The organism is Rahnella sp. ChDrAdgB13 (genome assembly GCF_017655185.1).
GTDB classification, from domain to species: Bacteria; Pseudomonadota; Gammaproteobacteria; order Enterobacterales; family Enterobacteriaceae; genus Rahnella; species Rahnella contaminans.
On sequence record NZ_JAEMGT010000006.1, the window covers coordinates 1 to 55,737 of the forward strand.

64 protein-coding genes (1 of these 64 only partly in view) are annotated in these 55,737 nt (G+C 51.7%); 27 read left to right on the forward strand and 37 right to left on the reverse strand.

Annotation, left to right across the window (positions count from 1 at the left end; all coding sequences use genetic code 11):
* The 6 genes from J8X26_RS02805 to J8X26_RS02830 all read left to right on the forward strand — a co-directional run.
* On the forward strand, positions 1 to 996 hold a 996-nt coding region (locus J8X26_RS02805), incomplete at its 5' end, for a phage tail sheath family protein (RefSeq protein ID WP_208950094.1).
* Positions 997 to 1,512, forward strand: coding sequence for a phage major tail tube protein (locus tag J8X26_RS02810; RefSeq protein WP_208950095.1), 516 nt, complete (start codon positions 997 to 999; stop codon positions 1,510 to 1,512). It begins immediately after the preceding gene.
* A gap of 48 nt (positions 1,513 to 1,560) precedes the next feature.
* A complete protein-coding gene (locus J8X26_RS02815; protein ID WP_040264587.1) occupies positions 1,561 to 1,878 on the forward strand; it encodes a phage tail assembly protein in 318 nt (105 codons plus the stop codon).
* A gap of 5 nt (positions 1,879 to 1,883) precedes the next feature.
* On the forward strand, positions 1,884 to 2,039 hold the full coding sequence (locus J8X26_RS02820) for a GpE family phage tail protein (RefSeq protein ID WP_208950172.1): 156 nt from the start codon (positions 1,884 to 1,886) through the stop codon (positions 2,037 to 2,039).
* A complete protein-coding gene (locus J8X26_RS02825) occupies positions 2,026 to 4,992 on the forward strand; it encodes a phage tail tape measure protein (protein ID WP_208950096.1) in 2,967 nt (988 codons plus the stop codon). The genes J8X26_RS02820 and J8X26_RS02825 overlap by 14 nt, the downstream gene beginning before the upstream one ends.
* A gap of 14 nt (positions 4,993 to 5,006) precedes the next feature.
* Entirely contained in the window at positions 5,007 to 5,495 is a 489-nt protein-coding gene (locus tag J8X26_RS02830) for a phage tail protein (RefSeq protein WP_208950097.1), read from the forward strand.
* 116 nt (positions 5,496 to 5,611) lie between these two features.
* Here the strand turns inward: J8X26_RS02830 and J8X26_RS02835 are convergent, their stop codons facing one another.
* From J8X26_RS02835 to J8X26_RS02915, 17 genes are all read right to left on the reverse strand, one after another.
* On the reverse strand, positions 5,612 to 6,208 hold the full coding sequence (locus J8X26_RS02835; protein WP_208950098.1) for a tail fiber assembly protein: 597 nt from the start codon (positions 6,206 to 6,208) through the stop codon (positions 5,612 to 5,614).
* Positions 6,208 to 7,194, reverse strand: a complete 987-nt coding sequence (locus tag J8X26_RS02840; RefSeq protein WP_208950099.1) for a phage tail protein — start codon at positions 7,192 to 7,194, stop codon at positions 6,208 to 6,210. The genes J8X26_RS02835 and J8X26_RS02840 overlap by 1 nt, the downstream gene beginning before the upstream one ends.
* Complete coding sequence (locus J8X26_RS02845; protein WP_208950100.1) at positions 7,184 to 7,798, reverse strand: phage tail protein I; 615 nt, start codon at positions 7,796 to 7,798, stop codon at positions 7,184 to 7,186. The genes J8X26_RS02840 and J8X26_RS02845 overlap by 11 nt, the downstream gene beginning before the upstream one ends.
* Positions 7,791 to 8,687 carry a baseplate J/gp47 family protein gene (locus tag J8X26_RS02850; protein WP_192503116.1) on the reverse strand — a complete coding sequence of 299 codons (897 nt, stop codon included), beginning with the start codon at positions 8,685 to 8,687 and terminating at the stop codon, positions 7,791 to 7,793. The genes J8X26_RS02845 and J8X26_RS02850 overlap by 8 nt, the downstream gene beginning before the upstream one ends.
* Positions 8,674 to 9,042 carry a GPW/gp25 family protein gene (locus J8X26_RS02855; protein ID WP_063857860.1) on the reverse strand — a complete coding sequence of 123 codons (369 nt, stop codon included), beginning with the start codon at positions 9,040 to 9,042 and terminating at the stop codon, positions 8,674 to 8,676. Before J8X26_RS02855 ends, J8X26_RS02850 begins: the two co-directional genes overlap by 14 nt.
* Positions 9,039 to 9,620 (reverse strand): phage baseplate assembly protein V, encoded by a 582-nt coding sequence (locus tag J8X26_RS02860; protein ID WP_208950101.1) that lies wholly within the window; start codon positions 9,618 to 9,620, stop codon positions 9,039 to 9,041. Before J8X26_RS02860 ends, J8X26_RS02855 begins: the two co-directional genes overlap by 4 nt.
* Positions 9,617 to 10,255 carry a phage virion morphogenesis protein gene (locus tag J8X26_RS02865; protein WP_208950102.1) on the reverse strand — a complete coding sequence of 213 codons (639 nt, stop codon included), beginning with the start codon at positions 10,253 to 10,255 and terminating at the stop codon, positions 9,617 to 9,619. The genes J8X26_RS02860 and J8X26_RS02865 overlap by 4 nt, the downstream gene beginning before the upstream one ends.
* Positions 10,248 to 10,718 (reverse strand): phage tail protein, encoded by a 471-nt coding sequence (locus J8X26_RS02870; RefSeq protein ID WP_208950103.1) that lies wholly within the window; start codon positions 10,716 to 10,718, stop codon positions 10,248 to 10,250. The genes J8X26_RS02865 and J8X26_RS02870 overlap by 8 nt, the downstream gene beginning before the upstream one ends.
* A gap of 101 nt (positions 10,719 to 10,819) precedes the next feature.
* Positions 10,820 to 11,032, reverse strand: a complete 213-nt coding sequence (locus tag J8X26_RS02875; protein ID WP_208950104.1) for a peptidase — start codon at positions 11,030 to 11,032, stop codon at positions 10,820 to 10,822.
* On the reverse strand, positions 10,929 to 11,366 hold the full coding sequence (locus J8X26_RS02880) for a DUF2570 domain-containing protein (protein ID WP_208950177.1): 438 nt from the start codon (positions 11,364 to 11,366) through the stop codon (positions 10,929 to 10,931). The genes J8X26_RS02875 and J8X26_RS02880 overlap by 104 nt, the downstream gene beginning before the upstream one ends.
* Positions 11,363 to 11,908: a lysozyme gene (locus J8X26_RS02885; RefSeq protein WP_208950105.1), complete on the reverse strand. Its 546-nt coding sequence runs from the start codon at positions 11,906 to 11,908 to the stop codon at positions 11,363 to 11,365. The genes J8X26_RS02880 and J8X26_RS02885 overlap by 4 nt, the downstream gene beginning before the upstream one ends.
* On the reverse strand, positions 11,892 to 12,194 hold the full coding sequence (locus tag J8X26_RS02890; protein ID WP_208950106.1) for a phage tail protein: 303 nt from the start codon (positions 12,192 to 12,194) through the stop codon (positions 11,892 to 11,894). Before J8X26_RS02890 ends, J8X26_RS02885 begins: the two co-directional genes overlap by 17 nt.
* Entirely contained in the window at positions 12,185 to 12,385 is a 201-nt protein-coding gene (locus J8X26_RS02895) for a tail protein X (protein ID WP_148754465.1), read from the reverse strand. The genes J8X26_RS02890 and J8X26_RS02895 overlap by 10 nt, the downstream gene beginning before the upstream one ends.
* The gene (locus J8X26_RS02900) at positions 12,385 to 12,909 is read right to left on the reverse strand and encodes a head completion/stabilization protein (RefSeq protein ID WP_208950107.1); all 525 of its coding nucleotides are present in this window, start codon (positions 12,907 to 12,909) and stop codon (positions 12,385 to 12,387) included. The genes J8X26_RS02895 and J8X26_RS02900 overlap by 1 nt, the downstream gene beginning before the upstream one ends.
* 98 nt (positions 12,910 to 13,007) lie before the next feature.
* Positions 13,008 to 13,865, reverse strand: a complete 858-nt coding sequence (gene gpM, locus J8X26_RS02905) for a phage terminase small subunit (protein WP_208950108.1) — start codon at positions 13,863 to 13,865, stop codon at positions 13,008 to 13,010.
* Positions 13,866 to 13,911: 46 nt separating this feature from the next.
* A complete protein-coding gene (locus tag J8X26_RS02910; RefSeq protein WP_208950109.1) occupies positions 13,912 to 14,961 on the reverse strand; it encodes a phage major capsid protein, P2 family in 1,050 nt (349 codons plus the stop codon).
* A gap of 23 nt (positions 14,962 to 14,984) precedes the next feature.
* Positions 14,985 to 15,821 (reverse strand): GPO family capsid scaffolding protein, encoded by an 837-nt coding sequence (locus J8X26_RS02915; protein ID WP_208950110.1) that lies wholly within the window; start codon positions 15,819 to 15,821, stop codon positions 14,985 to 14,987.
* A gap of 159 nt (positions 15,822 to 15,980) precedes the next feature.
* Here J8X26_RS02915 and J8X26_RS02920 point away from each other — a divergent pair, with 159 nt between their 5' ends.
* Both J8X26_RS02920 and J8X26_RS02925 read left to right on the forward strand, forming a co-directional pair.
* A complete protein-coding gene (locus J8X26_RS02920) occupies positions 15,981 to 17,711 on the forward strand; it encodes a terminase large subunit domain-containing protein (protein ID WP_208950111.1) in 1,731 nt (576 codons plus the stop codon).
* Entirely contained in the window at positions 17,711 to 18,769 is a 1,059-nt protein-coding gene (locus J8X26_RS02925; RefSeq protein WP_208950112.1) for a phage portal protein, read from the forward strand. The genes J8X26_RS02920 and J8X26_RS02925 overlap by 1 nt, the downstream gene beginning before the upstream one ends.
* A 446-nt stretch (positions 18,770 to 19,215) precedes the next feature.
* Here J8X26_RS02925 and J8X26_RS02930 read toward each other — a convergent pair whose 3' ends face one another.
* The 10 genes from J8X26_RS02930 to J8X26_RS02975 form a co-directional block, all read right to left on the reverse strand.
* Positions 19,216 to 21,420, reverse strand: coding sequence for a S8 family peptidase (locus tag J8X26_RS02930; protein WP_208950113.1), 2,205 nt, complete (start codon positions 21,418 to 21,420; stop codon positions 19,216 to 19,218).
* Positions 21,417 to 22,499 (reverse strand): ATP-binding protein, encoded by a 1,083-nt coding sequence (locus J8X26_RS02935; RefSeq protein ID WP_208950114.1) that lies wholly within the window; start codon positions 22,497 to 22,499, stop codon positions 21,417 to 21,419. Before J8X26_RS02935 ends, J8X26_RS02930 begins: the two co-directional genes overlap by 4 nt.
* A gap of 137 nt (positions 22,500 to 22,636) precedes the next feature.
* A complete protein-coding gene (locus J8X26_RS02940) occupies positions 22,637 to 25,009 on the reverse strand; it encodes a replication endonuclease (protein WP_208950115.1) in 2,373 nt (790 codons plus the stop codon).
* Positions 25,006 to 25,185, reverse strand: a complete 180-nt coding sequence (locus J8X26_RS02945; RefSeq protein WP_208950116.1) for a hypothetical protein — start codon at positions 25,183 to 25,185, stop codon at positions 25,006 to 25,008. Before J8X26_RS02945 ends, J8X26_RS02940 begins: the two co-directional genes overlap by 4 nt.
* Positions 25,185 to 26,156 (reverse strand): Dam family site-specific DNA-(adenine-N6)-methyltransferase, encoded by a 972-nt coding sequence (locus J8X26_RS02950; RefSeq protein WP_208950117.1) that lies wholly within the window; start codon positions 26,154 to 26,156, stop codon positions 25,185 to 25,187. Before J8X26_RS02950 ends, J8X26_RS02945 begins: the two co-directional genes overlap by 1 nt.
* Position 26,157: 1 nt before the next feature.
* A complete protein-coding gene (locus J8X26_RS02955) occupies positions 26,158 to 26,370 on the reverse strand; it encodes a hypothetical protein (protein ID WP_084832535.1) in 213 nt (70 codons plus the stop codon).
* A gap of 86 nt (positions 26,371 to 26,456) precedes the next feature.
* A complete protein-coding gene (locus J8X26_RS02960; RefSeq protein WP_208950118.1) occupies positions 26,457 to 26,687 on the reverse strand; it encodes a phage filamentation protein Fil family protein in 231 nt (76 codons plus the stop codon).
* A complete protein-coding gene (locus J8X26_RS02965; protein WP_208950119.1) occupies positions 26,677 to 26,883 on the reverse strand; it encodes a DUF4761 family protein in 207 nt (68 codons plus the stop codon). The genes J8X26_RS02960 and J8X26_RS02965 overlap by 11 nt, the downstream gene beginning before the upstream one ends.
* A 10-nt stretch (positions 26,884 to 26,893) precedes the next feature.
* A complete protein-coding gene (locus tag J8X26_RS02970) occupies positions 26,894 to 27,097 on the reverse strand; it encodes a hypothetical protein (RefSeq protein WP_208950120.1) in 204 nt (67 codons plus the stop codon).
* A gap of 10 nt (positions 27,098 to 27,107) precedes the next feature.
* Positions 27,108 to 27,389: a Cox family DNA-binding protein gene (locus J8X26_RS02975; RefSeq protein WP_000130011.1), complete on the reverse strand. Its 282-nt coding sequence runs from the start codon at positions 27,387 to 27,389 to the stop codon at positions 27,108 to 27,110.
* Between the two features lie 95 nt (positions 27,390 to 27,484).
* On the opposite strand from J8X26_RS02975, the gene J8X26_RS02980 reads away from it, so the two are divergent.
* The 3 genes from J8X26_RS02980 to J8X26_RS02990 all read left to right on the forward strand — a co-directional run bounded on the left by J8X26_RS02980 (position 27,485) and on the right by J8X26_RS02990 (position 29,308).
* A complete protein-coding gene (locus J8X26_RS02980; protein ID WP_208950121.1) occupies positions 27,485 to 27,721 on the forward strand; it encodes a hypothetical protein in 237 nt (78 codons plus the stop codon).
* Between the two features lie 216 nt (positions 27,722 to 27,937).
* Complete coding sequence (locus tag J8X26_RS02985; protein ID WP_148407425.1) at positions 27,938 to 28,258, forward strand: DNA-binding transcriptional regulator; 321 nt, start codon at positions 27,938 to 27,940, stop codon at positions 28,256 to 28,258.
* Between the two features lie 69 nt (positions 28,259 to 28,327).
* Entirely contained in the window at positions 28,328 to 29,308 is a 981-nt protein-coding gene (locus tag J8X26_RS02990) for a tyrosine-type recombinase/integrase (RefSeq protein WP_208950122.1), read from the forward strand.
* Between the two features lie 177 nt (positions 29,309 to 29,485).
* Here the strand turns inward: J8X26_RS02990 and cpxP are convergent, their stop codons facing one another.
* Positions 29,486 to 29,995 (reverse strand): cell-envelope stress modulator CpxP, encoded by a 510-nt coding sequence (cpxP, locus tag J8X26_RS02995; protein WP_152325015.1) that lies wholly within the window; start codon positions 29,993 to 29,995, stop codon positions 29,486 to 29,488.
* A gap of 151 nt (positions 29,996 to 30,146) precedes the next feature.
* On the opposite strand from cpxP, the gene cpxR reads away from it, so the two are divergent.
* The 3 genes from cpxR to trmL are packed head-to-tail and all read left to right on the forward strand — an operon-like array spanning position 30,147 to position 32,726.
* Positions 30,147 to 30,848 (forward strand): envelope stress response regulator transcription factor CpxR, encoded by a 702-nt coding sequence (cpxR, locus tag J8X26_RS03000; protein ID WP_013577597.1) that lies wholly within the window; start codon positions 30,147 to 30,149, stop codon positions 30,846 to 30,848.
* Positions 30,845 to 32,215, forward strand: coding sequence for an envelope stress sensor histidine kinase CpxA (gene cpxA, locus J8X26_RS03005; RefSeq protein WP_152325014.1), 1,371 nt, complete (start codon positions 30,845 to 30,847; stop codon positions 32,213 to 32,215). Before cpxR ends, cpxA begins: the two co-directional genes overlap by 4 nt.
* Before the next feature lie 37 nt (positions 32,216 to 32,252).
* Positions 32,253 to 32,726, forward strand: a complete 474-nt coding sequence (trmL, locus tag J8X26_RS03010) for a tRNA (uridine(34)/cytosine(34)/5-carboxymethylaminomethyluridine(34)-2'-O)-methyltransferase TrmL (protein ID WP_152325013.1) — start codon at positions 32,253 to 32,255, stop codon at positions 32,724 to 32,726.
* A gap of 59 nt (positions 32,727 to 32,785) precedes the next feature.
* Here trmL and cysE read toward each other — a convergent pair whose 3' ends face one another.
* The 5 genes from cysE to J8X26_RS03035 form a co-directional block, all read right to left on the reverse strand.
* Positions 32,786 to 33,607 carry a serine O-acetyltransferase gene (gene cysE, locus J8X26_RS03015; protein WP_101079904.1) on the reverse strand — a complete coding sequence of 274 codons (822 nt, stop codon included), beginning with the start codon at positions 33,605 to 33,607 and terminating at the stop codon, positions 32,786 to 32,788.
* Positions 33,608 to 33,695: 88 nt separating this feature from the next.
* Positions 33,696 to 34,715, reverse strand: coding sequence for an NAD(P)H-dependent glycerol-3-phosphate dehydrogenase (gene gpsA, locus J8X26_RS03020; protein WP_152325012.1), 1,020 nt, complete (start codon positions 34,713 to 34,715; stop codon positions 33,696 to 33,698).
* The gene (gene secB, locus J8X26_RS03025) at positions 34,715 to 35,185 is read right to left on the reverse strand and encodes a protein-export chaperone SecB (protein WP_013577602.1); all 471 of its coding nucleotides are present in this window, start codon (positions 35,183 to 35,185) and stop codon (positions 34,715 to 34,717) included. Before secB ends, gpsA begins: the two co-directional genes overlap by 1 nt.
* A gap of 64 nt (positions 35,186 to 35,249) precedes the next feature.
* A complete protein-coding gene (grxC, locus tag J8X26_RS03030; protein WP_101079906.1) occupies positions 35,250 to 35,501 on the reverse strand; it encodes a glutaredoxin 3 in 252 nt (83 codons plus the stop codon).
* A gap of 53 nt (positions 35,502 to 35,554) precedes the next feature.
* A complete protein-coding gene (locus J8X26_RS03035) occupies positions 35,555 to 35,986 on the reverse strand; it encodes a rhodanese-like domain-containing protein (RefSeq protein ID WP_152325009.1) in 432 nt (143 codons plus the stop codon).
* 305 nt (positions 35,987 to 36,291) lie between these two features.
* Between J8X26_RS03035 and gpmM the strand changes: the two genes are divergently transcribed.
* From gpmM to J8X26_RS03050, 3 genes are all read left to right on the forward strand, one after another.
* Positions 36,292 to 37,836, forward strand: a complete 1,545-nt coding sequence (gene gpmM / locus J8X26_RS03040) for a 2,3-bisphosphoglycerate-independent phosphoglycerate mutase (RefSeq protein WP_208950123.1) — start codon at positions 36,292 to 36,294, stop codon at positions 37,834 to 37,836.
* Positions 37,837 to 38,008: 172 nt separating this feature from the next.
* The gene (envC, locus tag J8X26_RS03045; RefSeq protein ID WP_206739029.1) at positions 38,009 to 39,274 is read left to right on the forward strand and encodes a murein hydrolase activator EnvC; all 1,266 of its coding nucleotides are present in this window, start codon (positions 38,009 to 38,011) and stop codon (positions 39,272 to 39,274) included.
* A 2-nt stretch (positions 39,275 to 39,276) separates the two neighbouring features.
* A complete protein-coding gene (locus J8X26_RS03050; RefSeq protein ID WP_208950124.1) occupies positions 39,277 to 40,257 on the forward strand; it encodes a divergent polysaccharide deacetylase family protein in 981 nt (326 codons plus the stop codon).
* A 56-nt stretch (positions 40,258 to 40,313) separates the two neighbouring features.
* On the opposite strand, the gene tdh is transcribed toward J8X26_RS03050, so the two are convergent.
* Positions 40,314 to 41,336, reverse strand: coding sequence for an L-threonine 3-dehydrogenase (tdh, locus tag J8X26_RS03055; RefSeq protein WP_208950125.1), 1,023 nt, complete (start codon positions 41,334 to 41,336; stop codon positions 40,314 to 40,316).
* 9 nt (positions 41,337 to 41,345) lie between these two features.
* The gene (gene kbl, locus J8X26_RS03060) at positions 41,346 to 42,542 is read right to left on the reverse strand and encodes a glycine C-acetyltransferase (protein ID WP_208950126.1); all 1,197 of its coding nucleotides are present in this window, start codon (positions 42,540 to 42,542) and stop codon (positions 41,346 to 41,348) included.
* A 241-nt stretch (positions 42,543 to 42,783) separates the two neighbouring features.
* Here kbl and rfaD point away from each other — a divergent pair, with 241 nt between their 5' ends.
* The 5 genes from rfaD to J8X26_RS03085 are packed head-to-tail and all read left to right on the forward strand — an operon-like array spanning position 42,784 to position 47,824.
* On the forward strand, positions 42,784 to 43,716 hold the full coding sequence (gene rfaD, locus J8X26_RS03065) for an ADP-glyceromanno-heptose 6-epimerase (protein WP_101079915.1): 933 nt from the start codon (positions 42,784 to 42,786) through the stop codon (positions 43,714 to 43,716).
* A 29-nt stretch (positions 43,717 to 43,745) separates the two neighbouring features.
* Positions 43,746 to 44,795, forward strand: coding sequence for an ADP-heptose--LPS heptosyltransferase RfaF (rfaF, locus tag J8X26_RS03070; protein ID WP_208950127.1), 1,050 nt, complete (start codon positions 43,746 to 43,748; stop codon positions 44,793 to 44,795).
* The gene (gene rfaC, locus J8X26_RS03075; protein ID WP_208950128.1) at positions 44,795 to 45,763 is read left to right on the forward strand and encodes a lipopolysaccharide heptosyltransferase RfaC; all 969 of its coding nucleotides are present in this window, start codon (positions 44,795 to 44,797) and stop codon (positions 45,761 to 45,763) included. The genes rfaF and rfaC overlap by 1 nt, the downstream gene beginning before the upstream one ends.
* Before the next feature lie 2 nt (positions 45,764 to 45,765).
* On the forward strand, positions 45,766 to 46,683 hold the full coding sequence (locus tag J8X26_RS03080) for a sugar glycosyltransferase (protein WP_208950129.1): 918 nt from the start codon (positions 45,766 to 45,768) through the stop codon (positions 46,681 to 46,683).
* The gene (locus tag J8X26_RS03085; RefSeq protein WP_208950130.1) at positions 46,658 to 47,824 is read left to right on the forward strand and encodes an O-antigen ligase; all 1,167 of its coding nucleotides are present in this window, start codon (positions 46,658 to 46,660) and stop codon (positions 47,822 to 47,824) included. Before J8X26_RS03080 ends, J8X26_RS03085 begins: the two co-directional genes overlap by 26 nt.
* Positions 47,825 to 47,875: 51 nt before the next feature.
* Here J8X26_RS03085 and J8X26_RS03090 read toward each other — a convergent pair whose 3' ends face one another.
* Together J8X26_RS03090 and J8X26_RS03095 are read right to left on the reverse strand one after the other, a co-directional pair.
* Positions 47,876 to 48,970, reverse strand: a complete 1,095-nt coding sequence (locus tag J8X26_RS03090) for a glycosyltransferase family 9 protein (protein WP_235937449.1) — start codon at positions 48,968 to 48,970, stop codon at positions 47,876 to 47,878.
* 1 nt (position 48,971) lies between these two features.
* A complete protein-coding gene (locus J8X26_RS03095) occupies positions 48,972 to 49,928 on the reverse strand; it encodes a polysaccharide deacetylase family protein (RefSeq protein ID WP_208950131.1) in 957 nt (318 codons plus the stop codon).
* A 206-nt stretch (positions 49,929 to 50,134) separates the two neighbouring features.
* Between J8X26_RS03095 and rfaQ the strand changes: the two genes are divergently transcribed.
* The 5 genes from rfaQ to waaA form a co-directional block, all read left to right on the forward strand.
* Positions 50,135 to 51,217, forward strand: coding sequence for a putative lipopolysaccharide heptosyltransferase III (rfaQ, locus tag J8X26_RS03100; protein ID WP_371819783.1), 1,083 nt, complete (start codon positions 50,135 to 50,137; stop codon positions 51,215 to 51,217).
* Positions 51,214 to 52,344 (forward strand): glycosyltransferase family 4 protein, encoded by a 1,131-nt coding sequence (locus J8X26_RS03105; protein ID WP_152324989.1) that lies wholly within the window; start codon positions 51,214 to 51,216, stop codon positions 52,342 to 52,344. Before rfaQ ends, J8X26_RS03105 begins: the two co-directional genes overlap by 4 nt.
* Positions 52,344 to 53,435, forward strand: a complete 1,092-nt coding sequence (locus J8X26_RS03110; RefSeq protein WP_208950173.1) for a glycosyltransferase — start codon at positions 52,344 to 52,346, stop codon at positions 53,433 to 53,435. The genes J8X26_RS03105 and J8X26_RS03110 overlap by 1 nt, the downstream gene beginning before the upstream one ends.
* A 51-nt stretch (positions 53,436 to 53,486) precedes the next feature.
* Positions 53,487 to 54,473 (forward strand): glycosyltransferase, encoded by a 987-nt coding sequence (locus J8X26_RS03115; RefSeq protein ID WP_152324987.1) that lies wholly within the window; start codon positions 53,487 to 53,489, stop codon positions 54,471 to 54,473.
* Positions 54,474 to 54,600: 127 nt separating this feature from the next.
* A protein-coding gene (gene waaA / locus J8X26_RS03120; protein ID WP_193333112.1) for a lipid IV(A) 3-deoxy-D-manno-octulosonic acid transferase crosses the window boundary here: on the forward strand, positions 54,601 to 55,737 show its 5' portion. 138 nt of this gene lie beyond the right edge of the window; 1,137 of the gene's 1,275 nt are visible here — the first part of the coding sequence; the start codon lies at positions 54,601 to 54,603; its stop codon lies beyond the right edge, outside the window.

A 55,737-nucleotide genomic window follows, 5' to 3' on the forward strand; every position in this document is an offset into this window, starting at 1 on the left:
AAAACCGGCTCCCTGTACAAAACGCTTAAAGCCATCGCTGACCAGACCAGCCCGAAGGTGATCGTTGTGCGCGTGGCAGCGGCCACGGAAGAGGAAGGCGGTAAAACGCAGGCACAGCTCATTATGGGTGGCACGGCAGAAGACGGCAGCTATACCGGAATGTACGCGTTTCTGACTGCCGAACAGAAGGTTGGTTATCGTCCCCGCATTCTGGCCGTGCCGGGCTACGACACGGAAGAAGTGACCTCCGCGCTGTGCGTCATTGCACAGAACCTGCGCGCATTCGTCTACGCCAGTTGCTATGGATGCGAGACGATGGCGGAAGCCACCGCATACCGTGCAACCTTCGCCTACCGCGAACTCATGCTTATCTGGCCTGATTTCATTGCCTACAACCCGCTGACCGGAGAAAACGAAACCTTCCCGGCCCCGGCGTATGCCTGTGGTCTGCGTGCGCTGATTGACAACAATCAGGGCTGGCACAAATCGCTTTCCAATGTGTCAGTCAACAACGTGCTGGGTATTTCGCAGGATGTTTTCTGGTCGCTTCAGGCAGAAGACAGCGACGCGAACGAACTGAACAATAAGGAGATCACCACGCTTATCAAGCGTAATGGTTTCCGGTTCTGGGGAAACCGCGTCACGGATACCAAAGATTACATCTTTGAGGTTTACACCCGTACCGCCCAGATTCTGGCTGACAGCATTGCGGAAGCACAGTTTGAGGCTATTGACGAGCCACTTACCCCGGCCAACGTCAAGGATGTGGTCAGCGGTATCAGCGGCAAGCTCAGCTCACTGGTGACGCAGGGACGGCTAATCGGTGCTGAATGCTGGTTTGACATTCTGGATAACCCGACAACCGGACTTCGCCAGGGTCAGGTGCGCATTCGCTATAAATACACGCCCGTTCCACCGATGGAGGATCTGACGATGTATCAGACCTTCACCGATGAATACTTTGAATCGGCGTTCTCTTCGCTGGGAGGTGCATAAATGGCGGTTCCTCACAAACTGCGCCTGTTCACCTGCTTTGTGAACGGTAGCAACTGCATTGGTAAAGTCTCTTCCGTGACGCTGCCAAAACTCACCCGTAAAACTGAAGATTTTCAGGGCGGCGGGATGATTGGATCCGCTGCGGTGGATCTCGGTCTGGACAGTGGCGCACTGGACACCACGATGGTGGTTGGCGGTCTGGTTCAGTCGCTTTTGCTGAACTACTCCGGCGATATCGACGAGACCCGCTTCCGCTTCGCCGGTGAGTATTACACCGATGGTGAAAGCCTGCTGGTTGAGGTCGAACTGCGCGGCCGCATCACCGAAATGGACGGCGGCGAAAGTAAGCAGGGAGAAGACACCTCCGTCAGCTACACGATGAAGAACACTTATTACAAGCTCACCATCGACGATAAGCCGCTGTTTGAGTTTGATCTGCTGAACTTCATCTACAAGAAAGACGGCAAGAATATCTACCCTGACCGCATTACGTCTGCGCTGGGAATGGGTAACTGATTAACCTGATAAGTGGCGGCACAGCCGTGCCGCCCGGAGCATTCAACAATGAGCAAAAAAAACGATAACGCCATTACGCTGGCAAAACCCGTTGTTCGCGGCGATGAGAAAATTACTCAGGTAACGATCACTGATGAGATCAAACAGGCTGGTTCCCTGCGCGGGCTGAAGCTGGTTAACGTGATGAATATGGATGTGGATTCGGTGGCGGTACTGCTGACCCGTGTAACGTCACCGCGCCTCAAGCAGACCGAAATTAACGAAATGGATACCCGCGATTTCGTCAGCCTGTCAGAAGCGCTCGTCCCTTTTTTGACGCCTGCGGGGTCTGGAGCATCGAACGAGGCGGAGACGGAGAATCAGTAACACTCCTGCGGTTCGACCTGATCGACGATCTGGTCGCTGATATCGCGGTTGTTTTCAACTGGCCGCCCTCTGAAGTCTTCACGATGGAACTGGGCGAAGTCATAGCCTGGCGTGAGCGGGCGGCTGTCCGAAGTGGAGCCAGTGACAGTGAAAAGTCTTAATATCCGCGTCGCGTTCAGCGCGATCGATAAACTTACCCGCCCGGTCAATGCCGCCCGCCAGAGCGCGGGCGGTTTGTCAGAATCCCTCAAAAAAACGCAGTCCAGCATTAAAGACCTGGACAGCCAGTCCCGGACGTTCAACCGCCTGCGCGAGAGCGTGCAAAAGACCTCCCGCAAAATCGACGACGCCAGCCGGACGCTCGAAGGTCTGAATCAGGCGCAGCGGGAAGGTACACAGCTTACAGACAAGCAAAAAGCCCATATGGCAGCGCTGGCCGCAAAGCTGGAGCGCCTGAACTCTGCACGCACGCAGGAAATGGTTAAGCTGCGCGCAGCCTCACAGGCGCTGCGCGGTCACGGCGTTTCGCTGGTCGGCAGCGATCGCACCATTCAGAGCGCCATACGCCGAACCGAACAGTACAACCAGACACTTGAGCGGGAACGGCGACAGCTTGCCGCTGTCACGCAGGCACGGGCGCGCTATGACCAGATGCAGCAAACAGCGGGCAAACTTCGCGGCGGTGGCACGATGGCCGTTGCCGGGGCCACTGCTGCCGGTTACGCAGCGGGACGCTTCTTATCCCCCGCCGTTGGGTTTGATCGGGAAATGTCCCGCGTGCAGGCACTAACCCGAATAGATAAAAGCTCCGTTGACTTTTCAGCACTCCGCGAGCAGGCCAAAAAGCTGGGCGCTGAAACGCAGTTCACCACGACTGACGCCGCCAGCGGGCAGGCGTTTCTTGCAATGGCTGGCTTCACTCCGCAGGCCATTCAGGCAGCATTGCCTGGCGTGCTCAATATGGCGCTGGCCGGTGGGATGGATTTAGGCGAAAGCGCCGATATCAGTTCAAACATCCTGTCTCAGTTCCGCCTCGATCCCAAAGAAATGGATCGCGTCAGTGACGTTTTAACGGGCGCGTTCACCCGTACCAACACCGATCTGCAAAATATCGGTGAGGCAATGAAGTACGCCGGGACAGGTCTTTCCAATCTTGGCGTCAGTGTTGAACAGACAACAGCCATGATCGGCGTAATGGCGAATGTGGGTCTGCGCGGGAGTATCGCCGGTACAGGTTTGCAGGCCACATTTTCACGCCTTGCCGCGCCAACCGGCAGGGCAAAAACCGCGCTTAAAGAATTGGGCGTAGAAGTCGCTGACGCAACGGGGAAAATGCGCCCTGCTGAAGTGGTTCTAACCGATCTCTATAAAAAGATCAGCAAGTACGGGGATACCGATAAACTCTCATTCTTCAAAGATATTGCCGGTGAAGAGGCATCAAAGTCATTCCAGGCTCTGGTTATGTCGGCCGGGAGCGGCGAACTTCAGAAGCTGCTGGGTGAACTGAAAAACGCCAAAGGTGAGGCACAGAAAGCCGCCAAAATAATGGCGGATAACCTTGATGGCGATCTAAAAAATCTGGACAGCGCCTGGGAAGGCTTCCGCATCCAGATTAACGATCTCGTTAACAATCAGCTTCGCGGCCTGACTCAAGGACTGAGTGACGTTGTGGGGAATATGACGCAGTGGGCGAAGGAAAATCCGAAGCTCGCCCAATCCCTGCTGATTGTTGGCGGCAGTGTTCTGGCACTGACCGCCGCCATTGGCGGCACATCGCTAGCGATCGGCTTGCTGATGGGGCCACTGGCTAAACTCCAGTTAGGTTTTACCCTGCTGACAGGGGGCAGAGGCATAACCGGAACGATTGCCGCTCTGCGAACACTCGGTACAGCTTCCGGCCCGGCAATGGCAAGCGTGCGCGGATGGGGGCCGGTTCTCGGCTCGTTAACGGGGAAAATGCGGGGAGTTTCAACCATCCTACCCGCTATGCGCGGCGCACTGATGGGGGCATTTCTTGCACCTGGTGCCGCGCTGGGTGCACTGACTAAAAACATCGGGATGCTTGCCCTCCGCCTGACAGGCTTACCGGCCATATGGAGCATGATCACTGCTGCGGTGTCGATGCTGGGTACAGCGTTGTCGCTGCTGTTTAGTCCGATCGGCCTGATAGTGGCGGCATTTATTGCTGCCGGAGTGCTGATCTGGCGGTATTGGGAGCCTCTTAAAGCATTTTTTGCAGGTGTATTTACCGGCATCATGGAAAGACTGGCCCCATTACGCGAGACCTTCGCGCAGTTCAGCCCCATCTTTGATGCAATGAGCAACGGTATTAGCCAGGTCTTTAACTGGTTCAAATCTCTGCTTTCCCCGATGGAGTCCAGCAAGGAAACACTGGATAAATGCGCCAGCGCCGGTGAGGTGTTCGGCAACGTTCTGGGCGGTGCGCTCCAGCTTGTCCTGGCTCCCGCAAAAATGCTGCTGGATACATTAGCCTGGATCCTTGAAAAGCTCGGCGTTCTGCCAGATGAGGCCGAAAAAGCCAGGAAGAAGATCGAAGACGCACAGCGCATGGCCGTTCTTCAGGACAAAATCGCCCTTCTTCAGGGAGATATCGCTAAGGTTGCGCCGAAAAAAGTTGAGGTGAATAACGTTCCGCCTGGGGCACCGCAACCCACATCACCGCTGACCGGCGATAACGGCACTATGCGCCGGTTGCAGAATATCGACAGCAACACCAAAGCGACAGCCGACAACACGAAGAAGATCGGCCCCGGCGATATCGTGTTTAAAAACCTGCCGCGTGCGCTGGCCGTTCGTGGGGAGTGGAAGGAATCGCAGCTGGCCAGCACTGTCAGGAACAACGGGTTAAGCGCACGCCCCGCAGTGGTAGCGGCATCGCTTCCCGTTAAACAGGCTGAACTTCTGCCAGTCAGCCGCAGCGCCAGCAATATACCGGTTGCCACTGGCGGCTTTACGGGCGAAATCCACGTACATCTGCACGGCGTTGTCCGGCAGGACGCGCGCGAAATTGGCCGGATTGCCGCCGACGCGGTGAATGCTGAAATGGCCCGCCTTGCGCGGCTCAAACGCGGCAGCTTCAAAGACAGAGATTAAGGGGAAGCAACATTATGATGATGATATACGGGATGTTCGTTTTTGAACTGAAAACGCTACCTTACCAGCAGTTGCGCCATTCGCTTAACTGGCGGCATGTGAAAAATGACCGCATCACCCGATCGGCAAAATGGCAGTACATCGGCGCGGGGGAGACGCAGATCAACCTTGACGGGGTGCTTTACCCTGAAATTACGGGCGGCGATGTATCTCTTACCGTTCTGGCAACGCAGGCATATACCGGGCGTCCTTGGCCTTTAATCAGCGGCGCGGGGCAGATTTACGGCATGTATGTGTTGACCGTGCTACAGGCCACGCATACGGAATTTGACCGCTACGGAAAAGCAAAAAAAATAGAGTTCTCGATCAGCTTTCAGCGCTGTGATGAAGATTTACGCGAACGCCTGCAAGCGTCGTCCGTTGGCGATCTGCTTTCAGGGCTGAAGGATAAAGCCACATCCGCCTACAACTCTGCCAGTAGTACGCTGTCGGGCCTGTTCTGATGGCATCCACATAAAACTAAAGCGGGCATTTGCCCGCTTCATCTTCTGGAACACACCGCCATAACTGACAGTGCGGCAGCACCGTTAAAACCGACCATGCGTGCCGGAACGTGAATTTATTCCGGCTTATCCGGCCAGGTGATATCCGGCGCTTTCGAAGTATCTACCGCCTGCACAGCTTTGATGTATTTCATCCAGGCTATCAGACTGGCTTTGTCTTCATCACTGATAATGCCTAACTGTAATTCCGTCTGCCACAGGCTGATCGTCGTTTGTGCCTCTGCAAGTAACGCTGCTTTCTGTTGTTCTGCTGCCTCCACGCCTGCCGTGTGCTGCGCTTCGTTATCCGTCACCCACTCGCTTCCGTTCCACGTATCGTAAGGCGTTGCAGGTGCCAGCGTGGTGGTGCCATCGGGATAATCGCCGGGCGCAGAAATGATCACCGCTTCGCTAGTTTCAGTGCTATATACCGTTTCACCACGATGATCAGCAACATATTCCCATGCGGTCAAATCTGCTGTCCGGCAAATGGCCGAACCGGCTTTAGCTTCGCCTGGTGCTTCAGTGCAGGAATTTGCGGGAAGACCGACGCCTACGGCCAGATATTCCACGGACGAAGAAAGGTATTCGCGTGTCTCGCCGTCATAGTTAAATACAGTGATATCACCGGCCACCGTGGCTATATGTTCGCTGTTTAATTTTGCCTTCGCCATTATGCAGCCCTCACGATGTAATTAAATGCGACGTTGCGCGGGCGCGTCTCATTACTGCCCGTCATACCAATACTTTTACCACTACCTGTACTTCCTGATGTATTGACCGACCCCTGAATCTGTCCACGCGTCGGATCACCTTCATCTGTTGAAGATGTAACGGAGGATGTGGTTCTTATGTAGTGGTTATGGCTGGCAAAAGCGTCAGTCTGATTGGTGAGCAATGAGCGCCCTGAATCAACGCCTCGCCCATCGTCCCAGCCCCGCAAAAACTCACCTCGTAGATCCGGCAATTTCCCGGTGAAATAGACTTTCGCCAGTTTCGGATATTTGGCGGTATCAAACGTTGCGCCATTACATTTAAGCCAACCGCTCGGAGGCGTCGCCTGCGGCCACGGAAGCGGAAAACCAACGGGGATATATGTATCAATATTCGCCTCAAGCAAATATTGCGTATGTGGATCATCCGCTGCAACATGCGTAGCCAGTTGCTGATCAACATAGGCCTTTACTTCAATGACAGCATCATCAACATATTTACGGGTTGCCAGCACTACAGACGGATCTATTTTTAACGTTACCGCTTCGGTACTGCTGACGATCAGGATCACGCGAATAACCTGCACACGTCCGCTGCCTTCCTGCAACTGCGGCTTATAGGTTTCCGCACAGTTGGCAACCGCAATCATATCGCCGTCTTTATCAAACAGGCCGATCTCACGGATCCACCATCCACCCACGTCTTCCGGTATGACCTGTTCCGCAATGATCTGATTGGTGTTAACCGGGTCAATAGTCAGCATATTCAGTTGCGCACGGCGTAACTCATGCGTCAGCGCCGTTTGTGCCGGGTTCGGTGTCGGCAGCGCACCATTGCCATCACCCACGGCCATTTGGGTGATCTCAACCTGCGCACCCAATGCCGTGGCGTTTGCCAGCTTTGCCGCCCCGATATTGGTTAACAGGGCAAAATATTTAGTTGCCACTTGCAATCTCCACGGTATCAATTAAATGGACTGCCGCGCCGGTGTAGTCGCCACCGCTCACGGATATTGTTTCAGGAAAATAGGGATAAACGGTCAGCGTATCGCCGATATAACACCCTGCCCCAACGTCGATATAACCCTGCGACTGAAGCGAAAGAGACAGGCCAGTGAGGTGGCGGCTTCTCGGCTTGGCGTCGTCAATAAGGCGCTCAAGTTCAAGATAGGTTTCCTCCGTAATCCCCTGCTCCTGAATACCGATTTCAAGCTTGAAGGTTCCCGGCTCTTCGCCGCTCTGCCACCACTCGATCACGCGCAGGAGAAAGCCGAACGGTTCAACGACGCGCTTCAAAGCGGAAATAGTGCCTTTCTGACGGTGAACCAGCCATGAGGCTTTAATGACCTGCCGTTTGGTCTGTTCTGACCAGTTCTTATCCCAGCGGTCAACAGACAACGCCCAGGCGAGATAGGGCAGGAGGTCAGCGGCGCATTCGTCCGGGTTCCACAGTTTGCGCAGGTCAACAGGAATATCGGTTAGCCGCTCCGTCACCTTCTCTGTACTGCGCATAAAGCCGCTGGCCGAAGGCGGCAGCATGTTGTTATTCATCAGTGCCCCCGGTCTCGATCGTGAAGGATTCACACCGCGCGGCCTGCGTATCAGCGATCACAATATCGCTGGCAGGCTCCAGTAGCTCTACCCTCTGCACACCCTGAACATGCAGCGCCGCCATAATGGCAGAGCGGGCAACATCACGACCAATCTTGCCCTGCTGATTCAGCCATGACTGAAGCGCATCCTGCGCGGCGGTATGGATCGGTTCGGACTCCGGGCCGGGGTAGAAATACAGCAGCGCATTGATCTGATAATTTACGATTTCTGCCGCCTGAACGGTCAGACGATCGGCAACGGGGCGCTTGTCGTCAGCAGACAGCGCTTTATCCACCGTCGCCAGCAGTTCCGCACTGGCGGTGCCGTCGCCTTCAGTGGACAGCACCGAAACCACCACCACGGCGGGCGACGGGCTGATCGCTTTGGCGTCCGCCACTTTGCCGCTGGCACTTTTGGCAAAATATTCATATGCGCCGGTTGGCCCCGCCACGCTCAGCCCTTCAAACGCTGCCTGCGCACGCAAACGCAAAGCGGTATCGCTTTCCGTTACCGCGTCAGTGGTTGCCGTTTCCGGGGTGATAATCAGACGTTCGGTGTTCAGGTTGCCCGCGAGATTATCAAGATCAGACGATACGGCATGGCTCAACATGCACGCCGCCGCACCGTCATTAATCCGCTGCCTGAGCATCATTTCACGGTAGGCAACCACCTGGGCGATCACGTTCAGCGGTTCGGATTCCAGCTCCAGCGCGGCGGCAACGGATGCCTGCTGTTCCTGCGGGAATGCAGCAAGCATGACGGCTTTGACCTCGCCGAGAATGACTTCAAAGTCCAGTACTTCGATAATTTGCGGCTGCGGTAGCTGCGATAAATCAACTGTTGCCATTGCTGCCACTCCTGAGCGTCAGTGCAGTGCCTGCCGTCTGCATGGTTTCGGTGATAATGCCGACCAGCTCAGCGGTAACAGCGCCACTCTTTGAAAAACTGATATTGATGCCGTTCAGGGCAATTCGCGGTTCCCACATTGTCAGGGCAATCACCGCCGCACTCATGCATTGCAGGCGCGTCACTTCGTTCTGTGGTTCATCCAGTAGATCGGGGATCATGCTGCCGTAATCCCGTCGCATCACCCGGCTTGCCAGCGGCGTGGTCAGTATGTCACGTACAGAATTCCACAGTTGATCGGTATCGGTAAGCTGGCCTGTGCCGTCCGGGTTCATGCCGGTATAGCGGACTGTCATTTCGGCCCCCCGGTGTTGCTGCTGCCACCCTGCACACCACCATGCACGTGCGAATGCACCGTCACCCCGTTAGATGAAAGTGATCCGCCAGAATGGGTAACATTGCCCTTCATCGTGCCGCCTTCCGTCAGTTCGAATGTCCGCGCTTTCAGATGGTCGGTGCATTCCACCACCGGCGTTTCAAGCGTGACGCTGGCAGAGGCTTTGATATGTGCGGTTTTTATGCCCTGCGCTTCCAGCGCGCTGGCCTCTGCGTCATAGCGGAAAGAGGCACCGTCCGGCGCTGTCAGCACAATCTCTTTCAGGCTGATGCCCGGTGCAGGGTGATCGTTGCTGTAGAGACTGCCGATAATGACCGCCGTTTCAGGATTGCCACCCATACAGCCCAGCCAGACCTGCTCACCCACTGAAGGCGGCACCCAGATACTGAATGCCCCGGCGCGCGTGGTGTTCCAGCGCAGCCAGTCGGTCTGAAGTTCGCCGCTTTGCACGCGCACGCGCCAGGTCTCTTCATCAACGGCAATAACAACGCCGACGCGGAGGATATTTTCCAGCAGGCGGATCAGTTCAGCGCTCATCGTGCGGCACTCCCCAGGCTGTTAACCACCTGTTCCGTAATCATCCGCTCATCACCAGCGGTAAAGCCCAGCAGCTCACGCACCGGATATTTAGCAAAAGCACCCGGCCCGACCTGATCGCGCTGGCCGTACTGGTGCACACGCGCAATGCGCGCGGCCACGCCGTCATAACCTACGGAAGTGCCGCCAGCATCAGCGCGCATTTTGAGAAAGCGATAGCCACGCAGCCGCTGAAACATTGGCACTTTCTTTGTGGTGCTGCGGCGCACTGAGCGCGTATTGATCTCGATGTAGCGCTCAATATCGCTGCGGTAGAACGTGCGAATATCGTTGCGCTCTTCGTCAAAGCCGGTAATGGTGCGGCCGTATTTCCCCCGGCCACCGTGCCAGTTTTTGAGGCGACGGATCTCACCCTGCCAGACAAAAACAATACCCTGCTGAGAGCGCAGCACCCGGCGACGGCGGGCAGGATAGGGCGAGCCTTCCGGGTTTTGCTGCGCTTTGATGCGCTGTTGCTGGCTCTTTCTCAGTGCCTGACCAACAGTGCGGGCGGTGCGAACACGTCCGGCCTGCGAGGTGCCCGCCAGTATGTCGCTGAAGACCTGATCCAGCTCACGGAAGAGATCGTTACTCATGCGAATCATCCTCCCACGTCACATCCTCAAAGATGGCGCTCCAGTCGCCGTCTGCTGACGGGATGCGCGGTTTAGGTTCCGGCAAATGCTCCGCGCGGGGAATGCCTTTTTCATCCAGAGTGACCTTCACGCGCTCGCGCAGCGGCATTTCAAACAGAATATCGGCGGTATCGTCGTTGTTGATAAGGGTCGTAAATTTAATGTCCCGGTTCTTCTCCGGGTTCAGCAGCAGATCGGGCTGGTTGTGCCAGAGCCATGCCATTAGCGGCAATGTGAAATCATCAATATCACCGGCGAAATTCATCACAAACAGCACCAGGGTATATCGGTACATAAACGACGGTGTTTCGCCGGTCGTCTCGATGTTCCCTTCTTCCACAAAAACGGTGAAGGCTTCAGGATTAGCCCTGCACCATTTGTTTGCACGGGTCAGGGTCTCGCGCAATGAATCAGCTTTCAGCATGGTTGTACCTTCTTAGCGCCCGAAACGTTCAATCGCGCCCGCAATGATCAGCAGATAAATAAGCGTCCAGTAAGGGTGAGCGCTCAGGTAGTCGAATAAGGTCATTGTGTGGCCCTCGCGTGGTCAGTCAGTCTTTTCAGGCGGCGCAGATCGAGATCGGCTATCGCCGCCTTATCGGCGTTGCAGGTATCCAGCGCATCGCGCAGGCGATCACTCCAGATAGCGATCGCGCCCCACGTTACCGGGGCGGCCAGTTCCGGCGCTGGCGTTGCTGCCGTCAGGCTCTCCGGCACCGGTTCGTGCACGATTTTCATTTGTGGCTGCGGCGGTACGGTGTTGCAGGCTGTTACTGACAGAAGCAGGCACAACAGTGTTGGCACACGTATCGTCTTTGATGGCATCGAGCATGTTTTCACGTCGCATTTCTCCCTGGGCGTTTCTTTGCTGTTCGGTTGCCCGCAACTGTGCAAGGACTTCGCGGGCGTCAGCAGTCAGTGCCCGCAGCTCTCCAAGCACCTCACCATTACTTTTCACCTCACGGGAAAGCGCTTCATTGCGGACGGAGTCTTTACCACGTTGATGTGCCTGCCAAAGCAGGCCACCAGAAGCCAGCGCCAGCAGCGCGCATAAAATGGCTGTAATCTTCACTTTTCCGCCTCCACGTCACGCAGGCACCATGCCTTAAAATCCGTTCTCCGGTTAACCAGCCCCTGGCTGCGCTTACCCCCGCTGTTTACAAAGTCCGTCAGCCGGTTACACATCGCCTGCCACTCATGCGCCTGCGCCTTCTTCCAGAGGGTCGTACGCTGCTTTCGCTTCTGGCTGTCTGTGAACCACATCAGGCCAGTGCATCCCACATTAAGACCTGCATCTGTCATGGCCTCAAAGGCGGACTGTGGCATATGCGCACCTTCAAAATTCTGGTTAATGCAGTTTTCAGCGTGCCGCATATCGTTAATCCAGCGACCGACGATCTCGCCGTCGCTGTATTCCCGCTTCTCAACACGTCCCGTCGAACCAATTCCGACCGTCAGCACGCCAGCCGTGCAGTAGTAGGGTGTATTCCGGCAGTCTTCCCAGCCAGCAATCTTTTGCTGGCCTTCAGGCGTGGTGCGCAACGCGCCCGGACTCAGCGTGATACCCAGTGCAACAATGGCCGCAATGGAGCATTTTTTAATAAGCCGTTTCATCTTCCGGCTCATTCTGTTGCAGAAGGTCAAGCGCCCGGCGCTCTGACTCACTCATTTGCCTGTGTCCTGCCTGCTCCAGAATCTGGTTAATCAGTTCGTTGCGACGCTTCTGCCCCCGTTCGATGCGGGCGCGATAGAGCCATCCACGGGCACCAAAAACCATCCCGACAAGAAGACCGGCCAGCGCAATCTTTTCGCTCAGCGTCATTACGCCGATACTCGTGACCATTGCTGACATAGTGAATGTCAGCCAGTCATTCAGGCGCTGAAAGAAACTTAACCCCATAGCTGCACCATCTCCTGTGTCGCTTTATGCGCGATTTCCGGCAGTTCAATCTCCTGACCGGCATCAAGAAAAACCTGCTGGCTCAGTCCGGGATTGGCTGATAACACTTTTTCGGTCACGCCCTGCGTGGTGCCGTAATGACGCCAGCAAAGCAAATCCACCGTATCCCCCTGCAACGCTTTCACTTTCATCAGCAAAGCTCCGCATAGAGGCGCGGCGTGTCGCGAATGTCGGCGATACTCCAGCGGGCATCCCGCCAGAGATCATCCCGTTGCAGGTCAAGTGCGGCGGCGTCTTTGTCGCCTTTCGCCGTGGTATCGACGTCGCGATAGCCTTCAAGTACCAGCGCCCTGGCAATCGAGTAGACTGCACGGCGGAAGCGGTACACCTTCACGTTTTCACCGTTGATAACCAGCTTTTCCGTATCACCTGACGGCAGGGCTGAAGGCACATCTTCCAGCGTGTGAAAGCCTGCTTTGACCTGACCGGCGCGCCAGTCCAGCAACTGAGCGGTGACATGGGCTACCGCTTCCGTGGTGACGTGCATCAGCCTGGATGTGGTGATACCACCAGTGATACGCGCGGCCAGACGGAGATCGGCCAGTTTAATCACCGGCCAGAAGTCCCCGGCGCTGACGGTGCTATCGCCATCATCAACATCGGGGGTATCGCTGTCGGCAGGCAACACGCGCTTATTTGCCACAAGGCTGCTCATGCACTTATCTCCCATAAATCAGGCGGTGGGCGGGTGGTTAAAAGACCGTAAACGGGCAGATATCCACCCGCGCCGCCTGTCGGACGGGGCCGAAGTCGTTAATTCTTTTTCTGGCTGGCAGGCTTGCGCTTTGTCGCTTTGCCTGTTGCCGCCCTGGTCGTGGTTTTACGCGCCGTCGCTCTAACTGCTGCGCTGGCAGTGGTGGTCTTTTCAGGAACAGGCTCAGCAGTACCGTCAGTTTTGTCGGTGCTGGCCGCGTCGCCTTCACCCGTGCCGCCATCCGCTGAGAGCTTCTTAACCTCACGGGCAAGCGTGGCAATTTCTTTTTTCACCCCGGCATTAGGGTTGCGCGTCAGCGCCTCACGGAACAGCGCCAGCGCTTCTGCTTTGGTCGTGATATCAGTCGCGCCACGGCGGGCAAGCGCACGGGCCTTGCACAATTTGGCGCGCACCACATCCGGCATATCACTGTCGGCGACAATGTCCGCCACTTCATCAAGCACTGCGGTACTGGCCGATAAATCAGCATCAGCATCAGCTGCGGAAAGCGTCATCACCGGTTTGCTCATTTCTTCGGTCAGGAATGTTGCTGCCGTGCGGTTGAAGTTATCCGGCAGCGTCAGCCCGTGGCGCACCACATAGCGCCCTAGCCTCAACGCAAGCGCATAGTCACGACAGTCAATCGCCCAGACCATCAGCCTGGTAATGACTTCATCCTGCCGCCCGTTGTCGCCGTCGAGCGTGCCTTCAATCCATCCCTCGTATTCAGGCAGCATGGATTTTTTCATTTCGGCTTTGGTTTCTTCGGACTGCACGCCGCTGAGGCGGGACAAGTCCATACGCAGGCGATGCAGAATTTGCTCATGCGCGGTGCGCTGGATATCGGATTCTTCATCCGCCTGGCCCCGGCGTTCTGCCATGACCTTCTGAAAATGTCGTTGTGCCGGTGTTAACATCGTCACTTCTCCCCATCATGGCGGGGGAATTTCCCCGCCGCTTCTGTCACTCGCCTGCCGGTTCGGCCTGGGCGAACTGAATACCGTCAATGAACGCAACATTGCCGTAGTCTTCAATGACGAAGTCATCGTTTGAAGACTGATACGTTGCGACACGGTTGTATTCCGGCTCTTCTTTGATCGTCCGGCGCAGACCGCCGCGCTGGTAGTACACCGACAGGTTTTTGAACGGCGTGATCAGTACGCCATTTACCGGGAAGTAAGGCGCGATAAAGGTCGGCATATTGCCTACGCGTTCCTGCGCGACAATCAGCTGACCGGCCAGCATTTCGGTATTCGGGTTGGTCTGGCTTAACGCGTTGATGGCCGAGAAATTGCTGCTCGTCAGCAGGTCGCCCGCCAGAATCACCACGTTATCCGGGTTACGCTTATGCCATTCATCCATCAGGCTGTTTTTGGCGTCGTACACCGCAGCGCCAATGTTGCCGTAGGTGCCTTTCGTTACGACCTTGTTATCCTCATCGCGCGAGGTGATCGTCACATTAGAAATGACGCGGTGCGGCGCTTCCTGGCGGATTTTTTCCAGCCAGCCAATACCACAGTCCTGCAACAGCGGGTTAGCGGCGCGGTCAGACGGATCGCTGTACTTAACACCGTTAAAGCCAGTCATGATGCGATCCAGCGACATCTGGCGGGCCATTGCTTTGCTGATCAGCGGCTGAAATTCCGGCATGTGCGCCCACGCATCAAGCTGTTCATAGCTGATGCCATAGTCATAGTTGACCTTGCGGCACATGTAGTCGAACGGCTCCATTGAATGATTAGAGCCAGGGTTGCGACGACTGGTGACGCTGTTGTTTACACCAGCCATCGGGCCTTTACTGCCGATCAGGACTTTCTGACCGATCTGCTGGTTGACGCCAAACACGTTAATTTTGCTCAGGAAAGAATCATCCTGCTGTGCGGCCTGCTCCAGGCGCTGCTGACGTGTCGGATCTACAGCGAATTTTGCAGCAACAGCGGCGGTTGATACGCCGTTAAGCTGTGCCTGCCGGGCGATGTACTGATCAAATAGCTGGCGGGTATTGTTATCCATGTTCTCTGCTCTCTTTGTGAATATCAGTAATCAGCCAGTTGCGCGTTAACGCCACCGCTGGCGGGTTCCCGCTGGCTGAAATTGGCGTCAGTGCTTCCCAGCTTGCTGGTCAGCGCGGCAAGGTCGGAGGTCAGCTTCTGGATGGCCTGGCTGTCCTGTTCGCGGGCGCGGCTCAGGTCGTTGAAACTGTCCAGCAGATCGGCATGGGACTGAGCGACGTTCTCCACGGCGTCACGCACCTGGCTGAACTGTTCACCGTCATATTTGCGGCCTTTGCCGATAATTCCCATGACGCGCCCGAACCACTGCTTACCTTCATCGCTGCGCTGCTCAGCCAGCTCGATAATTTCAGCCTCAATGGCATCGGTGAACAGCGGGGCTTCACCCTGCTGATTGTTGAATGACATAACCTGCTGACGCTGCTGCGCGGCAAACTTCAGGCGCTCGGTGCCGAGGCTCGCCGGGGTATCGGTCATCGCCAGTCCCATGACATACGCCTTGCCGTTAAGCGCAAACTGCGGGTGCAGCTCAATGCTGGAGTAAATTTTCTTACCTTCTTCCGTCAGCTTCTTCATGCGCTCAGAAGGTTCAATTTCAGCGTAAAGCGCGGTGCGTCCGGCGAGCGGGCCTTCGCTGATATCTTCAGCACTCAGCGCTGTCACATCCCCCATCGCGCCGAAATCACTGCCGGGGAAAGGCGAAAGATAGTGCTCCACGTTGACGCGTGCGCCGTACACGTCCGGGCTGTAGTTTGCTGCTGCATCACGAAGGTGCTCAGGGCGAATCTCACGCCCGTCAACGGTGGCACCAGAGACAGCAACGCGGAATTTCTTACGGGCTGGTTTAGCTGCGCTAGCCATGTCGATAATCCTGTTGAGTGGTTTCTGTATGGCCATGATGGCAGAGCGTAACTTGCTGTCTCAACGAGGTTTTGTTGTCGGAGAAAGGCCAGACCATAAAGGGGGCGATAGCGGGATCGCGCGCGGGGTAATCTTCACTCCATAAATGGTGGAGGGCAGATGATACAGGACGCTTTTGTACGTCAGAGGGCAAAACAACTTTACTGGCAGGGCTACCCGCCAGCGGAGATCGCGCGCCTGATGGGGATTAATCAGAACACAATTTACGCCTGGAAGAAACGCGATGAATGGGATGAAACGCCGCCCGTCCAGCGCGTCAGCCAGTCTATGGACGCCCGCCTCATCCAGCTCACGGACAAGAAAGACAAGTCCGGGGGAGACTTCAAGGAGATTGATTTGCTTACCCGGCAACTGAAAAAGCTATCTGACGGACAACCGGCAGGGGCAGGCACGGGCAAAAAGCCGCGCAAGCGCAAGCTGAAAAACCACTTCACCGAAGAACAGATAGTCGCGCTGCGGGAGAAAATACTTGATTCCCTGTCGTGGCATCAACGCGGCTGGTATGAACAGCGCCACCACCGAAACCGCATGATACTGAAGTCCCGCCAGATTGGCGCAACCTGGTACTTTGCGCGCGAGGCGCTGCTTGATGCGCTACGCGATGATGTGAAATACCCGTACCAACGCAACCAGATATTTCTGTCTGCATCCCGCCGTCAGGCTCACCAGTTCAGGGGATTCATTCAGAAGATGGCGGAAGAGGTGGACGTTGAGCTTAAGGGCGGCGACAAAATCGTACTGAGTAACGGCGCAGAGCTGCATTTCCTCGGCACGTCTGCTGCAACAGCGCAGTCATATACGGGCAACCTGAAGTTCGACGAATTTTTCTGGGTCAGCAACTTCACCAACCTGCGAAAGGTTGCGGGGGCGATGGCAACGCTAAAGGGGCTGACGCGTACCTACTTTTCCACGCCGTCAGGTGAAACCCATGAGGCTTACCCGTTCTGGACGGGCGATCGCTGGAATGAGAAACGCCCGAAGGCACAGCGCAAAGCGTTTGATGTGGGCTGGAAAACGCTGAATAGCGGGCTGTTATGCCCGGATAAAACCTGGCGTCAGATAGTTACCCTGAAGGACGTGATAGACCACGGCTGGGAGTACACCGATCTTGAAGAAATTCAGGATGAAAACAGTGAGGATGAATTCCGCAACCTGTACATGTGCGAGTTCGTTCGCGATGGAGAGTCCGCCTTCAACCTTAACGCCCTGATTGGCTGCGGCGCAGATGGTTACGACGAATGGCCGGACTGGAAACCTTTTGCGTCCAGGCCGATGGGTAATCGCCCGGTCTGGATCGGCTATGACGCCAACGGCAGCAGCGGCAACGGTGACAGCGGCGCGATTTGCGTTGTGGTGCCGCCACTGGTGCCGGGCGGTAAATTCCGCACGGTGGAAACGGAGCAGGTGCGCGGCCTTGAATTTGAAGAGCAGGCAAAAGTTATCGAAAACTTCACCTTCAAATACAACGTCCAGCATGTGGGTATCGACGTGACGGGCGGTAACGGTGAGGCCGTTTACCAGATAGTGAAGAAGTTTTTCCCGATGGCGATGCCCTACACCATGTCAATGACGTCAAAGCGCGCCCTAGTGCTGAAAATGCTACAGCTGATCCGCGCGGGTCGCTGGGAGTATGACCGCAGCGAGCGCGCCCTGATCAACGCCTTTAACTCTGTTCGCAAGGTAAAGACACCTGGCGGATTCATCACCTATGACACTGACCGCTCGCGCGGCGTCAGCCACGGTGATTTAGCCTGGGCGAATATGCTCGCCATTATTAACGAACCGCTGGGCCAGGAGAGTGGCAGCGGCGGGTTTGCTATGGAGTTCTGATGAAGAAGCGCACCTACAATAACAAACACACTGCCAGCCGCGGCAGTGCAGGACAGCCTGATATATCTGACGCGCTCAGAAGCGATCCGGCGCTCAGCGCCTTCACGTTTGACGGACCATATTCAGTAACAGACGGCTATGATCTGCTGGACAGCATGTGTTGCGTAGATAATGGCCGGTACTATGAAACGCCAATAGACTGGAAAGGGTTAACCCGTGCGTTCGCACAATCCCCGCTGCATCAGTCGGCGCTTTACTTCAAACGCAATGTGCTGACCGGGTGTTTTATCCCTCATCCGTTACTCTCGCGGCAGGCCTTTTCTGCGTTTTCACTGGACTGGTTTGTCTTTGGTAATGCCTATCTTGAACGTCGCTCTAACCTTCTGGGTGCTCCGCTCAGACTCCAGCACGTTCCGGCGCTGAATACGCGGCGGGGGAGCGACCTTGATACTTACTGGTTTATCCGGCAGTGGAAGGACGAATACGAGTTTAAGGCGGGGCAGGTCTGCCACATCATGAACCCGGACATTCATCAGGAAATCTATGGCATGCCCGAATACATGGGGGCGCTGCTGTCCGCCAGCCTGTCACATTCCGCCGACAAGTTCCGCAAACTCTATTACGACAACGGCTCCCATGCCGGATGTATTCTCTATGTCGGTTCGGAGAAGGTGGATCAGGAAAGCATAAAGGTGGTGCAAAAGACGCTGTCACAGGCCAGAGGAAAAGGCTCCTTCAAAAACGTGCTGATACATGCACCAGGTGGCGGCAAAGACGGCGTGCAACTGTTGCCGTTCAGCCAGATATCGGCAAAGGATGAGTTTCTTAACATCAAATCAGCAACGCGCAACGATTTGCGGGACGCTCACCGCATTCCGCCGCAGCTGATGGGCGCAATGCCGGAAGGCAACGGCTCGCTTGGTGATGTTGAGAAGGCCGCGCGCGTCTTCGCTATCAACGAAATGTTGCCCGTGATGGAAGCCATGAAGGGCGTCAATGACTGGCTCGGTCAGGAAGTGATCCGCTTTAATCCCTACGCTCTACTCAAAGACGAGTAACCCGCTCCCCCCGCCGCACTTCCTGCGGCGGTTCTCCTTCAGTAATTTTCAATCCCCGCATGACCGGCCACCACCTGAACACCACTCAGCGCAGCATTTAACACCCCTCACTCAGAGCGCATCAGCGCCATTCTGGCAGGCGCAATCTGCAATTTACCCCGTACACATCCAGAAGTGAGAAAACGCGCGGAGAAGGCGAAAAAGGCCAGAGAATGGCAATTAAAGGCATCACCTCCCGACCCTCCGTCGCGTGGGCTGTTCCCCCGTCACCTGCGCGCGACATTTGCTTCGTTTTTTGTGCATTTGCCGATCCGGGGCCAGACCGCGCCACCACAGGGCGGAAAGGGTATAAATTGCATCAGAAAAATTGTGCAAATTTGTGCACTATTGTGCATGTAAATTCATAAAAATCTAAAGAAAAAAGGCCGCTTTCGCGGCCATGAAAATTACGTGTCGAGAGAAATCTGTGTGCGCAGTTGAATAGGATTTAGAATTGTATATCGCTGGCGAATAACATTATATAAATCAAAGTCTTTTACCCTTACACTTATTACCATCGCATATTGCATATCAGGGGCTGAAACCCCCTTAACATGGCGCGAAGAATCTCGGGCGTGATACCGTATATCAAAAACTGGATCGCTTAATAATGTATCAGCACTGAATTTTTTGCTTCTGTGCAAACAAGTTTCCCACTTATGACCTTCACTCCTACACTCCCTTTCGGTCTTATACTGGCTTTTTTGACCAAAGAAATCATCAGTATCGGCATCGTCTAGGCCGAATCTTGGACGGAAAGTTACCTGCATACCCGCCCTTGTATAGTTTACTGAATGTTCAGGATCAACTGGGGTTTGAATGCATAAAGTAGCAGTAAGCTCAAATGCTTCGTCAAAGGGAACATCGGGGAATGGGATCGGTGCCCTTAAATATTTATTTTTTGCTAATGAACCATAGTAAATTACTGTAGCAGTATCATTTGCACAATCGATTAAAACGTTAGGATCCTCACTAAACCGTCCCCAACCGATATGTTCACGCGAATATTTTCTTGATGTTTCAGCATGATGAACAAGCAACGCTTTCAATGCGATGGTGTTCAATGGGGTTCCTGATAGAGCCGCGACTCCAGCGGCCGTTCTCAATGCTAATGGAGAGGCATAACTGGTTCCTTGAACTCCGACTATAGAACCAAGCAGCGGGTTGTAAGTGTAAAAAGGCTCGTCGTCGCTTCCACCAAAAATAATACCATCAGGTTTAACGAATCCGGGGCTTCTGCCAGGGCCAATACAGCTATATGGTGCCCGCCCCCATTTTTTACCGCTACGATCAGCAGCACCAATCGCTAGCGCGTTTACCATATCGGAAGGAGGTTGTATTCTCGCTGCATCACCGTCCTCATGACCATCATTCCCAACAGCAACAGTAAGTAATATCCCATGCTTAGCACAGATTTGGTCTAAAACAGCAGTCCATGCATGAACCTCATCATCGCCAATTGGAAGATGAGGACCAATACTTAGATTAGCGAACTTATAGTCACCACTATCAAGAACGGACTGTATTTTCTTAAGGACATCAAACAAATCCCAATCGCCATTGTCACCTGATGTTGGTGAAAGAACTCTATAATGATCTACATTCATAAACGGTCTTTCAAAAGAAGGTGCATTTTCCTCGACACGTCCGAATAAGAAAGTTGATGTTACTTCATTACCGTGCTGCAATAATAATCCGCTTGTCTCTTTGGTGTCTGGATACACGTATTCCGTAACCCAATTACTCAAGTCAGCTGTCCCCAAGCCACCATCAAAAATTGCAATACGTTCGGATTCAAGAACAGCTTTAGAATTAGGGAATTCTGGTGTAACTATATTAGATAACTTTCTGACAATGTTCGGCTGAGTACACCTTAAAGACGGCATCGGCCGCACAACGCGGATTAATGAAAAATCGAGGGTTTTTTTCATATCTTCAGGTCGCGCGTGTGCAACGATGAAAGTCAGCCCACCAACTTGGATTTTACTTTTGTAATCAACAGAGACGCCATATTGTTCTGCATAGTTAATATAGGCTTTAACGATATCATCGTCTTCAACCCCAGCATGAAGAACCACTTCAAATTTTATCAAATCACTTTTCGCATGCTCAAAATTGCGTGCTCTCTCTTTTCCTTCAAAAAAGCTAACACTTTCAATTTCGATCAAATCCTTTTGTACGCCCTTCGGAGCTGTAGGGGAATTCAAAATTTCCTTAAATCTTATAACGGCATCATCATCACCGCTGACAAAAAGTTGCGCCGTTACTAAGTCCTTATTCTGATCGCACTGACGTGCCGCTTTCCGTGGGCGAATGATTACCTGACGGCTACCGACATCCCGTAAACCTGTCGCTCTAAGCAACCCTTCAGGAAAGTAGCTTTTACCTAAAAACGCTGGGTGTAAAGTTAAATTGAATACACTCTCACCCCTTGGCTTAGCCGCATCATCCAAACTGCGAAAGCATGAGAGTAAAGTATCAATCTCGGGGTTTAAATGCTCCCTTACTTCTTCAAGAGTATAGGGATAGCGCTTACCATCCCTTCCTTTAGGCAAAGGTTCCTTTTTTGTCAGCACATGACCGTTACCTAAAAGTAAGTTCCTTTCCATCATTTAACCCCCCACTTTTGTAATTTATTCGCGATTGTTGGATGTGAAACACCAACTAATTCAGCTATCTTCCTATTTGAAATACCGTCAAAATGATATTTAATTATATTGAGATCATTATCGCTAAAATCATCTAATGAAACCCTCTCCGTAACTACGGCTTCTATTAATGAAGTTTCAAATGGAATATTCCTAAGCACTTCATTCTTTTTGGAGAAATTCAAAATACGGTTAATAATGGCAAAGGACATGCCATCTAATAATGGTGCAAGTTTTTTAGATAGTTCAGGCTCAATATCATGATTGACTAAATATCTATCTATCAGTTCTACTGATGGCATATTAAATTTAAGGATGTGCTCAAATCGACGCCAAACAGCCGGATCTAAAATATCAGGGTGATTAGTCGCAGCAACAAGAAGCGAGGTCGCTGGCCATTCATCTATGGTCTGTAGGAGTACAGTAACTAAACGTTTTAATTCTCCAACGTCCCTGTCATCATCACGTCTTTTTGCAACAGCATCAAATTCATCAAGCAAAAGGACACATGGTTTCTCTTTGGCATAATCCATAACGGATTTAATATTATTGCCTGTTTTTCCCAAAAGAGAACTCATCACAGATGAGAGATCCAATGTTAAAAGAGGTAAATTTAACTTTGCAGCAAGCCAATGTGCGGACATTGTTTTGCCTACGCCTGGCGGGCCAGAAAGTAAAACCGTCTTTACAGGTTCAAGACCGGCTTTGAACAAAGAAACTGCATTCTCTCTTTCGTTAACAATTGACTCCAGCTTCTTTGAGATATCCGTATTCCATACAGGTTCTTCAACAATTGCGTTGACAGATGTTTCCTGCAAAAGGTTTCGTCTGGAGTCTCCATCCACAGGCATAGGAGCATTACTAGATGCCCCACGCAATACTGTTCCCTCAGCAACTAACGAAGCCAGCTTAGAAGCTAAGGTCTCATCATTTTTACGGATGTTGTTAATCATCTTTCTGCATAGGAGTGTAAATGCATTTGCATTGCCTTTGATGCCTTGCTCGATGAGTTTGAAAAGTTCATCCTCCCGCACATTTACCATAAAACCCCCAATAAAACATAAACTTGCATAAGTTGGTAACTATGTTAATGAAAATTAATGCCTAATATTACCACTCTGAATAGCGTTATTCAAAGAGTATCCTCACTTTTTTACTGTATGGATAATCAGCATAAAATCTATCCAGTAGGTTTACTCGAACATACTGTCAATACTCGTTTCCAGCGATTGATAAGTTCTACAGTTTTATCTTTTATCTCCTTCACTTGTGTCGGCAGCATGCCTATTCCTGAACCAGCACGACTACTTGATTTTAACTTCCCATTGCTTACGCTCATTACCTGATCCCCACAGGCTAAAGATGAACCAGCAATTAGCGATCTGACCATTGCAGCGCTGGCATCAACCCCGCGTAAAGAAAGAAGCTCATGAATATGTTTCTCTTTGATTGATAGCCCAGCCCCTTCTTGCCGTTGATGTGACAGTTTCTTACGAGTTCGCTTCAAGTCCTCTTTCAATCTCTGCGCCAGTTCCCTCTTTTCCTGCCGGGAAAGCGCATCAAAATTCACCGTCTCACTCACTTCATGATCGGCATGTTCAAGACCGTCAGCGCCTGCCGCGGGATCCCGCGTACAGTTATTGACAGAACTCCGAGGTGCGGCGTTGCCGCCTGAAAAACCAACGTCAACGGCCACACCGTCAGCGCTCTGGCGCTTCGGCACGATTTTGTATTGAGTGGTGCGGGTGAAGATCAAAGAGTCATTGCCCGTAATCGGGCAATAGATACCGGTGATTCGCTGGACATCATCGCCGTAGGCGTTGCCGTTTTCGGTGGTTTCATAGTTCAGACGGATGCGCAGCTTATCGCGCTCAACCAACGGGCCACCCTGGGCTAACACGTAGTTATCCCACTCACCCTCGTTAGCAGCCTGCCGGGCGGTTTCCAGTTCAGGGTGTAACACCAGTTCACGATCGCCCAAGCGGCGAAGCTCGCGATATACCGTGACCGGCGCACCGCCGATCTGCTGAAACTGGCGAATAGACCAGCGCGACGCCCACGCGCTAACGCGGAGAGACATTTCTTTCAGGTCTTCCCCGGTTTCGTCGTCCTTCTCACCATCCAGCGCGAAGCCGTCGATATTCTTCGAAATGTATTTCGCTATGTAGCCGGTTGCACTGCCGTGGGCATCGTCGATCGGCACGACCTGAAAGCGGTTTTCCTGCGCTCCCGGTTCGTTGCCGTCTTCTTTCAGGGCATATTTACGGAAGATTTCGCGCGCATGCTCAACGCATTCCGGGCGCATAAAAAGAAGCAAATGCCAGTGTGGCGTTGCATCGTGGTGCGGTTCGGCCACGCGGAAACCAAAGACGCGGATCCCTTTTCTCTTCCACGCTGCGCGAGTTCTCGCCCAGACTTTGCAAAGATATTGCTGCGTCTCGCGCGGCGACGCGCCACAGTATTTATTATTGCGGTGCCCGTTATGCTGCATGGAGTGGTAACGGGAAGGCGCGGTAAGCGTATAGAAATCACCGGCCAGCCCTTCCAGCTTCGCCAGATCTTCAAATCCGCGCATTCTCGTCATGAGTTCACGGCGACGATTGGCCGGATTGGCAACACTACCGGCGACTTTATCGATCAGTGAAATACGCTCGCCCGTGTCCTGGTCTTCCAGTTCCATAGCCTTAAGGTATTCACGGTTAGCCTTTTTCTGGGCCAGCCATTCCGTAAGGCACGGGGCGCTACTGTATGGAGAGGATTTTTTCTGGACGTATCCCGTTGCAATCATCAAATGCTCACGCCAACGGGCATGAATACGGCGCAGGCGGTTTAACCACCACTGCGGTGACTCAAGACGAAGAACCGCGCGTAACGCGTCCTCCGCTTCCAGTTCTTCATTGCAATACGCTGTCCAACCGGGGATCGGCGTTTTTAGATGCACCGCAAGCGACGCAATACGTCCATAGCCAGAAAGCGCCGCGAACTCAGGATCGCCGGTTCGCGCCAACTGGTGATCGGACTCGCGTATAAACTCGCTAGTAAAGATATCGGCAAGTGTATAAGCCAGTCTTTTTAACTCTTTCTTCCCTGCCCAGAGCATACGGAAAAGCTGATCGCGGATTGGCAGCAGAATACCGGGCATCACAGTGTCAGGCTGGTAAACACTGTTCACGCTATCAATACGCGTTAATACGTGGCGCTCAAAGGTATTAACCAGCCAGTGATCTGCCGCTTTGCGGTCTTTCGCGTCCAGCGCATCAAGCTTCGCGGCAAAGTGGCGGCGGATATACTGCGGAAGGGAAGCCAGACGGCGACGCAGCAGCTTGCTGCGCTCCGGCTTTTCATCCTCCGCTACCAGTTCACTGAACGCAATATGCTTGCGGGTGCCGTCCGGCGTGAGATAGTCGAAACCATCCAGCCCCGGCGCTACATCAACGCCAATCGGCTGGTATGGTTTGTTCCCGCCATAAGCGTAAGGGACTGCATTGTCAGTGCTACCCGGATACGGTGGAGGTGGAGAAGGGGCGCGACGGCCACGGGTTGCCGTGGTCATAATTGAACTAAATCCCCTACTTTAACGGCTTTGGCTTCCTCTTCTGATTTCTTCAGAATTGTGGTTATTGATTCCCTTCCATAAGCTGTTACTTTCGCCTCAACCAACCAATACGGCACAATCTCGCCACGACTCACACTTATGATTTCAACGATCCAGGCGTCTATAAGATTCATTAAAACGCCTCCAGATCGTCAAACGTGCCCGCCGCAACCATCGCGTTGTAAGTCGCATCACCCATCACGGCGCCACAATCAGGGCAACCGCCGCCGTAACGCCCGCAGCAGTCGCAGACAGAAAGCACGCCGATCACTTCTTTAGCCTTCTGGCGGTTGTCTTTGTCAGTGCTAACGGAACGTTGCACGCTGATTTCGTGCATCTTGAAGGGCTGATAAATCGCGCGGGTGGCTTCGGTGTCGCTGTTGGAAATGACGACCTTCACGCCATGCTTACGGTTAACTTCCAGCAGTGCCTGGACTAACTGGCGGTGGTTGTCTTCCGTGAATGGTTCGGTGTGGTATTGGGTAAAATCGGCTGTTTTGCTTTCAGGCAGGTAAGGCGGATCGCAGTAAACGAGAACATCGCCACCCGTGACGACCTGTAGAGAACGCTGGAATGGCGCGCAAAGAAATATTGCCTTTGTATCGTTGGCCTTTTCGGCAAACAGGCGGATTTCATTTTCAGGAAAGTAGACGCTCTTATACTTGCCAAACGGCACGTTAAAGCCGGTCTTACGGCTGTAACGGCATAAACCGTTATAACCGTGGCGGTTCAGATACAGGAATTGAGCAGCACGCATCATGCACGCCATTTCAGCGCCATAACGCAACCCACCGCTTTTTACCGTACCCGCCTGCTTATTGAACGCGGCGCGGACTTCGTTGTATCCCTGCGGGCTGTTCTTACTGTTAAACAGTTCGCGGGCCGCATCGATCACTAAGTCCGGGTAACGGGTGACTTCCCGATACAGGTTAATAAGATCCGGGTTGATATCAGCCAGCACATAGCGACGGTATTCAGTCGCCAGAAATACCGATGCGCCGCCGACGAACGGTTCGATCAGGCAGTCGGTTTTAAGAAGATGCGGCAGCAGGTCAGGAAGGACACGGGTTTTACCCCCTGCCCATTTGATGAACGGGCGGATCATTTTACAGGACTCCGTAATGGGAAGCAGGAATAGAAGGGCGCTGCAATTCTTCAATGCAGTGCTGGCGCAGATTGCTTATAAAATTGGTTGCTACAGACCCACTGGCAGAAAGGGTTAACTCACCATCACGGCGGGTTTTAATGGTTAACCCTTCATTTTCGATAGCAGGTAAAAGAACATGCAAAATGAAACTATATTGATCACGTCTGGTCATAATCTCTTCCTCAAAAAAAGAATGAGTTGAACCGCCGCCCCTTAATAAATAGGCGGAGAAAACAGAGTTGATTTTTTAAAACCGAATTACTTAATTAGCTTTTTAAATAATTCAGCCAGTGTACGCAGGAAGCCTTTATTTATTTTTTGGGTATAAATAAACGGTTTATTTTTACCTTTGATAAATTGAACCTTCACCGGTTCGGGCTTAAAAAATCTTCCGTCCGGAGTTTCCAGCCAGCCGCGTGAGTTTTTGAAGTGTGTGACCTGGCACCCGTGCTTAAGCAGGCTTGCCAGTGATGGGCCTTCATCGTGCATTACTGCCCCCTTGCTTATACATCTGATCAACCGTGTGCATAGCTTCCGCTAAAGCAAAGTCACGCCCGTAATAATCGCCATTACTGGAAATACAATAAGAGTGCTTAAACGTAAAAGGATTACGTGGGCATTTCTGAATAGTGAAGCCACGATATAAATACGAGTGACAACTTAACTGTATTAATTGCACAGCCACAAAAGCCCCCTCACATTCCCAATTTAAGTAATTCACCATCAACATGGCGGGCCACATCTTTGGTTATTTTCTTAATCAACTTTTTATCCCTGATCATGAACTCGCCGCTATTGGTGCGAATCATGAAGCCCGTTTGCATATTTTTTAAATGGGTGTCCAGAATGTCGTTGCATTCACGCACCCGGTTTTCGCGGTTGGCTGTTGTCTGGCTCATCGCGATAACCTCAAAGACCGATCCACAACAACCACGCGTCGCGCTGCTCTCTCGGACGGTTGTAGTAGGCGTCACGCATTGCGCGGTTGAACTCAGGGATATAGATCCAATTCTCAGCACGGGCGCCCAGGCTTTCCGGGTTCTTCCACGGGATGATCGGCAACTTACCGTCTTCAATCATGCTCTTAACTGTGGCGGGCTTCTTACCGATCAATTCGGCAAATTTTGGGTATGGAACCGCGTCAACAGCGTGACGCACTTCAATGAACCCCTCTAACTCTTTGTCTGTCATAGTGTTTCACCTCTCATTGAAGATAGGCCGGGATTTTTAGCCACGCCCGGCGCGTGGTATTCTGGTGTTTCCACACAACCAGAAAGGAGATTTTTATGTCTCAGAAAGAAGTACCTATCTACATTCCTGCTGAACTTGAGTACCTCGTTGCTAATGATCTGGCTTGCTTACGCTTCCACTACCACTTAGCTTCACCTACAAAACTGCCCGAAGCTGGTGAGCTGTTTACTGGTTTAACCGTTGAGCAAGCGAAAGACACCGTAACCTTCCTTCAGCAATACATTGCTAAAGCTGAACTTGCCGCTTCACTGGTCCCGAAGCGGAGCCACTAGTTTTAACCGTCCCCGCATAACGTCCATTTGGGAAATAACTACGGCGGAATTCAGCAACATGGATTCCGTCACTTCTGTTGTCCTGCTCAAGTCTTCCACTCATTTGTGCTAATCTCCGCATTAGCGCTAGGCGCTTATTTCGGCTTGTAACTGCTTATATTGGCGGTTGCCTTTTCGTTGCAATGGTATCAATTGAGACCTACTAAGGAGAAGAATATGGTATCAAATGAGACCCAGTCAAGCGGGATTGGGGAAAAAATACGAGCAATTAGGGATGCAGAGGGGCTATCCAGAACTCAATTCTTTGAATTGACTGGTATTCCGGCAGGCACTCAAAAGCATTACGAGATGGGGAGAAGAGAAGGCGTTGGTAGTGAAATATTGTTGAAGATCACACAACATCCCCGTTTTGCAAAATATACGCTCTGGCTAATGACTGATAAGACCGCCCCTCAAGCTGGTCAAATCGCACCGGCCCTCGCACACATTGGGCCAGAGTTAACTGGATCAGACCACTCAGAGACACAAACTGGTTAACCATTTATAAACATTACATTTTCACTATCTGTTACCAGGATGGGGAAATAAACGCCGGAGGGCTTTCTTATGTCGATTAAGAAGCTCGAAGGTGGTCAATATGAAGTAGACGTGTGGCCTCGCGGGCGTAATGGAAAACGCATCCGCAGGAGATTTGAGAAGAAACAAGAGGCGGTTCTTTTTGAGCGTTATGTATTGGCTAACGCCGATAAAAAAGAATGGCTTGGTGCGAGCGTAGATCGCCGCACGTTAAGCGAGTTGTTAGATACCTGGTGGCTGCTATATGGACAGACTCAGGAAAATGGCGAGATAGAAAAGCGGCACCTGAAAAAGACTATCAGGGCGCTGGGAGATCCAGCAGTTAACCGGCTTGATAAGCGCACTATTGCCCGGCACCGCAGCCAACGGCTGGATGACGGGATCAGCGCCGCCACGATCAACCGGGATATATATCGTTTTTCCGGCATGTTCAGCACGTTGATTAAGCTGGATGAGTTCAGCAAGGAAAACCCTTGCAAGGGACTGGAACCGCTCAAAGAAACGCCGCCAGCTATGACCTATCTCGCCAAATCAGAGATCAGCAGGCTGCTGGATACCCTGACCGGCGATGATCGCCGTGTAGCGCTGTTATGTCTTAGCACTGGCGCGCGTTGGGGAGAGGGCAGCACGCTGCGAGGTGAGCAGGTTAACCATGGGCGTGTGACGTTCCTCAAAACCAAAAACGGGAAAAAGCGAACGGTTCCAATATCGGCAGAGCTGGAGAAGGAGATCAAGACCAGTGACACCGGGCCGCTGTTCAAAGTTGATTATGAAAACTTCTGCGAACGGCTCAGGCAGGTTAAACCAGACTTGCCACGCGGACAGGCTACGCATGTGCTCCGGCACACGTTCGCGAGCTGGTTCATGATGAACGGGGGCAACATTATCGCGTTACAACAGATCCTTGGTCATGCGAGCATTCAGCAAACGATGGTTTATGCTCACCTTGCCCCTGATTATCTGCGACACGCGGTGACGTTAAACCCACTTGGCGGAGGGTTGGCGGTGTGACAATGTTGTCTACATCTTGTCTACACCCGTAACGCTATACCCTTCTTGTAACTGCTTATGGCTGTTGCAAGGAGGATTGATTTATAAGGGATTTTTTCTAAGTACCTGATAAAAAAAACCCCCACATAATGTGGGGGAAGACAGGGATGGTGTCTATGGCAAGGAAAAACAGGGATCTTACTCGGTCGTGCTGGTACTACTCGTCTTCTGGGCAGAAGGGGGTTGTAAACCAGAAAGCTGCGCTTGCATCTCTTTCATGCGTTGCTCGTGCTTCCTGTTAAGTACATCTTTTTGCTCGGGAGACAGAAGATTAAACATCTGGTTGCGGATGCGGGCCATTTCGACCTGGCGGTCCACTTGTTCCTGAGCCATTAATTCGGCTTGAGCCCTTACAGCGGCCTGATTAAATTTTTCAGCGGTCACCAGCCTGTGCATAGTTTCCATCTGTTCTACATTTACATGAGGCAAATCTTTACGGGCCTGATGCATTAGGTCGCGCATTTGTTGGCGCTGTTGCTCGGTCAGATTCACACCATCAAACAGTGTGTTGCGTTCCTGAGGCTTATCCAACAACGTGCTATCATGTTCTGCTGGCATCGCCGACACTGGTTTTGCGCCATCTGCTAAAACGACACCTGAACTCAGCGTCAGAAGCGTGGCCAAACCAATTGAAGCTGCCTTAAACATCACATACTCCTAAAGTCTTTATCGCTCATCGCGAATCATTGAAAAGCAGTCTAAACCTGCTGCTGCAAACAAGCGTCAGTGCTTGTAAAAGTACGTAAAGTCATGGAATAGCGGCAATTGATGACGTATTTTGCGTCTAGAGGTAAATACAATGAATAAAATTTTGTTAGTTGATGATGACCGTGAACTGACTTCACTTTTGAAAGAATTACTCGAAATGGAAGGCTTTAATGTTGTGGTGGCTTACGACGGTGAGCAGGCATTAGAGAAAATCGATAATACCATCGATCTTCTGTTACTTGACGTGATGATGCCGAAGAAGAACGGCATTGAAACCCTTAAAGAATTACGCCAGCGCCACCAGACGCCAGTGATTATGTTAACCGCTCGCGGCAGTGAATTAGACCGTGTTCTCGGCCTCGAACTGGGTGCCGATGACTATCTGCCAAAACCGTTTAACGACCGTGAACTGGTTGCGCGCATCCGCGCCATGTTGCGCCGTTCCAACTGGAGCGAACAGCAGCAAACCAATGAAAATAATGGCTCGCCAACGCTGGAAGTCGACGGGCTGCAACTTAACCCCGGCCGCCAGGAAGCCAGTTTTAACGGTGAAGCGCTGGATCTCACCGGGACTGAATTTACCCTGCTGTATTTACTGGCAAAGCATCTCGGACAGGTCGTTTCACGCGAGCATCTGAGCCAGGAAGTACTGGGCAAACGTCTGACGCCGTTTGACCGTGCCATCGATATGCATATTTCTAATTTGCGCCGTAAATTGCCCGACCGTCAGGACGGACATCCGTGGTTTAAAACCTTGCGCGGACGCGGTTATCTGATGGTTTCTGCTTCATGATAAACAGCCTTACGGCGCGCATCTTTGCCATTTTTTGGTTCACATTAGCGCTGGTGCTGATGTTGGTATTGATGGTGCCGAAACTCGATTCTCGCCAGATTACGCCGTTGCTCGATAACGAACAGCGGCAAGGCCTGATGATTGAACAACATGTCGAAGCCGAACTCGCCACGGATCCGGCTAATGACCTGATGTGGTGGCGCAGGCTGTTTCGCGCGATCGATAAGTGGGCTCCGCCGGGCCAGCGCCTGTTGCTGGTCACCAGCGAAGGCCGCGTCATCGGTGCGCAGCGCAATGAAATGCAGATCGTGCGTAACTTCATCGGGCAGTCTGACAACTCCGATCGTCCGAAGAAAAAGAAATATGGCCGCGTTGAAATGGTGGGGCCATTTTCTGTTCGTGACGGCGAGGACAACTATCAGCTTTACCTGATGCGTCCGGCCAGCAGCTCTCAGTCTGATTTTATCAATCTGATGTTTGACCGCCCGCTTCTTTTGCTCATCGTCACAATGCTCATCAGCGCTCCGCTTCTGCTCTGGCTGGCATGGAGTCTGGCGAAACCTGCACGTAAGTTGAAAAACGCCGCAGATGACGTTGCACGGGGAAATCTCAAACAACATCCGGAACTCGAAGCCGGACCGCAGGAGTTCCTCGCGACTGGCGCCAGTTTCAACCAGATGGTCAGCGCGCTCGAACGCATGGTGACCGCGCAACAACGGCTGATTTCGGATATCTCGCATGAACTCCGTACACCGCTGACGCGACTTCAGCTGGCAACCGCGCTGATGCGTCGTCGCCACGGTGAAGGCAAAGAGTTGCAGCGCATCGAGAATGAGGCGCAGCGTCTGGACGGTATGATCAATGACCTGCTGGTGTTATCGCGCAGTCAGCACAAAAATGAGCTGTCGCGGGAAACCCTGAAGGCCAACGAATTGTGGGCTGGCGTGATTGATGATGCACAGTTTGAAGCTGAGCAGATGGGCAAAACCCTTGAGGTGACCTCGCCTCCGGGCCCGTGGAAACTCATCGGCAATGCGGCAGCGCTCGACAGCGCACTGGAAAACATTGTGCGCAACGCCCTGCGCTATTCACATCATCACATCGCGCTGAACTTCGCTCACGACAACGAAGGTATCACCATTACCGTGGATGACGACGGCCCAGGTGTCAGTGAAGAAGATCGCGAACAGATTTTCCGTCCGTTCTACCGGACTGATGAGGCTCGCGATCGTGAATCAGGCGGAACTGGCCTCGGGCTGGCGATTGTGGATACCGCCGTTCAGCAGCACAGAGGTAAGGTTAAAGCCGAAGATAGCCCGCTGGGTGGCCTTCGCCTGATTATCTGGCTGCCGCTGCACCAGCGTTGAGTTTCTGCTATTCTGCGTCCCTCTATCAGGGGGACGCATGCTTAACATCGTTTTATTTGAACCAGAAATCCCGCCAAATACCGGCAATATTATCCGTTTGTGTGCCAACACCGGATGTCAGCTTCACCTCATCGAACCGCTGGGTTTCGGCTGGGACGATAAGCGCCTGCGCCGTGCCGGGCTCGATTATCACGAATTCGCTCACATCAAACATCACCCAAACTACGACGCTTTTCTCAGCAGCGAAAATCCGCAGCGTCTGTTCGCTTTGACCACCAAAGGCACGCCCGCTCACAGCGGCGTCAGCTATCAGGATAATGATTTTTTGCTGTTCGGCCCGGAAACGCGCGGCCTGCCCGCTACAATCCTGGATGCACTGCCTGCCAGACATAAAATCCGTATTCCGATGCTCGCAGAAAGCCGCAGCATGAACTTGTCGAATGCTGTTTCTGTGGTGGTTTACGAGGCCTGGCGCCAGCTGGGATATCCGGGTGCTTTACTCAAAGAGTAAACCGGAAGAGAAAAAATGAAATGAACCATGGCATGCAAGAACATGCCATCGGAAATCTGTCAGATACCGTCGCCAAATTCAAAACCCTGCGCGATACCGTTGAAATGCTGATCCATATCCATTGAAGGTCGTTCGCTTTCTGGCCGCCCGACGATGCGTGCAGGAACGCCTGCCGCCGTGGTGTGCGCCGGAACAGATTGCAATACCACAGAACCCGCCCCGATTTTTGCCCCTGCACCCACTTCGATATTGCCGAGAATTTTCGCGCCCGCGCCAATCATCACGCCTTCACGAATTTTCGGATGGCGATCGCCGACCGTTTTGCCCGTCCCCCCAAGCGTGACCGATTGCAGAATCGATACATCGTTTTCAACCACGGCGGTTTCACCGATGACAATCCCGGTGGCGTGGTCAAACATGATGCCGCAACCAATACGCGCCGCCGGGTGAATATCCACGCCGAAGGAGACAGAAATCTGGTTCTGGAAATAAATCGCCAGCGCTTTGCGATCCTGCTTCCACAACCAGTTACCGATGCGGTAAGCCTGAAGCGCATGAAAACCCTTGAGGTAAAGCAATGGCGTGGAGAATTTGTCGACCGCTGCATCACGCTGATGTACCGCCAGAATATCGCGGGCAGCGGAGAGGATCATTTGCTCGTCATTGCGGTAGGCTTCTTCGACCACTTCACGAATCGCCATCGCCGGCATGATTGGGTTGCCCAGCTTGTTAGCCAGAATGTAGCTCAGCGCGCTGCCCAGTGTTTCATGTTTGAGTAACGTCGCGTGGAAAAAGCTGGCCAGCATCGGTTCACACTCAGCCAGTGCTCTCGCCTCTGATTTAATGTTATTCCAGACCAGTTCTAATTCTTCTAGCGACATCACTTTTCCTTACGACTTAGCAGGTTTTGATAATAAAAAGCCGCCCTGTCGGGAAACCCAACAAGGTGGCTATGCTTCATGTCGCCTTTCAGTGGCTGTGTTTTTCGTCCTTGCTCGCACGGGCAAGCAGACTGATGGCCGCTTCACGGGCATCTTTACCGCAGTACAACACCTGGTAAATCTGTTCCGTAATAGGCATCTCAACGTTATTACGCTGAGCCAGCGCCCGTACTTCTTTCGTGTTGCGATAGCCTTCAACAACCTGACCGATAGTGTCCTGAGCAGTCTGAACATCTTTGCCCTGTCCCAGCATAATGCCGAAACGACGGTTACGTGACTGATTGTCTGTGCAGGTTAACACCAAATCGCCCAGCCCCGCCATGCCCATAAATGTCGCAGGATCAGCACCCAGTGCGGAGCCCAGACGGGTCATTTCGGCCAGACCACGGGTGATCAGCGCAGTTCGGGCATTCGCACCGAAGCCAATCCCATCGGACATACCGGCACCAATAGCGATGACGTTTTTAATCGCGCCGCCAAGCTGTACTCCGATAAAATCAGGATTGCTGTAAACCCGGAAACTCTTGCCGCAATGCAGCAACTGCTGAAGATCTTCAGCGAAGCTCGCATCGGTGGCAGCCAGCGAAATCGCTGTCGGCATCCCGGCAGCCAGCTCCTTGGCAAACGTCGGCCCGGATACTACGGCCAGCGGAATGGCATCACCCAGCTCTTCACGCGCGACATCCTGCAACAAACGTCCGGTTTCCGCCTCAAGCCCTTTCGTCGCCCACACTACGCGCGCATCGGCCCGCAAATGCGGTTTCAGCTGACGCAATACGTCGCCAAATACATGGCTCGGCACGACAACCAGCACATTACGGCTGGCCGCTAACGCGACAGACAGATTGGTTTCGAGCAGCAGATTATCGGGGAACGGAACATCAGGAAGGAATTCCTGATTACAACGGGCTTGTTGTAAGGCATTGATGTGGTCGGGATTGTGTCCCCAGAGCACAACGGGATGACCATTTCTGGCGAGAGTAATCGCTAAAGCGGTGCCGTAAGATCCGGCACCGATAACAGTCATTGACGCATTGACGGTTTTCATCAGGCATCCTGATGCGGTTCAGCACCTTCGCCTTCAGCTTGCTGTTGCAGATAGTTCATGAACAGAGCGTCGAAGTTAACAGGTGCCAGGTTCAGTTGCGGGAAGGTACCGCGTGAAACCAGGCTGGTGATGCACTCACGCGCATACGGGAACAGGATGTTCGGGCAGTACGCACCCAGGCAATGTGCCATCTGGTTGCCATCGATACCGGAGATAGTGAAGATACCACCCTGTTGAACTTCGCACAGGAATGCAGTTTCGTCACCCAGTGAAGAAGTTACGGTCACACGCAAGACGACTTCGTATACGCCTTCAGCGAGCTGGCTGGAAGCCGTATCAAGATCCAGTTTCACTTCCGGCTGCCAGTCCTGCTGGAAAACCTGAGGAGCATTTGGCGCTTCGAAAGAAATATCTTTGGTGTAAATACGTTGGATCTGGAAAGCCATCTCTGTGTTGTTTTGTTCTGACATGTGAGTAGTACCCTCGGGTTAATAGTCCTTTTAAACACTTAATGAAATTACGCGGCTTGCGGCATTAACCCAGTAACGGGTCAAGGCCACCACGCGCATCAAGTGCATGTAAATCATCGCAACCGCCCACGTGCTGCCCGTCGATAAAAATCTGAGGAACAGTCGAACGACCGCTGCGGGCGATCATTTTTTCACGCGTATCTGCGTCACCATCAATAGCGATTTCATCAAATGAAGCGCCTTTGCTATTGAGCAGGGCTTTCGCACGATGGCAGTAAGGACAGGTTGCCTTGGTATAGATTTCAATTTTAGCCATGGGTTCCACCTCTGGGTCGTAGATTTTAGTGCCGTTGCGACGGGGTCTGAATCTTACTTACCGCGAACTAAAGGCAGGTTTTCACCGCTCCAGCCGCTGATACCTTCTTTCAACGTGAAAACACGTTCGAAACCTGCTGCGATCAGGCCTTCTGCCGCCGTGCGGGAAGTCTGGCCGGTGGCACAGACAACGATAACCGGTTGCGCTTTGTGCTTGCTCAGTTCGCCCAGATTATTGTTTTTAATGTCTGCACTCAGCACATTTTGGGATTCTGCGATGTGGCCTTTGCGGAATTCTTCACGCGCGCGAACATCGACAACAACAGCATCTTCTTTGTTGATCAGGCGGGTAGCTTCGCCACGCGTGATCTCTTTCACTTTAGAAAAACGTGTTTTAAAGGTGGTCACAATTACTGCAATCAGTAACGCAACCCACGCCAGGCTGAGAACCGGATGCGCACTGATGAATGGCATAATATCTTGCATGGGGTGTAGCAACTCCCGTCAGTTGGGGGAAAATTCAAGGCTTCAGAGTATACCTGCGCGTCGGCGCAAATACAGCCAGTATGCACGGGCTAATGCCACAAACTGCGGCACATCCCGAAAAATTAACACGCCTTTATGCCGAAAGTTAACTCCCGCCGCGCTCCATCTTTGATCTCCCACGGCTATTCCCCTTTCAGCGCTGGGGTAAAATCAGCCCGCTTAAATGCACTTAGCCACGCCTGTTTTTTCACATCGAGCTGGCGAGCCTATTGAGCATTTCATCTTTCAAATTGAGGTCAATTGACATGTCGAGCAATAAAAAACCGATGGTTCTGGTTATTCTTGATGGCTACGGATTTCGCGAAGAACAACAAGATAACGCGATTCTGAATGCAAAAACCCCGGTCATGGATAAGCTGTGGGCGACTCAGCCTCACACCCTGATTGCTGCGTCAGGCCTTGACGTAGGCTTGCCTGATGGTCAGATGGGCAACTCCGAAGTGGGCCATGTTAATTTAGGCGCAGGCCGTATCGTTTATCAGGATCTCACCCGCCTTGATAAAGAAATCAAAGAAGACGACTTCTTTAATAATAGCGTACTGACCGGCGCGGTTGATCGCGCAATCAGCGCGGGCAAAGCCGTTCACATTATGGGTCTGCTTTCCGCGGGTGGCGTTCACAGCCACGAAGATCACATTATGGCGATGGTCGAACTGGCTCACCGCCGTGGCGCAAAAGCCATATATCTGCACGCATTCCTGGATGGCCGCGACACGCCTCCGCGCAGCGCTGAAGCCGCGTTAAAACGTTTCTCAGAGAAGTTTGCAGAAATCGGTACCGGACGCATCGCATCTATCGTCGGTCGTTATTATTCAATGGACCGCGACAACCGCTGGGATCGTGTGCAACTGGCTTATGACCTGATGTCTCAGGCCAAAGGCGCATTCACCGCAGATAACGCTCTGGCAGGCTTACAGGCCGCTTACGCCCGTGACGAAAATGATGAGTTCGTGAAACCGACTGTGTTGCAGGCTGCCGGCGAAGAAACCGCGGCAATCAATGACGGCGACGCGATGATCTTCATGAACTTCCGGGCTGACCGTGCGCGTGAAATCACCCGGGCCTTCATCAACACCGACTTCGACGGTTTTGCCCGCGAAAAAGTGATCAGCTTCGGCGATTTCATCATGCTGACGGAATACGCCGCTGATATTAAAGCTGCATGCGCGTATCCGCCTGCATCATTGAAAAACACGCTGGGCGAATGGCTGATGGCGCATAAGAAAACTCAGCTTCGTATCTCCGAAACTGAGAAATATGCGCACGTAACCTTCTTCTTCAATGGCGGCATGGAAGATGCGTTTGAAGGTGAAGACCGCATACTGGTGAAATCACCAAATGTCGCGACCTATGACCTGCAACCGGAAATGAGTTCAGCAGAACTGACCGATAAATTGCTGGGTGCGATCGCCAGTGGCAAATATGACGCGATTATCTGTAACTACCCGAACGGCGATATGGTCGGACATACCGGCGTTTATGATGCTGCCGTCAACGCAGTTGAAGCACTGGATCATTGTGTTGCCCAGGTTGTGGATGCCGTGAAAGCCGCCGGTGGCCAGCTGCTGATCACCGCCGACCACGGTAACGCGGAACAGATGCGTGACCCGGCAACCGGCCAGGCGCACACAGCACATACCAGTCTGCCGGTTCCGCTGATTTACGTGGGTGGCAACGCGCAAGCAATCGAAGGCGGGAAATTGTCTGATATTGCGCCGACCATGCTCTCCCTGATGGGGATGGAAATCCCGGCCGAAATGAGCGGCAAACCGCTGTTTATCGCGCGTTAATTTCCGTTAAGAAAGCGAATTTAAGGCGTATCAGCGCAGGCTGGTACGCTTTTTTTGTTTGTGCATCAGCCGGTTGATTAGTGTTACGATAAGATAAGGGACAGCCATATTGTCTATCATCCACGGTCGACAAGCGGAAAAAAGTTTGAGCAAATTCATTCATTTCAGCCTGATGAGAACCCGCCTTTCCGCTCAGGACAAGGCCGTATCTGCCTTCCCATCTCCAGCCTTATTACTTTGCGCTTCATTGTTAACCCTCTCCGTGAGTGTGCACGCTGACGAAAACAAAGATCAGCTCAAAACCATTCAGCAGAACATTGCGGAAAAAGAGAAAAGCGTAAAGCAGCAGAAACAGCAGCGCGGAACGTTGCTGCAACAGTTGCAGGCTCAGGAAAAAACCATTGCTTCAGCCAGCACTCAGTTGCGCGGGACACAGTCGACACTGGCGACGCTGAACAAAGATATCGCCGGGCTGAATGCCTCTATCGATAAATTGCAAAAACAGCAGAAAACGCAGGAAGCTATACTTGCAAAGCAGCTGGATGCCGCATTCCGAATCGGCCAGCATAAAGGCCTGCAACTGCTGTTAAGCGGTGAAGAGACCGAGCGCAGCGAACGCATCATGGCCTATTTTGGCTATCTGAATGAAGCCCGCCAGAAAACCATCGAAGAACTCAAACAAACGCGTACAAAACTGGCAGAACAGCGGGTTTCCCTGCAATCGAAAGAAACTCAGCAAAAAAGCCTGTTAGGCGAGCAGCAGGCGCAGCAACAAAAACTTGAGCAGGCTCGTTCGGCGCGAAAACAAACGCTGACGGCGCTGGAATCCTCGTTACAAAAAGATGAGCAAAGCCTGACAGAGTTGCGCGCCAACGAAGCCAGTTTGCAGAATAAAATTGCCGCCGCTGAACGTGCAGCAAAAGCCCGCGCCGAGAAGGAAGCGCGCGAAGCCGCCGCCGTCCGGGCGAAAGAACAGCAGGCGAAGAAAACTGGCACCACCTATAAACCGACCCAAAGTGAGCAATCACTGATGGCGCGTACCGGCGGCCTGGGAAGACCATCCGGACAGAATATGTGGCCGGTTAACGGTTCGTTGATACATCGCTTCGGCGAACAATTACAGGGTGAACTACGCTGGAAAGGCATTGTCATTTCAGCTCGCGAAGGCAGTGATGTCCGGGCTATCGCCGACGGACGTGTCATTCTGGCGGACTGGTTACAAGGCTACGGTCTGGTTGTGGTTATCGACCACGGCAAGGGTGATATGAGTCTGTACGGTTACAACCAGGACGCACTGGTCAGCGTCGGCGATCAGGTGAGAACCGGTCAGGCCATCGCGAAAGTGGGAAACAGTGGCGGACAAGGCCAGCCATCGCTGTATTTTGAAATTCGTCGTCAGGGCCAGGCAGTCAATCCACAGCCGTGGTTGGGAAGATAGCATTGCGATATAAAAAGTCCGTTTTAGCTGCCCTTTGTGGTACTGCGTTTTTCGTTTGTCAGGTTCAGGCAGCGAAATTATCCATCCTGATTGATGACTTTGGTTATCGCCAGCATGAGGAAAACCAGGTACTTCAGATGCCTAAAGCGGTATCGGTCGCGATTTTCCCCAATGCGCCAGATTCGCAAATGATGATGAACAAGGCACATCAGCAGGGCCGCGAAATTCTGATCCACCTGCCGATGGCGCCGCTCAGTAAGCAGCCACTGGAAAGAAATACGCTGACACCGTCCATGAGTGCCGCAGAGGTGAAGCGTATTGTCGATCAGGCCATCAGTAACATCCCGTACGCGATTGGTATCAACAATCATATGGGTAGCGCAATGACCTCAAGCCTGACGGGGATGGAAAACGTCATGCAGGCGATGAATGCTCATAACCTGTTCTTTCTCGACAGCATGACCATCGGCAACACGCAGTCCATGAAAGCCGCTCAAGGCACCCGCGTGAAAGTCATCAAGCGCAATGTCTTTTTAGATGATGTGCAAAATGAAGCCGAAATCCGCCGCCAGTTCGAGCGCGCGATTCAGTTAGCCCGCAAAAATGGTTATGCCATTGCCATCGGCCACCCGCATCCGACGACGGTAAAAGTGCTGCAACAAATGCTGCCAAATTTACCGTCAGATATTGTGCTGGTGCGCCCAAGTGATTTGTTAGATGAAGCCCAGCGCAGCGCGCCTTCGGGCAAACCGGTGAATATCCCGTCTGCCAAACCATCACGCAAAGGCATCAGCCAGTGCAAGATCAAACATCCTGTCCAACCCGTTTACGCCGGTAGCCTGTTTAACGTCGTGGGAGAAAGCCTGCAATCGCTGCCAGCCATTCATTTCGTAGAGCGGCAATATGGGGTTTTGGTCGGCTTTGTTGAGAAACCAACCGCTGCGCCGGTGGTAGCAGAGCCAACTATTGCGCCTCAAAAATAACACTTCAGGGCCTCTTTGACACAAGAGGCCCCGCACATCAGTACGACCAACCCATACTACCAGTCCAAAATCACTTTTCCTGAGTGGCCGGACCGCATTGCATCAAACCCTTTCTGGAATTCATCTATCGGGAAATGGTGAGTAATCAACGGCGTGAGATCTAACCCTGACTGAATTAGCGCCGCCATTTTGTACCAGGTTTCAAACATTTCCCGGCCATAGATCCCTTTGATAAACAGCCCCTTGAAAATCACCTGATTCCAGTCGATGGCCATTTCTGTGGAAGGAATGCCGAGCATGGCAATCCGTCCGCCATGATTCATGGCACTGAGCATGCTGCGAAACGCCGCCGGTGCGCCGGACATTTCCAGTCCGACGTCAAACCCTTCTGTCATTGCGAGTTCTTCCATGACGTCCGGCAGGCTTTGCTGACTGACATTGACCGCCCTTGTCACGCCCATTTTTCGCGCCAGCTCCAGCCGGTATTCATTCATGTCGGTGATCACCACATGGCGCGCGCCGACGTGTTTGCAAATCGCGGCGGCCATAATCCCAATAGGACCGGCACCGCTTATCAGCACATCTTCACCGACGAGATCAAAAGACAGCGCAGTATGCACCGCGTTGCCCAGCGGGTCGAAAATAGCCGCCAGATCATCAGAAATATTGTCCGGAATTTTGAACGCATTGAATGCAGGCAAAACCAGATATTCCGCGAAAGCGCCCGGACGGTTGACCCCGACGCCCTGCGCATTTCGGCATAAGTGCGTGCGACCGCCCCGGCAGTTACGGCAATGCCCGCAGGTGATATGGCCTTCACCGGAAACCCGATCGCCGATGCTGAAGCCTTTAACTTCCTGGCCAATGCCGACAACTTCGCCAACGTATTCATGCCCTACCACCATCGGCACGGGGATCGTTTTCTGCGACCATGCATCCCAGTTATAAATATGGACATCCGTTCCGCAGATAGCGGTTTTGCGGATTTTGATCAGCAAATCGTTATGGCCCATTTCCGGTACCGGCGCATCCGTCATCCAGATGCCTTCTTCACGTTTGAGTTTTGCTAAGGCTTTCATGAAAACTCCTCAGGCGATCACGCCAAGTTTTTTGCCAATACGGGTAAAGGCTTCAACCGCCTTTTCGATTTGTTCCGTGCTGTGCGCCGCAGACATCTGAGTACGGATACGCGCCTGCCCTTGCGGCACTACCGGATAAAAGAAACCGGTGACATAGATGCCTTCCTGCTGCAAAAGCGCGGCAAATTCTTGCGCTAAACGGGCTTCGCCGAGCATGACAGGAATGATGGCGTGATCGGCGCCGGCCAGCGTGAAGCCTGCTGCGGTCATTTTTTCACGGAACAGTTTGGCATTACTGAGCAACCGTTCGCGCAGTTCACTGCCTTCCTCGAGCATGGAGAGGACTTTCAGGGAGGCGGAAACAATCGAAGGCGCTAAAGAATTGGAGAAAAGATAAGGACGTGAACGCTGGCGTAACCAGTCAATGACTTCCTGACGTGCTGCGGTATAACCGCCGGAAGCGCCGCCCAGCGCTTTGCCGAGCGTACCGGTGATGATATCTACCCGCCCCATCACGTCACAATATTCATGAGTACCGCGTCCTTCGGTACCGACAAAACCGACAGCATGGGAATCGTCGACCATAACCAGCGCATCAAAACGTTCCGCCAGATCGCAAACACCTTTCAGGTTAGCAATTACACCATCCATGGAAAATACGCCGTCGGTTGCGACCAGAATATGCCGGGCACCGTCATCTTTCGCCTGCTGTAAGCGGGCTTCAAGTTCGTCCATATTATTGTTGGCATAGCGATAGCGTTTCGCTTTGCACAACCGGACGCCATCGATTATTGATGCTGGGTTAAGCGCATCCGAAATAATGGCGTCTTCCTCACCCAGCAGCGTTTCGAATAAACCACCATTAGCATCAAAACAGGAGGAATAGAGGATTGCGTCGTCCATACCGAGAAAATCAGCCAGACGATGTTCGAGTGCTTTATGAGTATCTTGTGTACCGCAGATAAAACGCACCGACGCCATACCAAAACCATGGCTGTCGAGCCCCTCTTTCGCGGCCCGGATCAGCTCCGGATGATTCGCTAATCCAAGATAGTTATTCGCACAGAAATTGATGACCGGCTTACCGCCCGCGACAGACACTTCGGCTTGCTGAGGCGTCGTTAAAATGCGTTCTTCTTTAAACAATCCTTCAGCACGCGCCTGATCAAGCTGGTCTTCCAACTGCCGATAAAACGAAACAGACATACAGTATTCTCCTGAAATGACTCATTCACGGAATACATTACTAATCTGGATATGAAATAACGATGGAACTGCTCACAATATCTTTGTTTTGCAGCATAGTTCACGCCTTACGGTCTGAAACACAAGAATGCGTGTTATCGGACACCTTCCCAATGTGAGCTTCATAATGAAGTGTTATGATATTACCCAATTACAGGCTGCGCATGGTGCGCGGTTCTTAAAATGATTAAAGGTGGATCCCATGATTATCGTCACTGGCGGTGCTGGTTTTATCGGCAGCAATATTATTAAATCGCTCAATGATATGGGATACCGCGATATTTTGGTGGTTGATAACCTGAAAGACGGCACCAAATTCGTCAATCTGGTTGATCTGGATATTGCGGATTATTGTGACAAAGAAGATTTTATTGCCAGCATCGTAGCAGGCGACGATTTGGGTGATATTGACGCCATTTTCCACGAAGGCGCCTGTTCGTCCACCACCGAGTGGGACGGCAAATACATGATGGATAACAACTATCAGTATTCAAAAGATATCCTGCACTATTGCCTGGATCGCAGCATTCCTTTCCTTTACGCCTCTTCTGCCGCCACTTATGGCAGCCAGAGCACCAGCTTTGTAGAAGACCGTAAATACGAACAACCGCTGAACGTCTACGGTTACTCCAAGTTCCTGTTTGACCAGTATGTTCGCGAAATCCTGCCTCATGCGGATTCACAAATTTGTGGTTTCCGTTACTTCAACGTCTACGGGCCGCGTGAAGGCCATAAAGGCAGTATGGCCAGCGTTGCGTTCCACCTGAACAATCAGATCAAAGCCGGTGAAAATCCGAAATTGTTCTCAGGCAGCGAAGGTTTCAAACGCGATTTCATCTACGTGGGTGACGTAGCCGCCGTGAACCTGTGGTTCTGGCAGAACGGTGTTTCCGGTATTTTCAACTGCGGGACGGGCCGTTCAGAATCCTTCCAGGCCGTTGCGGATGCCGTCGTTGCTTACCACAAATCTGGCGATATCGAATACATTCCTTTCCCGGAAAAACTGAAAGGCCGTTATCAGTCCTTTACACAGGCCGATATGACCGCGCTGCGTAACGCCGGTTACGACAAACCGTTCAAAACGGTTGCTGAAGGCGTAACGGAATACATGAGCTGGCTTAACCGCACAGTATAAGTCCGCTGATTGAGGAATGGATTAACGGTATGAAAATACTGGTAATTGGGCCGTCATGGGTCGGTGACATGATGATGTCACAAAGTCTCTACCGCACGCTGAAAGCAGCGCATCCGGAAGCGCAAATCGACGTGATGGCACCTGCATGGTGCCGTCCTTTACTCGACCGGATGCCGGAGGTGCGTCAGGCTCTGCCGATGCCGTTAGGCCACGGTGCTCTGGAACTCGGTGAGCGTCGCCGTCTGGGCATTTCACTTCGTGGCGAACAATATCAGCGCGCCTTCGTGCTACCTAACTCGTTCAAATCAGCGCTGGTTCCGTTCTTTGCCCGCATTCCTCAGCGTACCGGCTGGCGTGGCGAAATGCGTTATGGCCTGCTCAATGACCTGCGTGTTCTCGATAAAGCCGCCTTTCCTCTGATGGTTCAGCGCTATGCCGCGCTGGGCTACGACGCGCAACAAATCCGCACCGCTGCCGACCTGCCGCAGCCGATTCTCTGGCCGAAATTACAGGTGTCAGAAGCGGAAGTGGCGGCGGTTAAAATCTCATTTGCCGTCAGCGATAACAGGCCGCTTGTGGGCTTTTGTCCGGGTGCAGAATTTGGCCCGGCAAAGCGCTGGCCGCACTATCATTACGCCGCTCTTGCCGAAAAACTGATTGGCGAAGGCCAGCAGGTGGTGCTCTTTGGTTCTGCGAAAGACCATCAGGCGGGCGAACAAATACGCCAGTCTCTGACGGAAGGCGCCCAGCCTTTCTGCCTGAATCTGGCGGGTAAAACGTCGCTGGATCAGGCTGTTGTAATGATTGCCGCCTGTCAGGCCGTCGTCAGCAATGACTCAGGGCTGATGCATGTAGCGGCCGCGCTGGATAAACCGCTGGTTGCTCTGTACGGGCCGAGCAGCCCGGATTTCACCCCGCCTCTCAGTCATCGGGCCAAAGTTATCCGCCTCATCACCGGCTATCATAAAGTCCGCAAAGGCGATGCCGAAGAAGGCTATCACCAGAGTCTGATCGATATTCAGCCAGAACAGGTCTATCAGGAATTAAGTCAGCTACTGAATTCGGGGAAGGAGCAGTAATGCGGGTTCTCATCGTCAAAACATCGTCAATGGGTGACGTCCTGCATACTCTCCCGGCACTGACGGATGCCATGCAGGCTATCCCTGGGATCCGGTTTGACTGGGTCGTGGAGGAAGGTTTCACTCAAATTCCCGGATGGCATCCGGCGGTAGACCGCGTTATCCCGGTAGCCATCCGGCGCTGGCGCAAAAACTGGTTTGGTTCCGAAACCCGCCAGCAACGTTGTGATTTCAAACGTGAAGTGCAGTCACGAACTTACGATGCCGTCATCGACGCACAAGGCCTGATCAAAAGCGCGGCACTGATTACCCGTGTCGCAAAAGGCGAAAAGCACGGTCAGGATTGCAAAAGTGCCCGCGAGCCTTTTGCCAGCTGGTTTTACAATCAACGTCACGAGATCGATAAAAAACAGCATGCTGTCGAACGCACCCGTGAGCTTTTCGCAAAAAGTCTGGGCTATCAAAAGCCGGCGACTCAGGGCGACTACGCCATCGCCGCACGCTTCCTTTCACATCCATCGCAAGATGCTGGTCAGTATCTGGTCTTCCTTCACGCCACTACTCGCGCTGATAAACACTGGCCTGAAGAGCACTGGCGCGAACTGATTGGCGTGCTTAGTACGCAGAATATCCGTATCAAACTGCCGTGGGGCGCGGAACACGAATATCAGCGTGCGCTGCGACTTGCAGAAGGTTTCCCTTTCGTTGAAGTATTACCCAAATTAAGCCTGCAAAATGTGGCCGAAGTGTTGGCAGGGGCAAAGGCTGTCGTTTCAGTCGATACCGGCCTGAGTCATCTGACTGCCGCACTGGATCGCCCAAATATCACGCTTTACGGCCCGACAGATCCTGGGCTGATCGGGGGATATGGGAAGAATCAGTTTATTTGCCGCCCGCTATCCGGGAATCAAATGGCGGACATTCTTCCTGAACAGGTAAAAACACTGCTCGATAAGGAGGCCGGTTAATCGTGGGATCTTTTTTCAAACAGATTTACCGATACACGCACCCGCGGTCATACAGGCACAATGAAAATTTATGGCCCTATATGAAAATAGACAGAGCGCGTTCGGGGGAAATAACTAAACTCGAATATCGCGGCCAGTATGTACCCATAGCCGATCTTTCCTCCTTAAAAGGAAAGTTTTCCGGGCCGGTAATGCTGACTGCCACCGGGCCTTCCGTAAAAGAAATTGATTTTACCCAACCCCCTCTCCCGATTCCGGCTTTTGGCGTTAACGGAGCCTGGTCGCTGAGCCAATTTTTTGAATTCTCGTTTTACGTTATCGTAGACATGGGATTCTTCGATAAAAAGCCCGAAATCGTAGCTAACATTATTGCCGCACGTAATTTGACCTTATTTACGACGGCGCATGGCATAGCCAGAATCGTTGATCGCTTCGGATTAAAAAATATTCAGTGTACATTAGCGCTTATCGAAGATGCTGCTTGTAGAATTTACCAGCCTGCACTCAAACCTCATGAGCTAAAAGATTTTTATGTTGTTAAAGAGAGCTCAGCTGAGTTTGCTCCGGACCGCGCAGATATCGGTTTTTCAACGGATATCCGGCAGGGGATTTTTGATGCCGGTACAGTGATTTACTGGGCATTACAGATTTCCCTGTATCTTGGTTTTACCGAACTGTTTATCGCAGGCCTGGATATGAACAACTTTGATAAACCCCGGTTTTATGAAAGCCAGAGCGATATGCAACCCACGAACCTTAAAGGTATTTTCACAAACCTTGTTTTACCTGCATTTCAACATGCCAGCTTATTACTTAAAGATAAGAAAATAAGAGTTGTTAATCTTTCAGTCAATAGTGCTATTCCAGACTACATTTTTGAAAAGGTTTCATATAATGATGCATTTTTTAAGAAGAATTAATGCAGAGCATCTTTATTATTTATTCTTTACATTGTTTCTTTTCTTCAGTGCAATTTTTTGCGGCTATACAAGATCGACAAACCTTTTCCATTTATCGGGAATAGTTTTCCTTTTCCTAATTTTCAGAAACAAAACATTTCGCGATACCCTTCTGCATAAAAAACAGATGCTTTATGGGCTGATTTTTTGCTCAATTTATCTGTTGTATTTTTCGCTGAGCACCCTTTGGGGAGACATCCCGTCAAACCTTGAGTCAGCGTTAACACACAGTTTATACATTCTGATTTTTGTCGCCATGGTCGCGAAAATATTAAGCAGCGAGAAAAGAGAGATTGCTCTGGCAGCGATAATTTTCGGATTTGTTGCTTTAGCGCTTTTCTTAATTGTTGTTGATTATCAAAATTTACTGACCAACCGACTGATGAGCCCAATATCCCCCGGCCCGAGTAATGTCATCGATGTCGGCGGATACTTTTCAATCGGGATAATTCTCTCATTGCTGGCGTTCAAAGAGAGTAAGAAACCTGTGTTTATCATCACAGCCTCTATACTTTTCATCGCATTATTACTCACTCAAAGCCGCGGGCCCTTTATTGCTCTGGTGATCTCGCTGATCGTCACGTCACACTATAAAATTCTTTCCAGGAAAAACGTTTTAATTGCAGCCATCGCACTGGCCGTTGTCATTACAGCCATGTCATATATTGGCATTACTGAGATGGTCATTGAACGTTTTCAGGAGTTGTCATCGCAGGTTTACTTACGTCTCAGTATCTGGCGACATACGTTTGAAGTGATCTCTCCTGACATAGTTTTCGGTTACGGTTTTGATAAGAGTCTGAATTTCATTAATTACAGTGGCGAACACATCACAACGACACATAGCTTGTATCTTGGGAGCATGCTGAAAGGCGGGTTGGTCGGTGTCATTTCACTTCTGATGCTGCTGGGTTATATCGCTTACAGGGCGTTATGTTACATCAAGGAAGAAAGACGTTTTGAGGCAGCTATCTTCATATTCATGCTGATCTTTTATGTTTCGCAGGGAATGTTCAATATCAGTAATCCCAGCGAAAGCTGGTACTTATTCTGGTTCCCGATAGGTGTTTTGCTGGCCGGAGAAATAAAGAAAGCCCGATAGTAAATGGCGAAACAGAGCAAGGGAAAAATAGCTATTCCCTTGCTCTCACCCTCAGAGCGGTAACAATAATTCGATTCTTTCCAGAACATCCTCAGCATTAATGATAGCTAAAGGCTGTATTTTTATATCTGCTGCCAGATTTTTAATATCTGTAGAAACACGCATGACCTGATGCAATTCCATATCCTGATAAGGCCCCGTATGGTCAGGATTTGCTGTCACGAAAAGGCTGACAGTTTTGGTTTTCAGCGCGACGGCAAGATGAAGCGGTCCGGTATCTCCGGTAACGAGCACATCCATGTTTTCTATAATGCCCATCAATTGCTTCAGATCGGTTTTCCCGATATAGCTGGTGACCCGTTTTACTTCATCTTCCGACAATGAATTCAGGAAGAATTTTTCATAGGCCAGTTCTTTTTTTGTCCCAATCAGCACAACTTCATACTCAGGCCCCAATTGGAAAAGTACTTTCGCAAGCTCAGAAAATTTTGATATTGGCCAGCATCTTATTGGTTCAGAGGCGCCCATCTGAAAACCAATAATTTTCTTTCCGGCTTCTTTATTAAGATGCGTGAAATCAACTGGAATAACCATTTCATTATTGGATACATCGCAACCTAACAAACTGCACATATTCAATTTTCGTTGAATCAGATGGCAGCTTAAAAACGATCCTTCATTAACAAGCCACTTTTCCATCCCAATCTTCTTACCGCCGTATATATCCTTGACGATATATTGGGAGCCGGACATCACTGCGCTAAGAATGTCGTAGGGTGCTTTTGAGTGTAAGATTACCGTTAATTCAGGCGGCCGCTCTCTAAGTTGTGTGACCAGTTTTCTGACGTGTTTTACCTTCTCATCCCAATATACTATCCGGTCAAAAAAAAGACTTCCCTCAACGAGGGTTTTATTTTTTTCACTGGAGACCAGTGTAATGAACGCATCCGGATAGCGTTGTCTTACCGCACGAATGGCTGGCGTATTGAACATTAAATCGCCCAGCGCCGTGGTCGAGTAAATAGCAATACTTTTAAAATTCTCTTCTGCCGAGAATGACTTCCGGCTTTTCAGAGTGGGCTTAATCTTTACATAGCAATGTAAGAAAAGATTAATCCAAAATATTTTCATCCTTTTCTGCGACATCTTAGTTCATCTTCCATTGATAATATTCTGCCAGAGTCATCCCCTGTGCCCGTTCGCTTATCCAGCTAAACAGCTTTTCCAAATCGTCGTAGAGTCTTTCAATGTCTTGTTCGTTTTTGAACGTCGGGCTTCCGCCGGGCATGAACTCTGAAGAGTGCAGCATGAACTCGATATAGTCAGAACCCTGCTTAAGAGTCTGCTCAGCAACCTTTTTCATATTCTCAACATTGCCACCGGATGGGCGCAACCAGAGCGTAGAAGGCGACCGGGTTTTTCCGCGAAGTTTATCGTAGCCGCTCTTAATATGATTGAGCATTCCCGAGTGCTTAAGCTGAATACTCATCGGGACTTCAAGAAGCGGAGAATTGCCCGCTTTTGCAATATCATTGAGGTCAATGAAATAAGCCTCTTTCGGAAAACGGCTGTAATCCGTTCCGCCCGCCCCTTCAGGGTTACCCGGTGAAGATGACCAGTTCACATGCGGTGTCACCGAACAATCAACAAGATATCCCTGCTCAACCAGCAGCGACGCATAAAACTCATTAAACGCCCAACGACCCGCGCGATGGCTGAGCATTTTTGTCTGGAAATTGTCTTCCAGCAGTTTCGTCATAAATGCCACTTTAGCCTTGATTTGGTCTTCCGGGAATTCGATCAGGTAAGGCTTGTGTCGCCAGTCATCATCGGTCAGCGCGACAAGCGGAGGGCTATTCCAGGCATGTAAATGCATGCCAACTTCGCCCTTCCCCCGCCGGATCACATCACTGGCAAACTCCACATAAGCAGCATCCTGCGCCATTTCATAATTCGTCAGATAAACCGGCTTAAAGGCGTACTTTTCGCAAAGGCTCTGGAATCGCGGCAGAAAGCGGGTGTTCTCAGTGGAAATGCGCTCATGATTTTGCCAAAGATTGTCACCCTCGGTATCTATGGTGATGATAAATGCGGGTTTTTTCATTGAACTGGCCTAATTTTATCTTATTAATCAAACGTACAGGATGACGGTTACGCGGGCATGCCAATGCAAACATACCGCTATGACAACAATTTATTGGATTGTTTCTATTTTTTGGGATTTTCACCCTCAACGCAAGAACCGTGTTGGGTGTAGCCTGAGGCTTCAGTGTACTTTAGAATCGTGCTTTGATTCCTAAACAGTGATGAATTATGACGACTGCTCAAGCACAAAATCCGGATTCCTCTATCAGGCGTATCCTTATCATCAAACTACGTCATCACGGCGATATGTTGCTGACGACCCCGGTCGTCAATACATTGAAGGCGCGTTATCCTGACGCTGAAATTGATATGCTGATATACCAGGAAACCCGGGATATGCTGGCGGCCAATCCTTCCATTCATCACTTGCATTGCATTGACCGCACCTGGAAAAAACTCGGCGTGTGGTCCCATATGGCTCATGAAATTCGTTTAATGAAACAGGTCATGTCCCGCCATTATGATCTGACGCTCAACTTAAGCGATCAGTGGCGAAGTGCCATTGCCACCCGACTTACGGGCGCGTCTGTCCGCCTGGGTTTCGATTTTCCAAAACGTCAGGGCGCATTTTGGCGTTTTTGCCACACCCAACTGGTCAGTACGAAAAACCATCATGCACTTCATACCGTTGAACAAAACCTCTCCCTGCTGGCCCCCCTTCAGCTTCCTTTGATAAGACCGGAAGCCACGATGAGTTATGCTCAGGAAGACGGTGAAAAGGTACAGCATTTATTACAGCAGAATCAGGTTTCTGGCCGTTATATTGTGGTGCAGCCTACCTCTCGATGGTTCTTCAAATGCTGGTCAGAAGAAAAGATGGCCGCCATGCTTACGCAATTGCACGCTGAAGGCTATCCACTGATAGTCACTTCCGGGCCGGACAAACACGAGCTCGCCATGGTCGATCGTATCCTGAAACTTTGTCCTCAGATCAATCTGATTTCTCTGGCCGGCAAATTAACGTTACCCCAGCTTGCCGCCTTGATTGATGGTGCCGCGCTATTTATCGGCGTGGATTCTGTCCCGATGCATATGGCGGCGGCTTTGAAAACTCCTCTCGTCGCTCTGTTTGGCCCGTCAAAACTGGTTTTCTGGCGCCCATGGGAAGCCACAGGTGAAGTGATTTGGGCCGGTGATTTCGGGCCACTTCCTGATCCGGACAATATCGATACCAACACGTCCGAACGTTATCTGAATGCCATTCCCGTAGACGTCGTGACTGATGCGGCCAGGAGATTATTAGCATGAAAGCATTCCGGCTTGCTTTAGTTCGCCAGAAATACCGCCCTGACGGAGGCGCCGAACGGTTTGTTTCCCGGGCGCTGGAAGCACTTGAAAACCAAAATATCGAGCTTAATGTCATCACCCGCGAATGGCAGGGTGACATTAACCCCGATTGGAATGTGCATCTGTGCAACCCGTGGAAATTCGGTCGTGTAAGCAGGGAGCGCGGTTTTGCCAACGCGGCCCGGCAAATCTGGCAAAAAGAGAAATTCGATTTGGTGCAAAGCCACGAACGGATACCTGGCTGCGATTTATACCGGGCCGGTGATGGCGTTCATGTCAGATGGCTGGAAGAGCGTTCGCGATTGTTGCCTCAGTACAAAGCAAAAAGACTTTTCACCGACAGGTTTCACCGTTACGTCATGCAAGCCGAAAAGGATATGTATGCCGCGCCAGAGTTGAAAGCGGTTATCTGTAATGCCGAAATGGTTAAAAAAGAAATCATTGAGCGGTTTTCTGTGCCCGCAGAAAAAATTCACGTCATTTATAATTCTGTAAATAACCAACATTTCATACCGGTGACCGCCCCGCTGCGCGCTCAGCTTCGCCAGCAATATGGTGTGCCGGCGAATGCGACTTGCATGATCTACGTTGGCTCGGGCTTTGAGCGTAAAGGCCTGGACGCGGCAATTAAAGCCATTTCAGGAACGTCGCGACATCTTCTGGTTGTCGGCAAAGATAAAAATGAGCCACGGTATCGCGAATTAGCGGCTGCAAGCGGCTGCAAAGATCGGGTGCATTTCTTTGGCGTTCAGCAAAATACGCTGCAGTTCTATCAAATGGCTGACGGGTTGCTACTCCCTACTCTATACGATCCGTTCCCCAACGTGATTCTCGAAGCCATGGCCTGTGGCCTGCCCGTGATCACTACCCCAACCTGTGGTGGAGCCGAGTTTATAGAAAATGGGAGAAACGGATTCGTTTGTGATGCGCTGGATATCAACGACCTGCAGCAAGCGATTATGGCTCTGCCGTCGAATGTGGTAGATTCTCGCGAGTCTCTAAACTCACGGGAAACGGTCATGAACAATACGCCTCAGCACCTTTCAGAGCAGCTTCTTAACCTCTATAAAGAGCTTCTGAACCGATGATAAATATTCTGATTGTTATCGATGGTTTGCCAGGCGGCGGTGCCGAAAAGGTTGTTCTGACATTAGCCGAAGGCTTTCTGCGCGCCGGACACCGTGTTTCGCTATTTTCATTAAGAGACGTTTGTGAGTATCCGCTGCCAGACGGTCTGACTTACCGGGTGATAAAAGATAAATGCCGTGCGCCGTGGCGTAAAATCACTGAGCTTACACGCCGTGCCCGGTTGCTTGATCAGGCCGTACAATCCAGCGACGAATTTGATTTGGTATTATCAAACCTGCACAAAACCGATCGTATCGTTTCCCGCAGCAAATACCTCCCCCGCCATAAAGTCTGGTTCTGTTTACACGGGATGTTCTCAACGTCTTATCTGGGACACCGGACCGGCCTGAGCCGCTGGCTGAAGAAACTCAAGATAAAAAAGGTTTATCAGGACCGGAATATCGTGACTGTTTCACAGGCCGTCGCAGATGATTTAGCCCATTTCGAACTCCGTCCCTCTCAGCTTAAGGTGATCTACAACCCGTTCGATATCGATGCAATCAGACTGGCTGCCGCACAGGAATGTGAGCTTCCTCCGGGATCGTACCTGATCCATGTGGGGCGTTTTCATGAGAATAAGCGTCACGACCGGCTGATTCAGGCTTATGCAGAAAGCCGCATCGAACTCCCTCTGGTTCTGCTGGGCCAGGGTTCAGAAGCGAAAACTGAAAAGCTGAAAACATTAGCTCAGGATCTCGGCGTAGAAGACAGGGTTCTGTTTCCCGGATTCAGGCCTAACCCATATCCTTTCATTCGAAATGCAGCAATGCTGGTACTGAGTTCGGACAGCGAAGGGTTTGGGAATGTATTGGTTGAAGCCCTGCTTCTGGGCACCCCGGTCGTCAGCACACATTGTCCGGGCGGCCCTGCTGAAATCCTGCAAGGTGAACTTGCCCGCGGGCTGGCTCAGTTGAACAGCCATAATTTAGCGCAAGTGATGGTGGATATTTACCAGAATCCCCCGGAAATCAATCAGGAAACATTATCGGGCTTTGGCATTGCACCTATTTGCGAACAATATTGCTCGCTGGCAAAAAATGCTGAGAGCTAAATAAGAATTCATTCTGAGCACCCGCTGCTCTACGTTTATTCCAGGATAATTATGCTGCAGACCCCTTCACTGAGTATTATCGTTGCCGTTTATAACGGGGAGCAATTTCTCTCCCAATTTTTCGACAATATCATCCAGCAGGCATTAACCGATTTTGAGATGATTATTGTTAACGACGGTTCAACAGATAAAAGTGCAGAAATTATTGAATCCTATCGGACATCTTTTGAGGCGTACAAGGTATTCACGATTGAAAACCAGGGCGTTTCTATCGCACGTAATCACGGTTTGTCACAAGCCACCGGCCAGTATCTGGCATTTCCGGACATCGATGACAATATTCATCCCGGAATGTACCAGAAACTGCTGGAGATGGCTGAAAAGAACTCGCTGGATGTGGCAACCTGTAATGGGCGCTATGTCTATGAAAATAGCGAAAAAAACAAAACAATCTTCCCACCAGAACGCTTATCTTCGACAGGCGTTATTTCGGGTGACGTCTGGCTGAAACAGGCGCTCAACTCCCGCAAGTTTCTGCATGTGACTTGGCTGAACATCTACAATCATGATTTTATTAAACGTCATCACTTTTCTTTCGAGCCAGGACTCAGACATCAGGATATTCCGTGGACGACTGAGATTCTGCTGGCGGCAGAACGTGTTCAATATACCAGCGATATTTTCTACGATTATTTAATCCATTCGAATTCGGTTTCACATAGAACAGACGGTGACGTAACTGAAGTCCGCTCTGCACATCATTACATGAAGATTCTTCGTATGCTGGATGATATTAATCATCGGTATCAGGAAAAAGTCGCTAAAATTCCAGCGTGTAAATGGCAAATAGCAAAAGAAGGTCTGGGCATTCTTCATACTGTCGACAAAATAAAAGACCCGGCATTGAAGAAAAAGCTGGTTGAGGAAATTTTCCAGCAAGGTGTCTGGAACCTGATGTGGCGAAACGCCAATACTTTGCGCCTCCGCTGGCGGCTGGGGCGTCGGTATTTCAAATTGCGAAAATTAATCAGTGGATAGATCCCGTAACGGTCGGTAACCGCATCTTGATGCGTGAGCCGCCCAGCCTCTGGCGTTAAAAGTATTAGCTTTGATTTGGCTAAAAACTTAGAATTCCAACCCTACTCGAGACTTCACGGATATTATGTTGCAAACGCTGTATACAGTTCTTCTATACCTCATCCAGCCTCTTATCTGGATCCGTTTGCTGGTACGTGGCCGGAAGTCACCGGCATACCGCAAACGCTGGGCTGAACGTTATGGCTTCTGCAAAGGGAAGGTGGTTTCTGGCGGCATCATGCTGCATTCCGTCTCAGTGGGCGAAACTCTGGCGGCAATTCCTTTAGTCCGCGCCCTGCGCCATCGTTATCCTTCATTGCCCATTACAGTCACCACGATGACCCCAACGGGCTCCGAGCGTGTTCAGTCCGCTTTCGGTGCTGGTGTTCATCACGTTTATCTACCTTATGACCTGCCTGGATCGCTGAACCGTTTTCTCAATGAAGTGAACCCCAAGTTGGTTATCATTATGGAAACCGAGCTGTGGCCAAACCTCATCAGCGCCCTGCATCGCCGTAAAATTCCCTTAGTGATTGCTAATGCACGCCTTTCTGAGCGTTCGGCTAAAGGCTACCAAAAGCTGGGCAAATTTATCCGCACTGTTTTACAACGCATCACGCTGATTGCCGCGCAAAATCAGGAAGATGGCGATCGTTTCCTTTCACTGGGATTAAAACGTAATCAGCTCGCGGTTACCGGCAGCCTGAAATTTGATATTTCCGTGACGCCGGAGCTGGCCGCTAAAGCCATCGCGCTGCGCAGTCAGTGGGCATCACGCCGCCAGGTGTGGATTGCGACCAGTACGCATGAAGGGGAAGAAACCTTGCTGTTGGAAGCGCATAAAGAATTGCTGAAAGCTCATCCGACGCTGCTGCTGATCCTTGTGCCGCGCCATCCGGAACGTTTCCCCGTTGCCTGTGAACTGACACGCAAAGCGGGTCTGACCTTCACACAACGCAGTACGGGGGAAGTGCCTTCGTCGGGAACGCAGGTCGTGATCGGCGATACGATGGGTGAGTTAATGCTGCTGTACGGAATTGCCGATCTGGCGTTTGTTGGTGGCAGTCTGGTCGAACGCGGAGGTCATAATCCTCTGGAAGCCGCAGCACACGCCATTCCAGTCCTGATGGGTCCGCATACGTTTAACTTCAAAGATATCTGCGCCAAGCTCACGCAGGACGATGGGTTGATCACCGTGACAGATACACCGTCGCTGGTCAAAGAA

Coding starts and splice junctions, on each gene's coding strand:
- J8X26_RS02810 (WP_208950095.1), top strand. CDS start 997: ATGGCGGTTCCTCACAAACTGCGCCTGTTCACCTGCTTTGTGAACGGT.
- J8X26_RS02815 (WP_040264587.1), top strand. CDS start 1,561: ATGAGCAAAAAAAACGATAACGCCATTACGCTGGCAAAACCCGTTGTT.
- J8X26_RS02830 (WP_208950097.1), top strand. CDS start 5,007: ATGATGATGATATACGGGATGTTCGTTTTTGAACTGAAAACGCTACCT.
- J8X26_RS02835 (WP_208950098.1), bottom strand. CDS start 6,208: ATGGCGAAGGCAAAATTAAACAGCGAACATATAGCCACGGTGGCCGGT.
- J8X26_RS02845 (WP_208950100.1), bottom strand. CDS start 7,798: ATGAATAACAACATGCTGCCGCCTTCGGCCAGCGGCTTTATGCGCAGT.
- J8X26_RS02850 (WP_192503116.1), bottom strand. CDS start 8,687: ATGGCAACAGTTGATTTATCGCAGCTACCGCAGCCGCAAATTATCGAA.
- J8X26_RS02855 (WP_063857860.1), bottom strand. CDS start 9,042: ATGACAGTCCGCTATACCGGCATGAACCCGGACGGCACAGGCCAGCTT.
- J8X26_RS02860 (WP_208950101.1), bottom strand. CDS start 9,620: ATGAGCGCTGAACTGATCCGCCTGCTGGAAAATATCCTCCGCGTCGGC.
- J8X26_RS02865 (WP_208950102.1), bottom strand. CDS start 10,255: ATGAGTAACGATCTCTTCCGTGAGCTGGATCAGGTCTTCAGCGACATA.
- J8X26_RS02870 (WP_208950103.1), bottom strand. CDS start 10,718: ATGCTGAAAGCTGATTCATTGCGCGAGACCCTGACCCGTGCAAACAAA.
- J8X26_RS02875 (WP_208950104.1), bottom strand. CDS start 11,032: ATGAAAATCGTGCACGAACCGGTGCCGGAGAGCCTGACGGCAGCAACG.
- J8X26_RS02885 (WP_208950105.1), bottom strand. CDS start 11,908: ATGAAACGGCTTATTAAAAAATGCTCCATTGCGGCCATTGTTGCACTG.
- J8X26_RS02890 (WP_208950106.1), bottom strand. CDS start 12,194: ATGGGGTTAAGTTTCTTTCAGCGCCTGAATGACTGGCTGACATTCACT.
- J8X26_RS02895 (WP_148754465.1), bottom strand. CDS start 12,385: ATGAAAGTGAAAGCGTTGCAGGGGGATACGGTGGATTTGCTTTGCTGG.
- J8X26_RS02900 (WP_208950107.1), bottom strand. CDS start 12,909: ATGAGCAGCCTTGTGGCAAATAAGCGCGTGTTGCCTGCCGACAGCGAT.
- gpM (WP_208950108.1), bottom strand. CDS start 13,865: ATGTTAACACCGGCACAACGACATTTTCAGAAGGTCATGGCAGAACGC.
- J8X26_RS02910 (WP_208950109.1), bottom strand. CDS start 14,961: ATGGATAACAATACCCGCCAGCTATTTGATCAGTACATCGCCCGGCAG.
- J8X26_RS02915 (WP_208950110.1), bottom strand. CDS start 15,821: ATGGCTAGCGCAGCTAAACCAGCCCGTAAGAAATTCCGCGTTGCTGTC.
- J8X26_RS02920 (WP_208950111.1), top strand. CDS start 15,981: ATGATACAGGACGCTTTTGTACGTCAGAGGGCAAAACAACTTTACTGG.
- J8X26_RS02925 (WP_208950112.1), top strand. CDS start 17,711: ATGAAGAAGCGCACCTACAATAACAAACACACTGCCAGCCGCGGCAGT.
- J8X26_RS02930 (WP_208950113.1), bottom strand. CDS start 21,420: ATGATGGAAAGGAACTTACTTTTAGGTAACGGTCATGTGCTGACAAAA.
- J8X26_RS02935 (WP_208950114.1), bottom strand. CDS start 22,499: ATGGTAAATGTGCGGGAGGATGAACTTTTCAAACTCATCGAGCAAGGC.
- J8X26_RS02940 (WP_208950115.1), bottom strand. CDS start 25,009: ATGACCACGGCAACCCGTGGCCGTCGCGCCCCTTCTCCACCTCCACCG.
- J8X26_RS02945 (WP_208950116.1), bottom strand. CDS start 25,185: ATGAATCTTATAGACGCCTGGATCGTTGAAATCATAAGTGTGAGTCGT.
- J8X26_RS02950 (WP_208950117.1), bottom strand. CDS start 26,156: ATGATCCGCCCGTTCATCAAATGGGCAGGGGGTAAAACCCGTGTCCTT.
- J8X26_RS02955 (WP_084832535.1), bottom strand. CDS start 26,370: ATGACCAGACGTGATCAATATAGTTTCATTTTGCATGTTCTTTTACCT.
- J8X26_RS02960 (WP_208950118.1), bottom strand. CDS start 26,687: ATGCACGATGAAGGCCCATCACTGGCAAGCCTGCTTAAGCACGGGTGC.
- J8X26_RS02970 (WP_208950120.1), bottom strand. CDS start 27,097: ATGAGCCAGACAACAGCCAACCGCGAAAACCGGGTGCGTGAATGCAAC.
- J8X26_RS02975 (WP_000130011.1), bottom strand. CDS start 27,389: ATGACAGACAAAGAGTTAGAGGGGTTCATTGAAGTGCGTCACGCTGTT.
- J8X26_RS02980 (WP_208950121.1), top strand. CDS start 27,485: ATGTCTCAGAAAGAAGTACCTATCTACATTCCTGCTGAACTTGAGTAC.
- J8X26_RS02985 (WP_148407425.1), top strand. CDS start 27,938: ATGGTATCAAATGAGACCCAGTCAAGCGGGATTGGGGAAAAAATACGA.
- J8X26_RS02990 (WP_208950122.1), top strand. CDS start 28,328: ATGTCGATTAAGAAGCTCGAAGGTGGTCAATATGAAGTAGACGTGTGG.
- cpxP (WP_152325015.1), bottom strand. CDS start 29,995: ATGTTTAAGGCAGCTTCAATTGGTTTGGCCACGCTTCTGACGCTGAGT.
- cpxR (WP_013577597.1), top strand. CDS start 30,147: ATGAATAAAATTTTGTTAGTTGATGATGACCGTGAACTGACTTCACTT.
- cpxA (WP_152325014.1), top strand. CDS start 30,845: ATGATAAACAGCCTTACGGCGCGCATCTTTGCCATTTTTTGGTTCACA.
- trmL (WP_152325013.1), top strand. CDS start 32,253: ATGCTTAACATCGTTTTATTTGAACCAGAAATCCCGCCAAATACCGGC.
- cysE (WP_101079904.1), bottom strand. CDS start 33,607: ATGTCGCTAGAAGAATTAGAACTGGTCTGGAATAACATTAAATCAGAG.
- gpsA (WP_152325012.1), bottom strand. CDS start 34,715: ATGAAAACCGTCAATGCGTCAATGACTGTTATCGGTGCCGGATCTTAC.
- secB (WP_013577602.1), bottom strand. CDS start 35,185: ATGTCAGAACAAAACAACACAGAGATGGCTTTCCAGATCCAACGTATT.
- grxC (WP_101079906.1), bottom strand. CDS start 35,501: ATGGCTAAAATTGAAATCTATACCAAGGCAACCTGTCCTTACTGCCAT.
- J8X26_RS03035 (WP_152325009.1), bottom strand. CDS start 35,986: ATGCAAGATATTATGCCATTCATCAGTGCGCATCCGGTTCTCAGCCTG.
- gpmM (WP_208950123.1), top strand. CDS start 36,292: ATGTCGAGCAATAAAAAACCGATGGTTCTGGTTATTCTTGATGGCTAC.
- envC (WP_206739029.1), top strand. CDS start 38,009: ATGAGAACCCGCCTTTCCGCTCAGGACAAGGCCGTATCTGCCTTCCCA.
- tdh (WP_208950125.1), bottom strand. CDS start 41,336: ATGAAAGCCTTAGCAAAACTCAAACGTGAAGAAGGCATCTGGATGACG.
- kbl (WP_208950126.1), bottom strand. CDS start 42,542: ATGTCTGTTTCGTTTTATCGGCAGTTGGAAGACCAGCTTGATCAGGCG.
- rfaD (WP_101079915.1), top strand. CDS start 42,784: ATGATTATCGTCACTGGCGGTGCTGGTTTTATCGGCAGCAATATTATT.
- rfaF (WP_208950127.1), top strand. CDS start 43,746: ATGAAAATACTGGTAATTGGGCCGTCATGGGTCGGTGACATGATGATG.
- rfaC (WP_208950128.1), top strand. CDS start 44,795: ATGCGGGTTCTCATCGTCAAAACATCGTCAATGGGTGACGTCCTGCAT.
- J8X26_RS03085 (WP_208950130.1), top strand. CDS start 46,658: ATGATGCATTTTTTAAGAAGAATTAATGCAGAGCATCTTTATTATTTA.
- J8X26_RS03090 (WP_235937449.1), bottom strand. CDS start 48,970: ATGTCGCAGAAAAGGATGAAAATATTTTGGATTAATCTTTTCTTACAT.
- J8X26_RS03095 (WP_208950131.1), bottom strand. CDS start 49,928: ATGAAAAAACCCGCATTTATCATCACCATAGATACCGAGGGTGACAAT.
- J8X26_RS03105 (WP_152324989.1), top strand. CDS start 51,214: ATGAAAGCATTCCGGCTTGCTTTAGTTCGCCAGAAATACCGCCCTGAC.
- J8X26_RS03115 (WP_152324987.1), top strand. CDS start 53,487: ATGCTGCAGACCCCTTCACTGAGTATTATCGTTGCCGTTTATAACGGG.